Here is a 57,671-nt window from a genome sequence, read left to right as displayed (position 1 = left end):
AGCGAAAGAGCGGGAAGCCGATGAACAATACCAGCTTTTGAGACAGCGGATTGTGAATCCTGGAAAAGCATCAGAGCCTCTTAAACTGCTTCGTTATCCTGCCTGGCTAAAAGTCGCCGCCGCCGCCGCTATACTGATATTTGCTGCCGCAGGGTTTTATTTTACCAGGATGAAATCTGTACAGGTCAATCCTGTACCAATTAATTTGGTCGAAACGCCGATGATAAAGGATCATCAACTGATCAAATTGGCGGATGGAAGCACGGTTGTGCTTAACGCCAACAGCAGACTTAAATACCCCAGGATATTTAACTCGTCAACCCGCGAGGTTACCTTACTTGGCGAGGGATATTTCGACATCAGGCATGACGTATCCCATCCGTTTATTGTACATACCGGCAGGTTTAAAATAACTGTATTAGGTACAGCGTTTAATATTAAGGCCTATAACCACGAGAAAAAAATAACTGTTACAGTAACGCGCGGCAAAGTGAGCGTAAGCGATAATGCCAAAGTTTTAGGCGTAATTACCCCGGATCATCAACTTTCCTATAACAAAGAAGATAACAGCATCGTTCAGCTGCCTGTCAATTCTGCAAAAACCATCGAGTGGCAAACCAGGGATTTGTTTTTAGACGACATGACGATGCAACAGGCAGCAAAAGTACTCGAACAGCGTTTTAATGTTAAAATTCGCTTTTCGAGCGAAAACGTGAAGAAGTGCCGTTTCACCGGCACATTTATTCATGGCGAAAAACTCGAAGATATTTTACGCGTGATCTGCGACTTTAATAACGCCACTTATACCACATCAACTGAGGGTCAGGTCGTTATCAGTGGCGCGGGTTGCGCAGAGTAAAATAGTAAACAAACTCATATCCTAATTTATAACTAAACTTAAACCCCACTTAAATGAAAAAAATGTACGAAAATTAAGCCCCACAAAAAAACTCTCTGCTTTTAACAGAGAGTTTATGCATGTCTGCATCCGGCGGCAACCGGATACACACCGTTTTAAACAATTTTTCGAGGATCACTTAAAACAATCAAATTTATGAATTTTTCTGCACAATCAGCAGGAAGCGACCGGTGGCGTCTGTACACCGGGAAAGCTCTCATATTATCACCGCATGTAATCCGTAAAATTATGCGTATAAGTTTATGTACCGTAATCTTGTTGACAGCAAGCATTAATTTACTATCGGCCTTTGCTGTTAAGGGACAGAGCGCCGATAACGTAAATATCGTTATTGGCTTCAAAAACGAACCCCTTGAATCGGTTATTAAAAAGATCGAATTGGTAACACCGTTCAGGTTTGTATACCGGAGCGAAGATGTGAAGACGATGCCCAATGTTGACTTAAGTTCAGCGCAAAGAACAGTTGGACAAACACTTGATCTCATCTTTAATAACACGCCTTACTCGTATAAACAGCTCAACAACAGTATTATGATTGTTAAAAAGCCGCTTATGAAAACGGGTTCGCAGGTCGAGACACCCATGCCCGTTAGGCATTTTTTAAAAGTATACGTTACCGACGTAGATGGCGAATTGCTGGCATTTGCCAACGTAACTGTAAAAGGATCGGCCCGCGGAACATTCCAGGCTAACCAGGACGGTTATGTGTACGTACCCAGCATTAGTGATAAAGATGTACTGATGGTAAGCTTTGTTGGCTATATCACCCAGGAGGTAACTGTGGGCAGCCAGGAAACCATTCATATTAAAATGCTGCGCGACGTATCCGGGATGCTTAAAGAGGTGGCTATCATATCTAACGGTTACCAAACCATCCCACAGGAACGTAGTGCCGGCGCATTCTCTGCGGTAACTGCTAAAGATCTTGAAAAAGTTCCGGTTCCGAACATTATCCAACGTTTAGAAGGTATGGTCCCGGGGCTGCAGGTCGCTATTACCGCCGGCGACAGGACCTTTGATTATAACAACACCCAACAGGCATTAAATGGCAATACCAGGACCATAGGTGCCAACGACTACAATATGACGATCAGGGGCAACAGCACGCTTTCAGCAGAAAGCTTTCCACTGATCGTCATTGACGGAGCAGTAAGTAATTTGGACCTGTCTGCCATCAATCCTAACGATATCGATAACGTGACTTTTTTGAAAGACGCGGCAGCTGCATCAATCTGGGGAATACGTGCTGCAAACGGCGTAATTGTGATCACTACTAAAAAGGGGATCAACAGCGCTGTGCCAAAGATCAGTTTTTCTTCCAATTTTTCGCTTTCCGAAAAGCCGGATCTGGCTTACCTCAAAACCATGACATCGGCCCAGGAGCTTAACTACGAAAAAGAACTGGTGGTGAGAGGATTTGCGACCGACGCGACCAATGCCTCCTATGCTTATGCTGCCGTGAATGTCAGAAGCCAGGGTACTTTGCTGGCCCAGCAATTGGTTGCCGGTACCATTACCCAAGCACAATACGATGCCCAGGCGGCCCAGTTGAGTGCCATAGATAACCGTTCGCAAATATCGAAATACTTGCTTCAATCTGCACAAAGCCAGCAGTACAATTTGTCGGTAAGCGGCGGGAACGACCTATCCAATTATTATTATTCGGCGTCTTACAGTAAAGAACTGCCAAATGCAATAGGCAACTCTGCAAGCAGGCTAACCCTCAATCTGTCGCACAATTGGAAACTTCTTAAAGTTGCCGACCTGTCTGTAAATGTAAAGGGGTCGTTTTTTAAATATATCAACGATGGCATCTCGCTTTCTTCGTTATATACGCCATCCCAAGGGACGCTAATGCCATACAGCTTGCTAAAGGATGCCAACGGCAATAATTTGGCATATGATTATATTGTGCCCTCATCGTATACTGCAACGCTTTCGGCTTCACGCCCTAACTGGCAATACAGCCCTTTAAATGAATTAAACAATAATGATAATACACAAAAAGATAACGACTATACTGCTACACTGAATCTGAGGGTACCCCTGTTTAAAGGACTGACGGCTTCGGGTCTGTACGCTACGGAAAGGACGTTTAGCGCAACCAGGGTATTTTACAACCCGGATAGCTACTACTTCCGCAATTTTATCAACTATTATACAGCTCCCGCAGCTTCGACCAATAGTATCGGGATTAGCAATGGCGGCATATTAAATTTAGTGAATACCAGCAACGACAATTATACTGTACGGGGGCAATTGGATTATAGCCGCACTTTTGCCGAAGTCCACCAGATAACTGCTTTAGCAGGAACGGAAATTCGCGAAACCCAGGCAAGCCAGGGTCTGGAAACGCTTTACGGCTACAATCTGTCTTCGGGCTTAAGTACAGGTGTTAATGCGGGCGCCACTTCGGCTACCAATGTAGGTTATGCAACCATAGCCGGCTTTAATTCAAATTTGCCTTCCCCTACTTCACAAGGCGATAAAACACGCCGTTATTTGTCATATTATGGCAACGCCGCTTATACTTATAAGGGTAAGTATGTTTTAACGGGCAGCGTTCGCTATGATGACTACAATAACTTTGGTTTAGACAGGCAATACCGCGCAACACCGGCCTGGTCGGGTGGTTTAAAATGGAACCTGAGCGACGAGCAGTTTATGAAACCTTTAACATGGGTCAATCATCTCGATATACGGGCCACCTATGGTATTAACGGTAACATATCTACTACGGTATATCCGTTTACCTATATCTCTATCGGGACAGACGGAACCACGGGGCTGCCTAATTCAAGTATCATCTTTATTGCAAACCCACAGCTTAAATGGGAGAAAACCTATGTTACGAATTTAGCAACAGACTTTTCTTTGCTGAATAACCGCCTTAACGGCTCTGTTGACTTTTATAAAAAGGACGGGCAAGACATCCTGGCGTCTTTTGCAGTAAACAATACCTATACAGGCAACATCAACAACGGTATCGTCGTTGAAAACTCCAGCCACCTTACCGGTAAGGGCGTTGACGTAGGCCTGAACGGGATCGCTTACACTAACAAAAACTGGAGATGGAGCATTGGCGGGGTATTTTCGTACAACACCAATACTTTGGAAGATGACCGTTATACTAAACAATATACCAGTTCGGCATTTGCCACCACAAGTTATTATGCAAATCCGGTAAGTATCGCCTATTTATCAGGCTATCCGACCGATAAGATATTGGTTTTCAGGAACGCAGGTTTAGATGCAAACGGACTCACCCAGGTATACGCGGAAGATGGGAGTATTATTAAGTCCACTACTGCAGCTATTCCCACTTTAGGTACTTTAAAATATGCCGGCCGCCGTATAGCACCTTATTACGGCAGTTGGAATACCTCGGTACGTTTTAAGGATTTTACCTTCTATGCTTTGGCCACTTATCAATTCGGCAATGTTTTCTTAAAACCGAGTATCGGAAGTTACACAACATCAAACTACGCGGTTAAATACGATTTGAGCGCCGACATTGCCAAGAGGTGGCAAAACCCCGGCGACGAAGCCAGCACCAACGTTCCCGGATTAAACGGCACGGCAACTGCTATTAATACAAGCCTGGTGCGTTACCAGTACTCCGACATCAATGTCTTAAAAGGCGATTATATACGCCTGCGCGAACTGTCGTTAAGTTACCAGCTGCCTACGGTCCTGATCAATAAAATTAAAATCAAGGCCGCGAACGTAAATTTTGCGGTTCGTAATCTTGGTTTGCTGTGGACAGCCAACAAACAAGGTTACGATCCGGATTTTGTGAACACCCTCGACCGGGCATACAGCCTGCCGGCAGCGCGCTCATACATTCTTTCATTAAATGTAAACCTGTAACAGTTGATCAACCATGAAATCATTATATAAATATTTAGGTACCGCCGTCTCAATATTGTTGTTTGCCGGTTGCGAGAAATATGTAGATATCAAAACCCAGGGGCAATTAACGCCAAAGGATATCACCAACTACCGTTACTTGCTTAATAATACATCCGCCTATGAAACAGGTCCGCGCATGAGTGACCTGGCATCTGATGACGCGGGAATTGCAGACGGAAGCACGCAGCAGCTGGCCCTCTCCGCCAGTGTTTCTTATGCGTGGTTTGCCAATAGTTACACCTGGCAGGCCGCCTACCCAGTTACCAGTACGGCCTATACCGATTACGAATGGAACGCAATGTATAACACAATCGCCTATTGCAACACCATCACTACCGAAGTACCCGGCAGCACCGGCGGGACAGATGCCGATAAAGCTGAACTGATTGCTGAAGCATTAGTACACCGTGCCGATGCTTACCTCATGCTGATCAACACTTACGCAAAACCCTATAACCCGGCAACCGCCGCAGCAGATCCGGGTGTCCCTTTGCTGTTAACCGAAACCACGGTGCAATCGCTGGTGCGCACACCGGTACAAACTGTTTATGATCAGATCATCGGTGACCTGAAAAAAGCCGTACCATCATTATTGGCAACACAAACGTTCAATACCATTCCGTCAAAATCATCCGCTTACGGCGAGTTGGCGCGGTGTTACCTGTATATGAATGATTATGCTAACGCTTCTAAATATGCCGATAGTGCTTTAGCTATCAAATCTACATTGAACGATCTCGGTGGATTGACATCGGTATCGACGGCCAATTATCCACTAAGAAAATCCGATCCGGAAATATTATTGTCAAAAGTTCCGTACGGCGGCGTGCCCTTTTCCCCGACTGTTATTCGGTTGAGTGATGACCTACTAACGCTATTAGGAACAAAAGACCAGCGGTATAACCTGTTTACCTGTTTACCAAGTGTAATTACTTCGTCGTACACGGCAGCCGGCGGCCGGTTTTTTTATAAAGATAAAGCCTTGAATGAGGCTCGTAATATCGGCCCGTCGGTGCCGGAAATGATGCTGATCAAGGCCGAAGCCTACGCTCGCGCAGGCGATGTAACCAACGCCATGCTGTGGGTAAATAACCTGCGTAAAAAACGTTTTAAAGCAGTTGATTACGTTGACCTTACTGCAGCCAACGCAGCCGACGCTTTAGGAAAAGTGATTGATGAGCGCCATCGCGAGTTTTTTTGCCGGATGTTGCGTTGGTGGGATATGCGTCGTCTAAAGGGTGAAGCCCAGTTTCAAAAAACGTATACCCGTACCTATGCGGGCATAACCTACACCCTCGAACCAACAAGTAACAAGTATACTTTCCAGATAGCTGGCTACCTTATCGGGCTTAACCCCGAAATAGTTCAGAACCCATAATCAGTTCAGTTAATTCTTCCCGGCCTGCCGTATGCAGGTCGGGTTGATTGTCAACCGCTGTAGAAATATTGATATTGTCAAAACGTCTTCAAATGAAATATTTAAAACCCTATTTTACACTCTTTGCGCTAACCCTGTTGTGTCAGGCCTATGCGCAGCCTAAAGAGAGCCTGACCTATGAACCGCAGCGCCCTTTGCCGGGGCAAACCCTTGCCATTAGCTACAGCCCGGCAGGCACGCCGCTTCAGGGGAAAAAAGATATCAGGGGAGTTGTTTACCTGTATAATAACTATCAATGGCAAACGATCGACCTGGCTTTAAAACCCACTGGTAAAGAACAATTCAATGCTGCGCTACCTCTTGCTAAAGATTGCGGCGCTGCCGTTTTTAAATTTATGGCAGGCGATAGTACAGACAATAACCACGACAAGAGTTATGTAATTATGCTGGGGGATCCCGCCGGCGGCATGTACAATGCCCCGGGTGCCTATGCGGCCTGGGGCTTGCTGAGGGCAAAACGTTTCGGTTATGGCATACCCGGCTATTTTAAAAACCCTCAAATAACGGATACGGCCTTTTATTATTGGATGAACAACGAAATCACACGGCACCCGAAAGAATCCAGCGAAGAACTGGCGGTACCTTTTGCCAAAGGTATATATGCTTACCAGGGACAGGCAGGTATCAAAAGGATAAACAATGCCATCACCTTTTTATCCCAGCGCGGCGGGGAAAAAAACCTGATGCGGGTGCGGGAGATCTATTCAACAGTACTGCGGCAAAAAGCCCCGGCCGATTCTTTGGACAACTTAATGGCGACTGAATTCCCACATGGGAGTATTGCCGCTTTACGGGCCTATCAGAAGCTAAACGGCGAGCGCGATTTTGCCAAAAAAATAAGTTTGTCAGAACAGTTCCTGGTTGATTTTCCACAGTCAGCAGCCGACCCGGCATTTGATGAAGAAAACCGGATTTCGTACGCTGCGGTTTATCAAAACATCATCATTTTGAATGCCATGAACAAGAATTTTGACGTATTAAACCGATATATCGGCCAGATGCCCTACTATGCTGTCATCGTAGTTTATTATAAAATCATCCAGATAGCTCATAACCGGAAAGATGAATCCGATGAAAAGCTTTTTCCTTACGCCAAGATGCTGGTTGATAAAATGGAGACGTTCCGCAATCAGCAACCAAGCGAGTATTGGTACCTGGCCCCTTCGGAGTGGAAAAAGCAGTTTGAAAATGATATGGCTAATTCATTTTTGATTACGCATGTCAACTTATTGAAAAACATCGGCAAATATGATGAAGCCCTTCAATATGCGCTACAGGCCCAGCAGACATTAGGGTATAAAAAAGCGGCGTTAAACAACGATGAAGTTTTTTTACTGAACCATCAGGGGAGAAAAGCAGAAACTGACGAGGTGTTAATCAAAAGCATGTATGAAAATCAAAGTTCGCCGGAAATGATCGCGTTGATTAAGGACAATTATATTCATCAGTATAAATCAGCAGATGGCTTTGATAATTACCTGCAGTCATTAAAAAATGCAGCGGAAGCCAAGGCGTCAACTGCCAAATTGGAAATGCTGAACAAAGAAATGCCCGATTGGAATATGTACGATGCTTCCGGCAAATTGATAAGGTTTAAAGATCTGCGTGGCAAAACCCTGGTTATGGACTTCTGGGCCTCCTGGTGTGTACCTTGCAAAGCATCTTTCCCAGGTATGCAATTAGCCGTTGAGAAATACAGGAATGACCCTGATGTGGAGTTCTATTTTGTCGATACCGAAGAGCGGGCACCGGATTATAAAGCACAGATAAATCAATTTATTAAAGATAATCACTATCCCTTTCATGTTTTATTCGATAACAAACTAAAGGGAGGGAGCATGACCGAAGAGGTTTATAATAGTATTTGCAAAGCTTTCAGTATATCTGGCATCCCTCAGAAACTGATCATTGATAAAAACGGGAGGCTCCGTTTTTTAGCAGTGGGATATAAAGGTAGCCCCAGCGCACTGGCCGACGAAATAGCTGCTATGGTTGAAGCCACCAAAAAAGTCAATTAAACGAAATGAAAAGCCGGATACTATTTCTCGGAATTGCACTCTATGCTATTATCTTAGGTGCAAAAGGCCAAACAACCAGTCAGGAAACCGTTTTTACTACAGACAGTGTTATGTATGACAATGCAGACCGGTCGATTAAATTTGGCGCAACTTTAACGTTACCTGTTACCCATAAGCCTTGCCCTGCTGTAATCATTGTTTCAGGAACCGGTAAGCAGGACCGTGACGGAACAATGGGCGGACACAAGTTATTCGCGGCCATCGCCACTTACCTATCGGCCAGAGGCATCGCTGTGCTACGGGTTGATGATCGAGGTACCGGCTTAACAACCGGAGTTTACGAAACATCAACTACCGGCGATTTTGCCGATGATGTAACGGCGGGGCTTAGTTATCTGAAAACCCGCAAAGAGATCGATCCGAAAAAGATTGGATTGATCGGCCATAGCGAGGGTGGAGCCGTTATCTCGATTGTGGCATCAAAATCAAAAGACGTTGCTTTTTTAATCAGCATAGCCGGCCTCGCGTCAAGTGGCTTAGACGCCTTGCGTAAACAAAACGACGACCTGGTAGCCAGCTCTAAACTACCCGATTATAATAAAAAACGATCAAACGAGATCAATCATATCATGTTCGATACAGTATATGCGTATGCCAATTCATCACTGCTCGGACAAAAAATCACTGCAACTTATGATACCTGGAAAAAAACGGATGATGAATACTTCAAAACACTTAATGTGCAGTTTGATCACTTTCGTTTTCCTGTCTACAGCTACACTAAAACTGCTACCGGTGCATGGTATCGGTATTTTATCAGGTATGATCCTGCAAATTATTTGACGAAGGTTAAAGTGCCGATACTCGCCCTCAATGGCGACAGGGATTTGATGGTTGATGCCCGGCAGAACTTAACGAACTGGAAAAAATATCCGGCAATGGGCGGAAATAAAAAAGTGACCACCGTAACACTACCAGGTGTAAACCATTTGTTTCAGCATTGTAAGAGCTGTACTGTTCAGGAATACGCCCAACTTAACGAAACGTTTGATGCTGAAGCCTTATCCATTATTGATCATTGGATTGATCAATATTTTGAATAGTATTGAAGAGTTAGGTAAGGGTTGCAAAGACCGACATGTTTGAAATTTCCATTAATGCTGTTCCAAAAAAGGATTATAAGGTTACCGATGATAATTTCCTTTTTTACAAAATGGGATTGTCCGGCACAAAATGTAGTTCATAATTGTTAAAATTGCTTATGAAATATTTTCTCATAGCGGCATTACTTATTCTGAACTTTCGGGTTCGCGCACAGCAGAATGACCTGTTTAAACAGATCAATACCCATATCGAGAATGCACTGGATAAATATTACAAGCCGGATACGGATTCGGTACGGAAATATTGCCGGATTGGAACGGTTTTCGCCAAATTCGAGGTAAATAAGGAAGGGGCGATCTGCAATGTCGCTTTTAGCGACAGATCGCCCCGCTTTATCACCGATGCATTGACTAAAGCTTTTGATCTGTTCCATCGGGACGTTGAATTAATAAGCATGCTCAAGAAGGTGAGCAAGCCGGTAATGCTCCCTTTTCTTTATTACTACAAAAAGGGTTGCAACCTACCTGATGGTAGTCTGACGACCAAAAAGGCAGATACGGAGAAATTTTGGGAAACATATGTCAAATCAACGGCCGATCTCGATCACACGGCGGAGACCGTCGAAAGGATGTTGCGTTTCGACGGTAAAGAATTGTTCGCCATTGATTGTATCTTGTTAAGTCCATTCACGGTCGCCGAGACAAACCCCATGTATTGACAATATCCATATCAACGAAAAAGGCTCCGCGTAGCGTTGGAGCCTTTTTTATAATGGCTGGTTGCCGGTGAGAGGTTGAAAGAGGTGGTTAATTCGACACTGGATTAGTATACCGAATAGAATGGTGAGGTATACCGACTAGTAAACCTTTTAAACTCCTGAGGCAAAAAATGAGGGTATAAAAAAGCCTCTCAGATTTCTCTAAGAGGCTTTCAATTTGATTCGGTAGCGGGAACGCGCCAATTCTCGAACTTTTTTGAAGATTTGAATCTTGTTTATAAAGAAATTGAAAATTGCCTTTAACTATGATTTTTAGTTTTTTTTGGAAGAAATAGGCTAATAGCAAAATATAGATCGTTAAACTTTATCTATATTATTTACTTAGTGCTGAATATAAACCGGTTCTTTTTCATCCCCAATTGGGACTACGCTGAAAATACTATCGTTTTTTATTAAATCGGCCTGCTTCAAATCTACCCTCACCATTGGCCCATCGGCAGCGAGCTCGCTGCCAGCTACGTTGGATTTAAAGATAGGCCAAACCAATTGGGCATACCAGGGATCGGCCTCGTAATGCGAAATACCATAAGCCGCAGGATATTGCCTTGAAATATGGGCCGTTCCGAAAATAATATCCCAAATAAAAAACATATTACCAAAGTTGCCTTTGTAGTAACCTACGCCATCATCGGTAGTGGCTGCGTGGTGAGCATGGTGCGTGGCTGGGGTAGAGATAGTCCGCTCTAAAACCCAGGCAACCGGATGTAAAATTTTATATTGATAAAAGGGTTTGTCCCATGGAATGCTTGAGTGAGCCAATGTGGTGATCACGCTTTTTACACCTTTTACAATCACCGCCGGTACACCAAGCCCCATATAAACCAGTGTGGCCGTAACATAGGTTTGCGAAAAGAACAACGAGTAAATAACATTTTGGCGGCTGGCCATTGCCATACCCATATAATCAGCCGAATGGTGCGTGCGGTGGAAACGCCATAGCCAGGGCAACTCGTGGTGGAGGCGGTGATACCAGTACTGCGTGAGATCATCAGTTATAGCAATGATAATCGCTCCCCAGAAAAATGGAACCCAGCTAAATGCACTTTTAAAATCGGGAAATACGAGCGGTAAAAACTTTAGGCTAAAGTAAGCCACAGCCGGGCGGATAACCAGTTTTGGCAGGGTATAGCAGGTAATGTCAACCCAGCGTTCGTTTTTGTTCCATTTCTTTTTGTATAGGCCGAACGAAAACTCCAGGATACCCAGTGTCCATACAAAAATAACAAACCCGTGGCCATCGGCCCCAAGGTATGTTTGTTCGAGATATTTGAGCATAATTTTAACGATTTATGGTTAATTGATTAGTTTTTACCGGCTTTTGATTTTTAAGCCACGGGCGCTGACCGGTGAAATAAAAAGTAGCGATCATTAATGCTATCGGCAGCAAATAAATGAACAGACTCAGGACAGCATTCCTGATGATGCGTTGCCGTACGTGATTTTCTAATTTCATGATTTCTGGGCTGATAGGTTTACATGGCTTACTTTGGTTTGTACCGGCTGATCGGTCAATATCTTCCGGATCAGTGTTAATCCGCCAACTGTAATGATCAGCGGGATGAGGGAGATAACGATACCCAGCAGTATCTTTTTCCCCAGGAGGTTTACATCATTGAGTGTCATCGATTATTGTTTTTGATTGTTATTCTGATTTTTTAGCCGTTCTGCTTAATTCGTTCCAGTTACGTACACCTACACGTGCTGCCCAGGCCAGGTACTCGGTTTCGAGTGCTTTTGCCTTTTCAGGATACTCTGCCGCCAGGTTATTAGTTTCCGAACGGTCGACCCGCATATCATATAATTCCCATGCAGCGTTATTTTCAGCAACTAATTTCCACCGGCCTTTGCGGATGGCCCGGCTGCCCTCGTGTTCCCAAAATAACGCGTCGTGATCTTTAAAAGCTTTGCCTGTAAAAGCAGCTTTCAGGCTTACACCTTGTGCGGGCGCAAGCAGGCGACCCTTAAATTCATTTGGATAACTAACACCAGCCAGGTCAAGGCAGGTAGGCAAAATATCGATCATGTGTGCAACCTGCCTGTTTGTGCTGCCGGGTTTGATAACTCCGGGAAAATAGGCTGTAAACGGACTGGCGATGCCGCCTTCGTGCGTATTCTTTTTAAAGCCTTTAAACGGCGTATTGCTTACATTGGCCCAGGGTGTTTCGTAACTGTCGATAGAATTAACCGAACCCGGCGTGCCCGATTTTTGGATCACGTTGTTCCAGTTTTTTACATCGTCGGCGCTGCCGCCGTTATCAGACATGAACAGTACCAAGGTGTTCTTATCTTTATGCAACTGTTTTATTTTGGCCAATATCTGGCCGATACCGGTATCCATCCGGTCAATCATAGCCGCGTATATGGCCATACGGGTATCCCATTTATCTTTTTCTTCGGCGCTTAGTTTTTCCCAATCAGGCACCTTTTCATATCTCGGCGAAAGCTGCCAGGCTTTACTAATAACACCTAACGACCTAAGTTTCTGATATCGCTGCCAGCGCAATTCATCCCAGCCGTTTAAGTACTTGCCCTTGTATCGGGCAATGTCCTGCGGCAAGGCTTGTATGGGCCAGTGCGGTGCATTATAAGCCACATACAAAAAGAACGGCTTTTGTTCATTCTTGATGCGATCGAGCGAGTTGATGGCGAAACGGGTGATGGCCTGCGTTAAATACTCGGAAGTGTCGTTTCTGAATACCTGCCGGTCATTCAACATAAAAGTGATCTTGCTGCCATCGTTAAACAACGGATCAGAGTTAAAATAACTGCTGGCATTGTTCAACATCGTAAACGACTGATCGAAACCACGGTTATAAGCCAAAGCAGATGGTACCAAACCCACATGCCACTTACCCGATACAATAGTATTGTAACCTGCCCCGGCTTTCAGCAATTCGGCAATGGTAGCGCAATGATCATTCAGATATCCCTGATAAGCCGGATCTCCCCAGTTTTTAACCATATCGCCAACGCCCGCCTGATGTGGGTATAAACCTGTGAGCAGAGCCGTGCGCGATGGGCAGCACCTGCCGGCGTTATAAAACTGGGTTAGCTTTAAACCTTTTGCTGCAAGCCGGTCGATATTAGGCGTATGTATTTCCGAGCCAAAGCAGCCGGCATCGGCAAAACCCATATCATCGGCCAGAATAATTACGATGTTAGGCTTAGTAGCAATATGCCGCTGCGCCCTGGCAGTACCCGGGGCTAACAGCGACATTGCGATCAACAAACCATATTTTCTGTTATTCGTCATTAAAGATCAGTTGGCGCTTGCCAGTTTGGTTTTGTTGCTGTTTACCACCTGTTCAATTTGCGTAGTGGTTGAAAAGCCCGATTTTTTCCATACTTTTTTTTTGTTGTGATAAAGCACCAGTGTAGGCAGCACGTTTATTTTAAGCTGTTTGGCCAAAGCGGTGTTATCATATTGTTCGATGCTGATCACTTTGGCTGCAAAACCGGTTTTGTTTTTCAGCGAATCCAGCACCGGTACCAGCCTTTTGCAGGCGCCGCAGTATTTAGAGCCAAAATCGATCAGTACCAGGTCGGCCGAGCCGGTCAGCTCCTGGTATTGCGCCGGTGAAAGCGATAAGCCCTTTTTAGTATTTGATATGATAGGGTATCCCGATCCTACCCAGTTGGCCAAACCGCCTGGGAGCTCGTAAACTGCTTTATATCCATTGTCGCGCAACTGTTTGGCCAATACCGAGCTGCGGCCATTGGCGATAGAATAAACAAATGTTGGTTTGCTTTTATCCAGGCCATCCAGCAACTGCTGGTAGTTAGCCGATTTTTGATCGGCATTTACAGCGCCTTTAATGTGGTTTTGTAAAAACTCTTCGTTACTGCGGGCATCTAATATCTGTGCGTTGCTGCCGGCCTGTTTCAGGCTTGCACTAAACTGTTCCAAACTGATAGCGCTTTTGTTCTGTGCATTTACCACCGAGGTAATTGCCAGTAAGCCAATGATAATTGGTCTGATCTGTTTCATGGTTTTAATTAGTTATTGTTTTCTAAATGGTGGATGCGTTTGCTGTTTACATCGCTCATATCGATAAAAGGATAGATATGATTTTTCCAGGCCTCTGCTTCAAATAAGGCTTTTAACTCCTTTAATTTTTCAGGATATTTTTTGGCAAGGTCGATACGCTCGTTAAAATCCTCGTTCAGGTTGTACAGCTTCCATTCGTCCTTGTCGTAATCGGGCTTTTCAACAGGTGCGACAGTTGGATAGATACCCAATTCGAGCGAGTTTGGATGATGCGGTGCTTCTGCTTTCCAGCCATCCTTGTAAATAGACCGGTTAGTGAATATGTAGTAATACTGTGTGGTATGCAGCGATGGTGCGTTAGGATTATTGAACGAGCTGAACAGCGATTTGCCTTGCAGTGTGTCTTGTTTAATGCCTTTGATATATTCGGGCAGGTGCAAACCTGCAACCTCGATAGTTGTCGGGAAGATATCGCTAACGTGGCCGTATTGGGTGCGGATACCGCCTTTCTCTTTAATCAGTTTTGGATAATAGATGATCAAAGGATTATGTGTACCACCTTCGGCATCAGCGTCCGATTTCCAGTACTTAAACGGCGTGTTTGCAGCCTGGGCCCAGCCCAAAGGATAGTTTGTTGATGCCTCGGGCGTACCGATGGCTTCCAGCTCAACCTCGTTATTCTTGATATAATCCTGTGTAGGGGTGGTTTTTGGCGGGTTCTTTAAAGGCTTGATCACACCGTGAAAAGTACCTTCTTTACTGGCACCGTTATCTCCTATCATTACAAATACCAGCGTGTTATCAAACTGCCCGGTTTGTTTTAAGTGGCGTATCACACGGCCAACCTGGTCGTCGATGTAGGTAAGATATCCGGCATATACTTCCATAAAGCGGGCATACAGTTTTTTTTGATCGGCAGGTAATTTATTCCAGGCTTCGATGCTTTCATTTCGCTCGGGCAATTGGGCATAAGCGGGTATATAACCTAAACGTTTTTGATTGGCGAATACTTTTTCGCGGTATACATCCCAGCCCTCGTCAAACTTGCCTTTGTACAGGTCGCTCCATTGTTTGGCTACCTGATGCGGGGCGTGGGTTGCGGCAGGCGCATAGTATAAAAAGAAAGGTTTATCCGGCGCTGCTTTGTGCGCCCGGTCGATATAAGCAATTGCCTTATCAGTTATCTGCTCGTTCAGGTTACGGCCATCGGGCTTTACATGGAAATTATCCTCCACCAAATGCGGCGGGTGGTACTGGTCGGTAGCCGATTCGAGGAACCCAAAGTGATGATCAAAACCTTTACCTGTCGGCCAACGGTCAAACGGACCAACATCTGTGGTATCCTCATCAGGCGTTACGCCCCATTTGCCCACAGCGAAGGTACTGTAGCCGTTTTCGCGCAATACCTCGGCGATGGTGCCTTTATCTGCCGGTATGCGGCCATCATATCCGGGGAAACCAGCCGCTGTTGAGGCATGTGAGAAATTGCCCACGTGCACATAATGATGATTTCGCCCGGTTAGTAATGACGAACGTGTTGGGGCGCAGATACCTGCCGTGTGGAAGTTGGTATAGCGCAAACCTGCATTGGCCAAAGTATCAAAATTGGGTGTGTTGATCAGGCCACCAAAGGTGCCCGAAGCACCGAAGCCGACATCGTCCAGCAATATCCAAACAATGTTTGGCGCACCTTTGGGTGCCGTTATCGGTTTTGGCCACCACTCTTTGGATTCGGCCAGTGTTTTCTTAACCACACCTTTGTAGGTTTCGGGTGTGGATGGCGGGATGTTTTGCTGCGCCTCCGCCGCCGTAGCGCCAATTGCCAGCAGGCCCATTGCGGCAATTTTATTTAACGATTTGTAAATGGGTTTCATAGATTATTTATTTTTTATTGAATAGAAATTTGATTGCATTTAGGGTTCCTTTTTCTCTACGGGGAAACCGTATTTCGCCAGGCTGTCCAGCGCGCCGATGTTATAGCTTTGCCGGTAGCCCAGTGTCTGTAAGCTATCGGTGGCCTTACCGCTTCGGTTGCCCGAATGGCAATACAGGTATATCCTTTTATCCTTGCTCAACTTTTTAACCTGATCGGCAAAACCGGCCGACCGGATATCGATATTCCGGGCGTATTTCAAATGTTCCTTTTGGTATTCATCCGGGGTACGAACATCGATCAATAGCGCTTTCCCCTTCCCTACTTCTGTAATGATTATCTTGGCATTTTCGGCCGAAGGCACAATTTTATTCGGGCTTTTCTGTACATAAACCGTATGCTTCTCTTGCGCTGCCAGCCTTAACGAGGCCAGCATCAGCGCAGCTATCATTAGCTTTCTCATTATTGCCAGCCGGGGTTTTGGGTGAGTTTACCGTTACTGTTATCTATCTCCTGCTGCGGTATGGGGAAGAGGTAGAATTTATTGCTCACCGTTTTACCATTGATAATGATCGGGCTGATGGTTCCTTTGGAAACGTTGGTTTTGCCTACTTTTAATAAGCTGGCCTCCAGTATGCCGTTATCGTTGCCATCGCGTTCGCGGATCAGATCGAACCAGCGCTGATACTCGAAAATGAACTCGAGCCTGCGTTCCAGGTATATTTCCTGCCTTAGTTGATCTTGTGTTTGGGTACCCAACACCAACGCGCTTAATCCGGCGCGTTGCCGTACCCTGTTAAGCGAGGCATAAGCTTTGGCGGTTGGGCCGTTAAGCTCGTTCTCCGCTTCAGCATCGATCAGCAATACATCCGAAAAACGAATAATTGATACGTTTGCGCTCGATTCGCTTTCGTTGGCTACCACACCCGGATCCCAGTATTTATTAAAGAAAGGTACCGAATCGCCGGGGATTTTCGGATCGTTTAATTTACCGTAGTACAAACCGGTTGTAGGGCTTTGAAAACGGGTTACAAAGCTTACCGTTTTGCGTTTGTCGCCGGCGGGATAGAGTTTGTAAATGCTAAAGTAATGATCGATACCGTCGGACTTCGAAGCATCCGGCACCGAATAAAACGTAACCTGATCTGCAAACGAGCCGGTTATACCCGGTATACCAGATAATATTGATCGTGGCGCCTGGTTATTGCCCTGGCCAAGTGAGTTTGATTTAAACTGAGCCGAGAAGATGTGTTCTTTACCATTCTTGGTAGCTGGCAGGAAAACATCTGCATAATTGGCAAACAGGTCATAACCATAAGGGCCGTTAATTACCCCGTCAGCAGTGGTAACGGCAAGTTGCCATTTGCGTTCGGTTAAATATACCTTTGACAATAGCGATTGTGCCGCGCCCGCAGTAGCCCTGCCGATATCTGACCCTGAGTAAGAATTAGGTAAAGCGGCAGTAGCCTCTGTCAGGTCCTTTTCAATCTGCGCGTAAACCATTGCCGAAGCAGTACGCGGCACCTGCTGATCAGAAAGACTTACCGAAGTAAGATCATGCAGCACCAGCGGCACATCGCCATATAAACGTACCAGGTTAAAGTAATACAGCGCCCTTAAAAACTTGGCCTCGGCCACCAAACGTTTATTTAAGGTAGGATCAAAGGCAATATGTGGGATGGTATCAATAGCGATATTAGCCTTTTTAATGGCGGCATAATGCTGCTGCCATATCTGCAAAATCCTTAAACCCGATGACGAGTGCCCTAATACCGCTTGCGACCGAACGTCGGCATTGGTAGCGCCCGGTCCGGGTGCGTCATCATCGCTCATAAAGTTCATGCCCGTATTAAACAGGGTATTATATGGGGTTTGTACGGTGTTCGATCCCGCATTCAGCAGCGAGTAAGCGGCTGTTACCGCAGCTACGGCATCGGCCTGAGTTTTGTAAAACTGTTCGGCAGGTATAAACGACTCTGGCGTTTGCGACAGCTTGGCGCAGGAAACAACACCCGTGCTAAGCGCCAATGCCAAAATGTATTTTAATTTTTTCATAACAATGTTATCTGATAAAGATTAAAGGGTTAAAGAAATACCTGCAACTACCGATTTAGCATTAGGATAAGCGCCGTTATCAACACCCAAACTGATAGCGTTTTGGCCGTTGGTGCTTACTTCGGGGTCGTAGCCGGTGTAATGCGTCCAGGTTGCCAGGTTAACACCGGTTACATAGATGCGCACTTTTTGTATCGGCGATTTTGATAAAACCGATTTTGGGAAGGTATAGCCAAAGCTCAGGTTTTTTAAGCGCAGATACGAGCCGTCTTCAATAAAGCGATCAGAAATCGTGGCCGCCGGATCCTGGTAAGCGCTGTGCACATCGGTATTGATATTGGTTGGCGTCCAGCGGTTAAGCAGGGTAGTAGTGGCATTGGTGTAGCCGGTACCCAGTTCCAGCACGGCGCGTTGCTGGTTGTAAATTTTATTACCGTAGGATGTTTGCAGGAATATGCTCAGATCGATACCCTTATAGCTAAATGTATTAGTGATACCTCCGGTAAATTTAGGTTGAGCATTGCCTAAGATCAGCCTGTCATCAGATTGGGTGATCTTGCCATCGTGGTTAACATCCAGGTAAGCCTGGCCGCCGGGAGATGTGTTCGCAGCCGGGGTTAATGCCGGGCTGCCGGCTTGTATCAACCCATTGGTTTTGTAACCGATGAACGAACCTATAGGCTCGCCTACTTTCAGGATAGATGGCAGCGACGAATCGGGAATAAACTGGTTAACACCATTACCGCCCAGGCTTAATACTTTATTACGGTTAACCGCGAATACGATGCCGGTGTTCCATTTAAAATCGCCAACAAAATTGCGGGCGTTTAAACTCAGCTCAAAACCCTTGTTTTCAACCGAACCTACGTTTTCAAACTGCTGCGGGTTGGTGATAGATGTGTTGGTGACGATGGTTAAACCGCTTGTTGCCGGCAATGGCAGGTAAATAAGCAGGTTGGTTGTTTTTTTATAATAGGCGTCGGCCACCAGGGTAATGCGATCTTTAAGAAAACCCAGGTCGAAGCCAAAATCATACTGGGCGGTTTTTTCCCAGGTTAGATTGGAGTTAGCAAGGGTATTAGGCGCAAAGCCCACTATGGTTGTATTGCCAAAGTTGTATCGGTACGAACCCAACTGCGAAAGCGCCTGGTATGGCGGGATGTCGCTGTTACCGGTTAATCCGGCACTCAGCCTGAATTTTAACTGACTAATGGCCTGAATATTCTTCAGAAAATCTTCGCTTGATGCATTCCAGGCAAAGGCTGCCGAAGGGAAGCTGGCCCACTGGTGCCCGTCGGCAAATTTTGAAGAACCATCTGCACGCAGCGTTAAGGTTAACAGATATTTATCATTAAAGGCATAATTAATACGGCCCAGGTATGATTTAAGCGCCCAGGCGTTGTATGATGATGCCGGAGCTATGGCAAAACCGCTACCTGTGATAGATGTTACGCTGCCCGAACCGATATTATTGTAACTGCTGTAATCGCTCACAAAGCCCGATGAACCAGTGATAGCACCTTCGGCGCTGAATGCCTGCTGGGTGAAACCTGCCAGGATATTAAGCGAGTGTTTACCAAATTTTTTGGTGTAGGTTACTGTATTTTCGTTCAGCCAGTTTGTTGAATACAGTGTACCAGTTTCGGCCAGGCCGCCATAGCCCGATCCTTCGTAAACCGTCGACGGCAAATAACGATCCTGCTTGTTATCGATAATATCAATACCAAATAACACCTTCGCGGTTAAGCCTGGAATGATCTGGTACTCGCCTGAAACATTGGACAATATCCTGTTAGTGGCCGTCGTATTGATTTGATTGTAAAGCGTATTGATGGGATTGCCATAAACGCCTTCAAAAGCATTTTTCAGGAAGAACGTACCATCGGCGTTATAGATTGGTGTGGTTGGCGTCATTAACAAAATGGCCGGTACTACGCTGGCCGGCGCAACCTGCGCAAGGGTATGCCCGCCTGCTAAATAGGCCGATATTTTTAACTTATCGTTATAATCGTGTTCTACGTTAATGCGGCCTCCATAGCGTTTAAACCAGGTATTCTGCAATACCCCATCCTGATCGGCATAATTGCCCGAAAACGCGATGCGTGTACGATCGGTACCGGTAAGGATAGAAAGCGAATGGTTTTGTGTGCCCGCCCTGCGGAAAGCTGCCGCCTGCCAATCGGTATTCACGTTGCCGTAAGGAAATAGTGCTGCCGTGGTTGGCGCAGTTTTACCGGTATTAATAAAGGCATCGGTACGCAAAGCCGCCCACTGATCGGCATTTAACAAACTGAGTGTTTTGGTAACCTGCTGCACACCGTAGCTGCCGTCGTAGGTAATGGACGATTGGCCGGCTTTACCCTTTTTGGTCGAAATAATAATGACGCCATTTGCACCACGTGTACCGTAAATAGCGGTTGCCGAAGCGTCTTTTAATACCTCAATACTTTCAATATCAGCCGGATTGATAGATGCCAGCGGGTTGATGGCCGTGCCGGTGGTTACGCCCGCGTCGGTTAGCGAGTTACTGTTTGAAGTTGGAAAGCCATCAATCACATACAATGGTTCGGCTACGGCGTTAACCGAGTTAACGCCTCTTATCTGCACAGTTGTTCCGGCACCGGGCTGTCCGCTGGCCTGGGTAAACTGCACACCCGAGATGGTGCCTTGCAAAGCCCTGTCGAACGAGGCTGACGGCTGTGCCAGCGCAATCGCAGGGACTGAAGCTACTGAACCTGTGATATCACGACGCCTTTGCGCTCCGTAACCTACTATCACCACATCGTTAAGCTGATTGCTTACCTCTTTTAATGCGATTTCGATGGGGCTGCCTGTCGCAACAACATGCCCCGTTTCATAACCAATAAAGGTTATCGTTAAGTTGAGCGGGTATTTTTGAGCGGTAACAAAGCTGAACTTACCATCAATATCGGCCGAAACAGCATGGGTTGTACCCTCGATACGCACCACCGCGCCAGGTAAAGGTTCTTTAGTGGCAGCATCGATAACCCGGCCTACCAGCTTTGAGTTTATAGTAGGCTGATTTTGCGCCGAAACACTTAGTGTGATAAAAAGAAAAAGAAAATTAATTAAGGTAAGGGGCCTGATTCGGGATAATAAAGGGGTTTGCCACCTCCTTATTTCTGCAATATTTTGCATAATTTTGAACTGATTTAAAATGACATAAATGAAGCAGGCTCAACGCCAATCGATCCCTGCTTCGTTATTTTGGATCGTGCTGGGAAAGGGTTATCCCCTTTCCCTTTGTTATAGGTAGTGTATTACTTTTCCATGTTGGTCTTCCCTCCTGCAAGTAGTAAGTGCCAGCCTTTTTACAAGACCGCCGTTAAATATTGGATTGATTTTGGGAGACTGCCGGGCTGTGCGGCAGCTTAAGCAGATTTGCATGTACTGCTTATTCAGCAACAACAACTCACGCACATTCGGCTGTGTGAAGCCGGTGAGATTTTGATTGATGCGATGTGGTTGAAATGCGTATTCATCTTTTAATGTCTACTAAATCTATAGATTTACTGCAATATTAAAGAAAGTAAACTTCTCCTGCAAAATTTATTTTAAAATAAATTGGTAATGTGCCTTTTACTGATTTTGAACGCACCTGAAACCCAGGTGTTCCATGCCGCTGTCCTCGGTGGTTTTCATACGGCGTGCAACTCTGTACCCAGTACAATAGCTTTCGTTGCATAAAAATGATCCGCCACGAACCACCCGTTTTTGAGCATTTGGTTCATCAGGATCGAATGATACTGCAGGGCCTTTAGGATTACTCACACCCTGCGGATTGAGCTTGCCGTAATATCGGTAATCGTAATAATCGGCGCACCATTCCCAAACATTTCCGGCCATATCATACAAACCGTAACCATTCGCTGCAAACGATGCAACCGGAGCCAGCCCATAGAAATGGTCTTTCAAGGTGTTTTTATACGGAAAACTGCCTTCCCACGTGTTGGCTTTAGGTTTACCCGTGTTTACATTTTCGTTACCCCAAGGGTAGATGTTATTGGTCAATCCTCCGCGCGCGGCCCACTCCCACTCTGCTTCGGTGGGTAAACGTTTACCCGCCCATTTACAATACGCTACAGCATCGAAATAGGAGATATGCACCACCGGATAATTCCCTTTGCCAACAATGTTACTGCCCGGCCCATGCGGGTGTTTCCAGCTGGCGCCCTTTTTCCAGGCCCACCACTGGCTGTAATCATCCAGGCTAACGGGTTTTTTTGAAGGTACGAACACCAATGATGCTGCTACAAGCAGGCTATCTGCCGGTTTTGGCGTGCCGGGCGGGAGCTGTTTTTTCAAAACGTTCCAATCCGGTTTTTTTTCGGCGGTTGTTACGTATCCCGTCGCCTTCACAAATTTGGCGAAGGCTGCATTGGTAACTTCGGTAATGTCCATCCAAAAACCGTCCACATGCACCTTGTGCTTCGGGTATTCATCAGGTAGGGCCTGTTTATTATCAGCGCCCATCAAATAGGTTCCGGCCGGTATCCATACCATGTGATCGTGATTAGCCGCTGCCGGGGAGTTATGCAGAACCGGTTCAACCGAAATGGTCATGCCTACGAAACGGGCGGGGATACGTGACTCGCAACATAAAGCAACTTTTTTTAAAGGGCGGGCAATGCCGGCTTCAATATAAACTTTATTGCTGTTTTCGTTTTTATGCTTGCATCCGGCTATTAATATAGTCAGGCTGCTAATCAATATAGTTTTCGCTTTCATTTACATTCATGTTCTGTCCTGACAGGAGATCTCTTAAGAGGTGTGAGGATGGGTTCGAACCATCGTAACAGGATTTGCAGTCCTCTGCCTAACCTCTCGGCCACTCCACCTGACTATTGCTTTAAATAAACTATATTATCTATAGATTTAGTATATATTACAAGTATACAATTAGATTTTAAATAATCAAATTCAAATAACAATCCACAATGCAAATCAACTTATTGGGGGCTCATTTGTACACATTCAAGTCCACACAAACTTTACCTATTGTTATCATGTATAAAGCAAAAATGTAGCCCTTGTATATAGAAACTGCGTTTTAAGTGGCTCTAACAGAACTTAAAATGTTTTTTAGACTATATTGGGAGCTCATTCTAACTCAAATAGAATAGAAGCTTGTTTGATCAAGGCAGCAAGACTCGAACCACCAGGGCGCGGCGGATCATCAACCGGTACAAGCGCTATGTCAGGAAGCGCAATGTGCAGGCCATCATCGTCAAGGTGTCGCCAGTGCGAAGGCACACCAGAGCAATAAAGCTGATACTGAAGCGTATAGAGGCACTGGCGAAAAAGCACAATTGCATGTTTGACCTGATAACCAAACGTGAGATGCGGCACAAACTGCACCTGCACGTGCACTCAGCCGACATGCTGGCCGAATGCGCGCGAGTGTTCTATCCCGACCTGGGTGCGCTCTACCATAGGAGCATCACCCGAGGGATCATCCGGATTTGTGCCTCCACATTGCGCGCTATCGAAATTGGCTGGATAATTTTAGCATTTTGTTTTTCACATTTACGGGGCTAAATACTAACCAGGAGCTTTATACAGTAATTACTTTAACCTAATGCAAATTCAACAGCTGCCCGGGCATGTATCTGAGTTGTATCAAATATCTTTATTTTTACGTCAACGGGTTGCACCACCAACGGAATTTCAGTACAGCCTAATATTATTCCTTCCGCCCCCGATGAAATCAATTCATTAACAATGGCGATATAGCGCTCTTTGGTTTGTTTAACTATAATACCCTTACCCAACTCATTATAAATAGTTTCCTGAATAAATAGGCGATCGTCAATACCGGGGATAATGGTATCAATGTCCTGATCGGCCAGTTTTGATCTGAAAAAATCAAGTTCCATGGTAAAACGTGTGCCTAACAGGCCAACTTTTTTTAGCGCTGATCTTTTAATATCATTCGCAGTGGCAGTAGCGATATGAATGATAGGTAGTCCGATCACTTCCTGTAGCCGGTCGGCAATCAGGTGCATGGTATTTGCACATAATATAAGGCCTTCGGCGCCCGCATCTTTGAGATACTCAGCAGCTTCTAATACCCTGGCAAAAGTTTTGTCCCAATCATTATTGTCGTTGTTTTTTTTAATATCCGCATAATTGAACGAATAAATAATGCATTCGGCAAAATTTAATCCACCCAATTTATCATTGGCTCCCTGGTTGATCAGCCTGTAATAGTCTGCAGTTGATACCCAGCTAATTCCGCCGATAAGCCCAAGTTTTTTCATTTTTGAATATTTAAGATATATGTAATAAGCTGAGATCGACTATTGAAATAATTTGGCAACGCCGCTTTTTTCATAAAAAGCCTTATAGTCCTTAATGTTCAGCATATCGTTAACAGCCTTGTTCTTATCGTCGCTTTTATCATAATAGGCTTTGCATATCTGGTATCCTACCCAATAACCCTGATCGGGCAGATTGTCCGGAGTGGCCTGTTGTGAGTTAGCGATCCAATTGCCGTACCGGTTATAGTACATGTCTTTTTCAAATCGTCTCCATATCATCTTTTCTTTTCCATTTGCCCAGTCATGCAGGGCCGCATTGGCGTTGTTCCCACTTATCAGTTCACCAATCATATCGGCCATTCCTTCGCGTATCACATAACTTAAGGTGGTTGTATCTTCCTTTAACCCATCTTGCTGGTAATGGATAAGCTCGTGAGCAATTATATTCGGCAAGTATTTAAAATCTCCCATCCTCGTCTTTAGCCCAAAGCTCAACTCATCCGTCGGGATGCCATCGCTTTTGCAATACTGGTTCACTCCGATCAATAAGCCGGTATTTGATACAGTGCCACCACTTGTAAATGCACCGATTAGAAAGTAAACATCAGGGAATTTTGCAGCCGGGTAAAGCTCCTTTAGCCTGACAAACGAGTTTGTAAATGTTGATTTAAAATTATCTACCTGCAATGAAGTTTTTCGGATCGCCTTGTAATATTGCGGCGCCAATTTGATATGGTCCACAAAAAAATCAATGCTACTTACCTTTAAACTCATATAATCGTCCATCCCCTTGCTTGCTTTATCAAAATATTCCTTTTTAAAGATCTGTTTAAAATGGGCAGTGTCCTTTAGCGCCTTATCGTAGGCCTTCCAAAACCTATGTATATCTTCCGTAATCAACCTAACCTTTCTGGGATCGGTATTTAATATTTTTTTACTTTCCTTAACACTTTTGATGATAGGGGCCCAATTGGGATCGGCATGCAGCGTGGCCAGGTCTTTATCGGCTAAAAGGTTTGTTTTGTTTCCATAACCAGTTTTGATAGCTTGTTTCAGCATAATTAAAGCTGAGTCTTTCTTTCCCTGCAGGTTGAGGCAACAGGCAATATTATACATTATGGTCGAACGCTTTGCCAGGAAATCGGTCCTTTTCAAAAGAGATTCGTATAAAATAGTGGCAGCCTGGTATTTTTTCTCCTGGTATGAACTGTCTGCCAGTTTTTCAACTTCGTTTCGGGTTGGTATTTTTTGACCGGATACGCTGCTATAAACAAAGATCATTGCTGCAAAAGCAACCCAACATGTATTCGTAGTTTTTGCCATTTTTTTACTGTTTAAACAAACCAGCCTTCAGTTCCGATCCAAAAGAACCTTCAGCCAACTGCAAATAATTGCGTTTACTTTGATCCATTTCAAGTTTAATGGTCCCATCGGTCTTAACATAACACCGCTATCCGTCGCCAGAAAGATCCTGTTGTTATATTCCCTGATGCAATGAGAATGGAACTTGGGTAAAAACTCTTCTCCTGTGGCCCATGAAGCGCCATTTGGGGCCGACTTATTACGTTTTTGTACCCATGTACCATTTGGGGCCTGGTTAACTATAGCATAATAATTATTAACTCCGATGCCGAAGCCCATCATCGTATAGTTAGCAATGTCGGTTCTGAATCCCTGTGAGTCCTGGTGCCAGGTAAGGCCTTTGTCATCCGAACGTATTAAATATTGTACGTTTTTTGCGTCGGCATAAGTTTGAGCAAGGATAGTGCCGTTGTTATAAACCATATCTACAACATAATAAGGCGCTTTTACGTCTGGAGGATAAGTATGTGTTCGCCACAATTGCTGCTTCGTATCGTACACCGCAAATGAATTTACAGTAGCTGCACCAAGGGTCGAATCAATTGTAAGCACCCTGGTAGCACGATCTGTAAACGGGACCGGGAACCCATTGATGAACGGATGCCATTGGTTGGTAAGCGTATCGAGGACCTGGACACCCCAATTATAGGATGCACTGTACAAATTATTATTCCATGCAGCAAAGGAAGCTATATTGGTAACTATGTTCTGTGCATCTTTCCAGGTTTTACCATTATCGGTACTGAAAAAAGTATCGTCCAGAAATGTCCCGGCGTATATCCTGTTTTTAAATGCCGAGATAGCCGTTATCTCGATCCCGGGTAAAATTGGGGATGATGCCGTCCAACTGGTGCCATTATCAGCGCTCATATAAATTTTTGCCGAAGAAAGAGAGGACGCATAGATCACATTATTTATTTTTTCGATGACACTAAAAGGCTCGTTTGGCAATGTTGTTACCCTTGTCCAGTTTGCTGTGCCATCGTTGGGCGGTACGATTACCGGTGTAGTAACAGCAGCACCATCATCTGATTGTTTTTTGCACGATGCAAAAGCCAAAATGCATAGAACGATGGCTGCAATAATGGTGTTGTATGTTTTTTTATTTTTACCTGATTCCATTTTTTGATATCACTAATCCCAAACAAATTTCCATTTACCATCGGTTTGTTTTTTCCAGACGGTATGGAATATACCCGTATGATCCGTTGTTTTGCCGGTGGGGTCTTTTACTGTATAGGTATAATTCCCGTAAGTATACCCCAGGTCGCCGGAAGCGGACACTGCTACAAATTCAGCGGTCCAGGTCAACTGACTGTTTGTTTTTCCCGCTCCGTAATACATCGCTATGGCGTTTTTCCCTTTGATCAACTTATCGCCCCTGTTTATGACAGCATCCTCTGCGGCAAATTTTGCAAAAGCCATCATACCCTCCTGCTTAACCGCTGCTTCAAAATCTTTCTCGGTTTTCAATATTTCCTGCCTGCTTTTAGCTATTTTATAGTTTTTGCCTGCAGAGCAGCCTATGATTAATATTATTGTGCTTAATAAAAAAGCGGTAATGAACAGATAATTAAGTTTTTTGGAGTGTCTTAATTTGTCGAGTATCTTGTTTTTTATTGTCTGCATGATAACGTAACGGCAAAAAATATCTTCCGGTTGCCAAGCCCGTCTTGCTATTTCTCTAAATACTTTGTTGCTTCTGTTATCCAGTTCTGATCAAATGGCAATACAATATTGGGTTTAATGCCACCGGTGTCATCAATCCCTTTTCCCTGGTCAATTCGCCTGCTGCGCGTAGTGGCATAATACAAAGTGAAATGTGAACATGGAAAAGGCGCAGACCGCACGCTTGCATGATCGAGCACACCGGCAGTACGCTGCCCCATTAAAGTTACTTTTTTGCTCTGCAAGGCTGTTAACAGCAGTTGTTCCGTTGTACTTGCACAATGGTTATCAATCAAAATAACTATTTTTTGGGGGTAGGGCTCAATTTTTTCAAACTTGGTTGTATCATCGTCAGATAAGCTTACATACCGACCGATATGTTCCTGCATTTTTGTGATGTTATTTTTAATAGCATCCTTAGTTGATTGTGGGAAATTATTATTGCTAAGTATAGGTAACCATGATTTAATATTGTCATCAGTTGCCAAAACATCTGTTCCAATATTGTAAATAGGGTTAGTATATAAATAAGGCAGTATGGGGTAGAATGCAAAGTCGGCGCCCCCGCCGTTTCCACGCAGGTCGAGTATTAAATTGGGCTTTGATTTTAACGAACTTTCATTCGCTTTAAAAACAGAGTCGATGGCCTTACTGTTTCCTTCATCAAATGTTCCGATACGGATATAAGATGTTCTGTCTGACAGGCTCTTAAACTGAACAGGTACAAAGGTTTGCGTGTTAGCACTTGCTGCTATTATGCCTTCCTTAGTCCAGTCGCCATTATTTAAAGATTTACCATCAAAACTATAGTTAAGCACCTGTATACTATGGTCTTTTGAATAATAATAAGCTTTAAAAGCAGATTTAGTAGTCTGCTTTAATTCCATCTTAACCTGGCCGGGCTTCCAGAACGACGATTTTGAAGTAAGAATTACGCCTGCATAATCCCTGAAGCTTGTTTTGTTTTTTATGATGGCAATTTTATAAGTTGAATCAGAACTGTAATAAACTCCTTCGGCGTTTTTTGAGATTTTAAGCCTGGTTAGGTTTTGTGGCGTAATTGATATCACCTCGGTTTCCCTGATCAGTTTGTTGATCGCAACGGTATCTGCCATACCAATATAAATATGTCCATCCTTGAAAAAACTCAACCACTCGTTCATCAACCTCAGGCAGTAAGTTGACTTTGTATCTTGTGTCGCTTGTTTTAAAACTTCTGTCGAAATCGCATCATATTGAGCCCGGTTACTGCTCTTAACTTTATCCTTGAATCCTGAATAATTGGTTTCAATTTGCTTTTTCAGAAATAGCAATTCGGTTCTGCAGTCGCAACTTTGGGCAAATGAAAAATTGGTAATAATCAGCAAAAAGAATAGGATGAGAATTTGTCTTACCATGGGCAATTCAATTATTATATTTGAAATAAAGCCCTTTATTTGTCGCCAAAAAAAGCTTCCCATTAAATTCCTTTATGGCCGACGACCAAACAGAGGGTATAAATTCCTCGCCGCTTGCCCAGGTGGTGCCGGCAGGAGCCGCCCTATCGCGGTGTTGTATCCAGGTACCTATAATAGTTGTAGTATACTCGTTGCTGATGGAATAATATTTAGTGCTGCCTGCAAGCAGGCCGTGCATGGTGTATCTGTTCAGATCTGATTTCAAATCGAGTGTATCTGCATTCCAGGTTGTGCCCTTGTCATCGCTACGCATAATAGCCTGCCTGGTGGGATACTCCATATACACCTGGCCCAAAAGGGTGCCGTAGTTGTAAGGGCTGTAAACCAGGTCTATCGTATAATCCGACCACCAGTTCGTATTATTAGTAATATACGGGGTATGGTTATAGTAATTTTTTCGCACCCAGCCCTGTTGTGTGCCATTAAATGCTGCAAAGCTGTAGGCAGTACCCGCAAACAAGTCGGTACCGATAGCCAAAACTTTAGTCGCAATTCTGTCTAAATTTAAAAATGAAGATGTTAGCCCATTTACAAAGGGTTCCCATTGTTTGGTGGCGGCGTTTAACTTCAGTATCCCATCACCATAGGACGAGGCATATAAATCATTGTCCCACGCCGCAAACGAAGTGATATCACCAGTTAAGCTCCGCTCATTGGTCCAGGTTTTACCGCTGTCACTGCTTGAGTAGATGTCATCTTCAACAACGCCTGCAAGTTTGGTGTCATTTTCAAATACAGAAGCGCCTACATATATTTTGTTTTTAAATACCGTTAAAGCTGTTATGTCTATCCCGGGATTGATCTGCACATTAGGGGCAATCTGCGCGGACGCTGTCCAGTTGACTCCGCCATCGGCACTCATATAAACTCGGTGCGATGTGGTCGAACCGGCGTAGATCACGTTATTGATGACCTCAAGCGCAGTAAAGTTTTCGGCCGGTAAGTTATTGGTCAGCTTCCAGTTGTCCGGAACTGGACCCTGAGGTGGTGTTGCCGGTGTCGGGTTATGAGCTTTTTTACATGCTCCAAAGCTTAGTATCGCAAATAATACAACTATGTAAATGTTTATTGCCTGTAATTGTTTTTTTGTTTTCATGTATGATAGGTTTTGTAGTTAGTGTAAACTACAAGCTCAGATTGTACTTTTATCAGAATGTGGTTTTTATTTTACTTTGAAATAAATGCCATTGTCCGTTCCCAAAAACAGCTTATTATCAGCCTCTGCTATAGCATTTAAATGCATTTGGGCTAAAAACTCCTGCCCGGTTGCCCAGGTAGAACCGGCAGGTGCAGTTCTGTCTCTGTGTTGTATCCAGCCGCCTTTGACGCCCTGGTTTATTAAAATATAGTCATTTATTGACCCGGCGTATAAAATGCCATTTTCGTAAAATCTGGATGATAATGTTGTCTGCAAGTCCAAAGTGTCGTAATACCAGCTTACGCCGTTGTTTTCGCTCCGGATTATCTTTCCTTCGGTATTATAGGCAAAAAGGCTGCCTTTATCATAGATCAACTGAGTTACCGGGATGCCCCACCTGTTTGTATAGGAGTTTACCCATTGATTAGCGTTAAAATCATAAAAATAAAAGGTACCGTTAACACCGGCTGCCGCAGCTAAGGTGTTGCCTGTACTAACTATTTTAAAAACATCATACGAGGTGATAATTTCCGGCAGGTTATTATTAAACGGCATCCAATTGTTTGTGGCCTGGTTTAAGACAAGAACACCACCATCATCTTCAGCCGATGCATATAAGTTGTTATTCAACTCAGCAAATGACGAAACCGGATAACCAACCAGGTTATTAATATAATTTGTCCACGTTTTCCCCCCGTCGTTACTCGAAAATATTCCGTTATTATCGGTACCAACGTAAAGTTTATTATTAAACAGCTTAATTGCGGTGATGGCCATATCGGTGTTATTTCCAACTTTTAATGTAGCCCACGAGGCTCCTTCGTCCGAGCTGATATATAAGTTATTGCTGTTTGAACCGGCATAAATTGTATGGCCAAATACCTCCAATACGGTAATCGTGTCGTTCAAGGTGCTCAGTTTTGTCCAATTTACGGTAGCATCTTGCGGTGGTACGGCAGTAGTGCCGCCCGGTGGCGGTGTATTAACAACACCGGGTACATTTGGTGTGGGGGCAGCTTTATCGTTTTTTGTACACGATGCTAAACTGCAAACAGTGCATATTGTTATCAGGCAAATCCCGGTCTTTTTTATCAGTAATTTATTTTTCATTTTTTTGGCTTTGTGTCAACGCTAACTAATGTTATTATTTAATGCTTTTTATAAATATTCCGCTATTAGTTCCCAGGAAAAGAGTGTGGTTAGATTCAATAATGGCATTAATACGTAAGCCCTGTAAAAGTTCCTGGCCGGTTGCCCAGGATGTACCGATGGCAGCATTTCTGTCGCGCTGCTGTATCCAGGTGCCTTTCCCATTGGTTGAGATCGTCAACACGTAGTTTTTAGTGGTGCCGGTATATATTTTTTGCGGTAAAATGCTTGATATCTGTGTTGCCTGCAAGTCGGCAGTATCATAAGTCCAGGTAATGCCATCGTCACTGCTACGAATGATCTTTTTTTCGGTTGTTATGCCGTATAAGCTACCATTATCCAATGTCATGGCATTGATGTAGGTCAGCCATTTTGGTAATAGGGTTTCTGCCCAAAGGTTTGCATCAAAATCATAATGATAAAAAGTTCCATTAACGCCGGCTGCGATCACCAGGGTATTACCCGTATTGATCATTGTAAAGACGTCGTACGAAGTAATGATCCAGGGGAGGTTATTGTTAAAAGCTGACCAGGTGTTTGCCGCCTCGTTCAATAGGTAAACGCCGTTGCCCTGAGTTGAAGCATATAACTTGTTGTTCCTTTCGGCGAATGAAGTTATCGCGAACCCGACCAGATATCCGGCAGGGTTGTAAGTTAGAAGGCTGCTGGTAAAGTTTGCCCATGTTTTACCCCCGTCGCTGCTCGAAAATATCCCGTTATCATCCGTACCCACATAAAGTTTGTTATTAAATACTTTAATGGCTGTAATGCTCAGGTCAGAAATATTTCCAACTTTTAAAGTAGCCCAGGAAACGCCTTCGTCGGCACTGGTATACAAGGTATTATTATTTGATGCCGCATAAATGGTATGGTTAAACTCTTCCAGCAAAGTTATCGTATCATTAAGGGCCTTTAACCTGGCCCATCCTGAGATTGAATCAGGCGGCGGAACATTTGGGGAAGATGTTACAGGCAGGGGGCCATCGGCCAGGTACGTTTTTTTGCAGGACGATAATCCCACAACAATAAACAAAATGGCCAGATAGATAACAGGCCTGGTAACTGCATTTTTCATGGTGTTATTTTTTTTGCGAACGATTCGCTGTTATGCATTGAACTTATGAATATTATAAGCTGATTGCCCGGGGATAGCAATCAGCTTTAGATAGATCAGTTATTTTTTTCAAAATTATTCACGGTTAACCGGTTAATTATCAGCATAACTACTGAATAATATAATTACGTAGTAGTACTTAGATACATACCAGCTAGCGCTGGTTATATTTGTGATGAGTTGGCGTTAGAATGAAAAAATACGGTTATTTATTTGCCATTAATCTGATCTGCCTTATACCTGTTTTTCGGGTGTCAGCCCAGCAGTTCAACTATAATTTTGACAGTTTGAAAAGGGTGATTCAAAAACATCCTAATGATCCGGCCAGTATCCATGCCTGTGTAGACTATGCCGGCAAGTTTTTTTATACGCAAAGCGATTCGGCTTTTTATTATCTCAACAAAGCCATGGCATTAGCAAAAAGAACAAACAATAATATAGGCTATGCTTATTGTTTAAAAAACGAGGGCGATCTGTACGCCATCAATGGCGAATCAAAAAAGGCGGTCATGTATTATAAACAGGGGCTGGCTGCATTTAAAAAATCAAAAGAAAATGTGCTTTATATCAAGATACTGAGTAACCTGGCTATCACCTACAAAAACTTGGGCGCGCTCGATTCTGCCATGCAAACCTTCGACCAGGTTTCGGCTGCTTTTAAAAACAATTTGCATACTCACCAGGATTCTATCGCACTGGCTGTGCATTACATCCAGTTATTCGACACATATCGGGTACAGGGTTTTAAAGATGATGCGTTATTTTACGGCGAAAAAGCTTATACCTTATCAAAAACAATAAATTACGAACGGGGCATAGGTTATGGCTTATACGTGGAGGGCCTCAAATATTATCAGGCTGATCCCGCGCTCGCACTAAAGTATTGTAATAAGGCGCTGGATATTGCTGTATTAAAAAACATATCCGAATTGCAGGTATTTGTCCGAAGCCTGAAAGCGGATATTTTTATCAATGCCGGGAAATACAGGCAGGCTGAAGAAGAGCTACTAAAGGATACGCATTATACCGCCGGAAGTATCCGTTTGGTTACTAACTCAAAACTGGCAAAGGTTTATTATTATCTCAAGGATTATCAAAGGGCGCTGGGTTGTTATCAATATGCCATTACTCTGGCTTATGGCCTCGGCTATCGTTCGGAAATAGCGTCGACACTTGAAAATGGGATCGACATCTATCAAAAACTTGGAAATTATAAAACGGCATTTGTTTTATTAAAAAAACACGAACAGGTACAAAGCGAAATGGCTTCTGATAAACTAAAGCTTGACTATGAGCGTTCGGCTTTGAAATTCAGGGCAGCAGAAAAAGATAAGCAATTAGCCCAGAACAGACTGACCATCGAAGAAAAGGATAACCGTTTAAAAAGACAATCCCTGCTCATCATGAGTAGTATATTCATTATTGTGTTATTGATCATCGTTGCCTTGTTAATTTATCATCAGCAAAAGAAATTACAGGCACAGCGCATTAAAAATCTCGAATCGGCAAAAAAGATACAAATGCTTGATGCAGCGATGAGCGGTGAAGAAAAAGAGCGGAAAAGAATTGCAGAAAACTTGCACGATGGTATCGGTGGTTTATTATCGGCTGTTAAAATGCGCTTCAGCATCTTTAAAAACGAATATCCCGAGTTAAAAGCTTCGGGAGCGTATAACAAAGCGATAGCCATGCTGGACGATGCCTCTGCCGAAATAAGAAAGACGGCCCATAACTTAATGCCCGATATGTTGGTGCGTTTTGGCCTTGACGAAGCTTTGCAGGTTTTCTGCGATAATTTAAATCAGTTTAACCAGTTAAAAATTCGCTATGAATGTATTGGGGAGATTGGCCGCTTTAACAAAAACGTTGAATTGATGATCTATAGAATGGTGCAGGAACTAATTAATAACACCATTAAACATTCCAACGCAAAAAATGCCTATGTACAATTGTCGAGGCAACGAAATGTTCTTAGTGTAAGTATTGAGGATGATGGTTGTGGTTTTGATAAACAGTCCCTTCAAACAGCTAAAGGAATGGGCTTAAATGCTATTGAAGACCGTATCAATTCTCTTGGCGGAATGCTGGAGATTGATTCAACGTTAGGCAACGGGGTTTACATTTACTTTGAACTGGATATTTTGGATTTCAATATAAAAAGCAATCGATGAAGATTAGCATAGCTATAGCAGACGATCAGGAACTTATTATCCAGGGGCTGGCCATGATGCTCGAAAAAAGGCCCGACATGGAAATTGTTTTTAAGAGCCAGGGTGGTGCCAACCTGATTAAAGGGCTTGCAGAATATACGCCCGATATTTTATTGCTGGATATTCAAATGCCCGACGCTAATGGAATTGACCTTTGCAAGGAAGTAACCAAGACCGTACCCCACATCAAAGTGATTGCCTTAACCAATTTTGAAGAAATGCATTATGTGAAGCAAATGCTGCGTAATGGTGCCAAAGGATACCTGCTTAAAAACACAGACCAGGAAACACTGGTCAAGGCAATTATTGAAGTTAACCAGGGCAAATTGTTTTTAGATGCACATATTCATGAAACCATGATCGGCGAACTGGCTTACGGCCGGAACCGCCCCGGTGTCCCGGTTCATTTAACCAAAAGAGAAAAGGAAATATTGAAGCTGATAGCCGAAGAAAATTCAAATCAACAAATCGCGGATAAATTGTTTCTTAGCCTCAGAACAGTAGAAACCCATCGGCTCAACCTCATGCAAAAGCTATCGGTAAAGAATAGCATCGGTTTGGTAAAAGAAGCCATTAAGCGAGGATTGCTATGAATAAGAAGAAAAAGGAAAACTACTTACAATTTTGCCAAGCCGCATATCCTGTGTCGTGCTAAAATATCCGTAGGTTTTGCAGTTTGCCAACACTAATAAAACAAAAAGCCTTGAAGTTCGATATTCAAGGCTTTTTTCGTGTTCGGTAGCGGGAACGGGACTATGTAAACAAAAAATTTTTGATTATTTGCAAGAGTTAGCAAAGCTATATAGTTATGAGCCAGTTATTTAATGACACTTTGACTTGTAGCCAAGTTTCGTCTGAAATGCAAATTCTGGCTTTTTAGTTCCGTAAAATCTATCCAAGAATTTTATGGATAGAAAAAACCTTACTGCAAATTGATGATATCTTTCAATGAAACACTCTCAAGACTTAAAAAAATCAAACTATCCGAAGGGATTTACAATTGTTTGAACCCATCCTCAAAGATACCAATGCGAACTTATTATTGTTTAAATGAGCGAGCATCAATATTGAAGCAACTTACGGAGCAAGAATATTTGATGGCTAAAATTGAATATCAATAGTTTAGATAAACTTGATTATCCAGCAAAAGAAAAGTAAACCAATAGTCGTCGCAATTTCACGTTTGATTTTAACTACGGGTTATTTTATTTTATAGTAATCTTGTCGTATTCGAATCAAAATATTTTCCGCCAAATGAATGGCCGGCCTGTCAGGTAAAGGAGATTTTGTATAGGCTGCTTTTATGTGCTCCATCTTCTCTTCTACCATTTTCATCAAGTCGTCAAACTCAAATTCCCCATTGCGGATCTTGAGTAGAAAATCTCGATCTTCGCGTTTAACGATCACCTGTTGATATAGCGCAATTTCTTCGGCCATGCTTAACAGCCGAAAGGTGTGCATCATGTTTTTGGCGTCATAGCTTTTGCCATGTGACAAGGTGCTTTGATAACGCTGTTCATTGCGCTTCTCTTCCCATTCCAGGTATTCCTTGTATTCCCGGCAGTAAATGGAATAGCTATCTTTATTAAAGTTCATGACTGCTATATGTTCTATTCCTTTGGGGACAGAACTTAACTGCACATCATCAGCATCGGGTCCAGATGATATTCCTTTAAATCGCCTTTCTGCTAACTGTTTTTGATGATACAGTAAATAAACATTCCTGAAATGATCTAGATTTATCAAGCCACATTCATTTTGATTGAAAGCATTTTCCTTTAACCATTCCTTTAGGGTGACGCTGCCATTTTTATAGATCACAAAACAAAAGTCTAATACCGATTTACGTTCGGCATCTAACGGCTTGTTGATTTTCTTGTTTAAGCCCCGCGCTTTCCTGATCTGAGTTTGTGCATAACCAGCGAATGTATCAAGACAAAGTTTCGACAAAAAATCTCCTGGCTTGATCAGATCCATCAACGGGTGGCGAAATAACACATACTCTTTAGGCGTGCTTAACAGTTCCAATATATTGGGATTGTTTTTCGTTAATAAATCCAGGAAGCGGCCGATCTCAAAATAAACCTCATCGTTGCTTTCATTGGCTATCTGATCTTGCCGCTCAAACCCATATAGCTGCTTTTGCGGCATGATAAAGATTCCTTTTTTGTCCACGTCAGAACCAGCCACATTCAGGTTGTAAGCTGTGCTGCCGCTAACACAATCTAACAGGATCAGTTCTTTTTGCTGTTTTAGCTGTTCGTAGGTCATAGCTGGATATAATTTCTAAAAACTACATTCAATTCATCTGCTTCTTTCTTCTCTGATGGCAGGAGCGGCATTTTTTCCCTACAATTATTTAGCGTATCAGTTAACCATTCGTTGAGCAATGGAACAGGCGTTATAAAAGCTTTTTCATCTGCATCCTTTTTTTTCTCTAAAAGATCATCTATACTTTTTTGAACGCTATTATCTCTTATTAAAATACGTAGCTTATCAAATTCCATTGGCGGTACGGTCTGTTTCTCAACTATCCATTGGCAAGCCAATGCAGGGCGCAGCGCATAAAAGTAACGCTTCAATTTTACTTGATCTCCCTGCAAATCATCTCTAAGGGTATTGTTAGCCATTGATAAATAGTGATTGCCACCAGATCGTAATGAAAAATATGCCGGCATTAAGTCGCATAGTTCATTGGTAAAAGTATTATCCTGACGATAAACGATAGGAGATTGCAGCCACTCATATAAAGGGCCATTAGATTTGAGAAACAGCTTTAAAGCTTTCTTCAAATCCCAGCCGCCGATATCCAATACCTCGTTAACCGGGAGGCCAACCACATCCGGCATTTCTGCAATGCTTAGATAATGATCGACATCCCGGGTATAAATAAAGCGAACATCAAAATCACTATCGGGCGAGGCAAAACCCCATGCCCGGCTGCCTGACTCGCAGGCATATAGTATTTTTATATTTTCCAATCGCTCCAGTTCAGTTAACTTTTGCAGAATAGTTTCTTTCATGTTCGTAATTATTATTCATTTATAATCTTGGATCTACCGGCTCGCTTTCCATAGCCAGCACGCCAAATACGCATTGATGCACGCGTCTTAATGGTTCTTTGTCGGTAAAACGCTGCAAGCCTTCTATGCCTAAAGCGAACTCGCGCATGGCTAATCCTCTTTTGGCATTTAAACCACGTGACTTTAGGCGGATGATATTTTCAGGAGCAGTATATTCGGGGCCATAAATGATCCGTAAATATTCTTTTCCCCTGATCTTAATAGCGGGTTGTATTAGCCCTTTACCGTCTTTTTCAATAAAGTTATAAGGCTTCACCACCATACCTTCCCCGCCTTTGCCGGTTAAAGCTAACCACCAATCCGTAGCTTCATTAATGCTTGCTTCATCATCAAGTTCCACTACTTTGTAAGGAGTAGCTAACAATATAGCCGGATCGGCCCCACATATCTTTTTAATTTGTTCCATATGCCATTCGTGGTTCTCGCTTGTCCAAAGTTTTCCTTCGGATGCTAAGATGTGGAACGATGCCAACCTATAATCGTCAAGACTATTTACTGGCCAGCAATACTGCCGGTAAGCAGTGATGAATTGCTTAGCTTCATTTTGCCTTTCGCTATATTCAGCTAACAATGCTTCTCCGTTTGCATCCCTTTGAGTTAATTGTTTCAGCGCATCCATTACATCGCCCAAGGCATGCGTTGCCGCCCTGCCTACAGCCGCATATTGCGTTTGTAGTAAAGCTTGCGCTTTAGCACTCCATGGCATCAACTCAGTATCCAAACAAACCCAGTCAGTATCGAATGCATCATAGAATCCCGAATTGACCAAAGCTTCATTCAATCGTGCTAACAAAGCCTGTTCGGCTGCTTTGTCATTGAAGAAGGCGCGACCTGTACGGGTATAAACCGTACCTATTCCTTCGCCTGTAATTCCAAATGCTTTGCTTATCGCTTCTTCATTTTTACCGACGATGACCACTGCCCTTGAGCCCATGTGCTTTTCCTGGCAAACCACTTTATTTATTCCAGCTGCTTTATAATAATCAAAAGCTTCGGTCGGGAATTCAAGATAATCATCCAGTATACTGGTTTTCGAAGGACTCATCGTAGGCGGCAAATAGATCAGCCATTTTGGATTGATCGCAAATCTGCTCATTACTTCTAACGCGGCGATAGCGTTTTCTTCCCTTATGGTGATGTTGTTACCTAAGCGCGTTTCTACGATCTGCTTTCCTGTAAATTCGGCTATATCCAACACACTGTCGTTTTCCTGTTGCATGGACAACTTCCCTATATTGGCTTTACCATGATCCAGAGGCCTTATCGGCTCACAATAAACCTGGGCAGCCTTTACGGCTACCAACTCCCGTTCAGGATACCGTAATGCGGTTAACGACCCGCCAAATACACAACCGGTGTCGATATCAATTGTGTTGTTCAACCACTGTGCTTCAGGAACGGGCGTATGCCCATAGACAACCATTGCCCTGCCTTTATATTCAGCAGCCCAGTTGAGCCTTACCGGTAAACCAAATTCATCAGTCTCACCGGTAGTTTCGCCGTACAGGCAAAACTCACGCACTGCGCCGGAACCACGGCCCTGCATACTTTCCTTTAAACCAGCATGGGCGACAACTAATTTACCCTCGTCAAACACATAATGACTGATAAGGCCATCTAAAAACTTTTTAACCTGATCCCTGAACTCTTGCGTTTCTACACTTAACTGATCAATAGATTCCTGCAAACCATGTTTGGCCTGCACATTTTTACCGCTCAGCCAGCGCATCAGCTTAATATCATGATTGCCAGGAACACAATAAGCGTTACCAGTGGCTGTCATCCTCATTACCAACTTTAATACTTCAGGTGTTTTGGGCCCTCGATCCACCAGGTCACCCGCAAATACAGCTTTCCGGCCTTCAGGATGGGTCCATGTTTCACCATTGTCGGTGTAGCCTAAGTCTGTTAATAATGCGATTAGCTCATCATAGCAACCATGGACATCACCTATGATATCTAATGGACCTGTTTCAACCTTTTTGTTGTTGTATAAAGGATCGCGTACTATACTGGTTATCGCATCAACTTCTTCGGGTGAGCGTAATTCAATGATATGGCGAAAGCCTTCATATTTCAATTTTTTAAAGCTGCGTTTTAATTGCGAGATGTGTTGCGGTATCACGTGCGCGCCAAAATTGCGATCTGGCCGTAAAGCATTACGCTGTACACAAACCTTTTCGGGCATATTCAATATAATTGCTACCGGCAAACAATGGTATTCCTTTGCCAGTTTTATCCAGTCTTTACGGGCTTCCTCTTGAACGTTGGTGGCATCTATCAGAGTTACCAACCCATTCTTCAAGCGCAGACCGGTAATGTACCTGGCCAAAGCAAAAGCATCGGCAGAGGCGGCCTGGTTATTTTCGTCGTCACTCACCATTCCACGGCAGGCATCAGAGGATACGATCTCCGTTGGCTTGAAATGCTTTCTGGCAAATGAAGATTTGCCTGACCCGGTAGCACCTATCAGGACAACCAATGATAATTCAGGTATTTGTATGGTTTTATTCGTTAACATTTCTTTCTTTTTAATTGTGATTACACCAATTGTTCTGCTATCTCATCGCGGCGGTTAAATACCGCCATCTGGCTTAAGGCACCAACTTCAGCATCAACCTCTCCAACCGGTTTAAAAATCACGTTGTAACTATATTTTACAGCCAGATCAGCACCCCAGCTTTCAAATTCTTTTCTTGTCCATTCAAAGCGGTGGTCAGTATGGCGCATCTTTCCTTCCTGGTAATCTGCAAAACGTACATTATATTCTGCATTAGGGGTAGTAATGACCACTATTCCAGGTTTTGCATATTCAAATACCGACCTTTCCAGTGCAGCTAACCGGGGTTCATCTAAATGTTCTATTACTTCAACCAATGCCGCGCCATCAAAGCCTTCCAGCCGTTTGTCCCTGTATGTTAACGAGCCTTGAATCAACTGTATCCTTTGCAATTGCCTTTCAGGCATGCGTTCCAGCTTTAATCTTTCTTTAGCGATCTCGAGCGAGCGATAGCTAACATCCATGCCCAAAATAAATTCAAACTGCTTTTCGGCCAGCAAAAGCTTGATAAGTTTGCCTTCACCGCAACCTAAATCGGCTACCCGTTTAGCACCTGCTAATAATAGCTCGTCCTTGGCCGCGTGTAAGCGTAATTCGTGTATTCGTAATTGCGGCTCTTCAAGATCGGCAGCTGCTTCTATCGTTATTTCATTTTCTACCACGTCAGCCTCATCTTTGCTTAATAACACACCCAAAGCCTGATTAGCCAGCGAACGTTGATTTTTCAGATACCTGCGAACGATCATTTCTTTAGCCGGATGCGTTTCCAACCAATCTTTGCCCTTAACCAATAGTTTTTCAACCTCCTCCTGGTTTACCCAATAATGCTTGTCATTATCGCACACAGGTATCAGCACATACAAGTGTGAAAGCAGTTGCTGTATAGTAAGCTTGTTGCTTAATTCGACAGTAAAATAGCGGCTGTAGCCCCATTCAGGAAAAGCGGGATCAAGCGGATGTTGTGTGGCATTGATTTGGTAACCCAATGGTTCAAATAATGATCTTAATACATCTTCCCCACCCTTTACTGGCAATACGGATAGTTTCAGTGTAAAGGGCATTGCGACATCTACCAGTTCCGGTTTATCCTTGCATCTGCCGTTAAGGGCAGAAGAATAAGCCTTGGCTATAGCAGCGCTCATAAATGAACTCGACACGTATGGTCTGTCGTTCACATACTGCTCCAGTGCAAAGTCATTGCCTTTAGGGCCGGCACTTCGCACCAATCCAACCGGGTCAATGTCTAACAATAATGCTGCAGTACATTTTTGATCGCTTACTTCAGGATAAAAGATATGTGCTTTACCTGCCGAAATATCAACAGATTGTATTTTATTGGGATCTTTGTGCAATAAATAGCTCAGATCATCGGCGGGAACATGTGTAGTAGATATGGTTAGTAACATCAGTTTTAGATTGAACGGTTAAGATAATTATTCTCCTCAATGCGGCGTGCATTACCCTCTTTAATTAGTAATGCACGCTTTCAACACTACAAAGGTGAGAAGCAAGTGCGCAGTCTTTTTGCGTAGTAGAAAATTTATTAATTAGAAACAACATCGTTCAAATAAACTTTAGTTAACCGTTCACAATACTTAAATAAAAAGCCAATGTCTCTTCCAATTTGACCAAAATTTTTCATTGGTAAATTATGACGAGTGATGAATGCCGTAAAAATCACATATAATATATTGTGATTATATATTATGAAATTGGTAAAGAAAGATTGTAAGATATCAATATTGAAAATCGGGAAAGCATATTCCCCGTTGCTGTTTTTCTCATCTTTACTAAAACTCATATTGAATTGATTATGAAAGTTAGCATGTACACTTTTAGAGTTGCTGCTATATAGGAACTCACTAATAGATTTAATCGCTTCTACGAAATCAGGATCATCAAAATGATTATCTAGATATTCATGAAATCTTTTTCGCACTTGGAATGGCTTAATTTTTTTCCATTGCTCTCGTTCCTGCTGTATATCGACAGGGAATTCTTTAATTAATTCAAAATACTCCTGATCGACTAAAGCCAATATATTAGATTCGATTAACTCAGAATAATACCTAAAAAGGACACTCCCAATCAGATATTTACCTTCAAAGTAATTATTACGACACTCTATCAATGCTGAAAGGACATTAGAATATGTAAGCATTGCATAAGTAAATCTGCCTTTAGTTTGATCATCTAATTTGCTTGAAACACTATTTTTAGAGTTTGGCGAGAAATAAACCAGTAATAACTCCATAATTAAAGAATGTATTAATACGAGTAAATCGACGATAAACGATTCAAAAGGCATCTTTTTAAGAACCAGGTCTTGCGAACTTTTCCATCCTGAGTTAAAAAAGGAGGATACTGACTTAGCGTTTGTTGCAAGGTCGTATAAATTCATTTCTGTATAATTCAAATCGATTTTGAGATCGAGGATTTCTGTCTTATGTTGATTCCAAAATTCTATATATTCCATTCTTTCAAAATTCAAAAGCAGCCGCATTAACTTTCGTTGTTCCTTAGATAAATTTTTCATTATGAACAATTTCAATTTTATCGAAACAACACAACCTCTACGCAGCCTTTTTGCGCAGTAAAAAATAATTAGCATTTTTATTCAAATATTTTTCGATGCCAGTCAACCGTAATGCCCTTATCCGCTACCGCACTATTGACAACTGCCTTCAGAACCGTTATAAAAAATGGACACTGGATGATCTGATAGATGCCTGTTCTGATGCCCTATATGAGTTTGAGGGCATTGACAAGGGTGTTAGCCGGAGGTCTGTACAAGCCGATATTGAAATGATGCGCAGTAACAAGCTGGGCTATGAGGCACCTATCATTGTGGTCGACCGGAAATATTATACGTATGCTGAAAAAAACTACAGCATCACCAACAGTCCGATCAGCCAGCAGGATATGCAGGTATTAAGCGAAGTATCCAGTTTGCTGAAGCAGTTTAAAGGCTTTAACCATTTTACAGATCTGAACGAAATGGTAAGTAAGCTGGAAGACAAGATATATTCTCAAAAAACGCATAGCCCGCCGGTGATTGACTTTGAAAAAAATGATAACCTAAAAGGATTAGAATATATTGAAGGTATCCGTAAGGCCATTGTGACTAAGAAAACGCTCTGCTTAACCTATCAATCTTTTAAAGCCCGGGAAGCCAGTACATTTTGTTTTAGTCCTTATTTGTTAAAGGAATATCGCAACCGCTGGTTTGTATTGGGAGTGCCACATAAAAATAGAGGACATCTGTTAAATCTTGCTCTTGATCGAATACAATCCATAGAAGAGCATGATGAAAAATATAGGGAGAATAGAATTATAGACCTGGCCACTTATTACAATGATGTGATCGGCGTTACGAAATCCCCTGGCCAACGTGATTGTGAAGTAGTTTTCTGGATCGATAATGCTAACGCACCTTATGTAATAACCAAGCCGCTGCATCATACGCAAAAGCTGTTAGGTGAAGAAAATGATGGTAAGATTTTCAGTATCAAAGTGATCCTTAACTTCGAGTTAGAACGGGAACTATTGGGATTTGGTTCAAAAATGAAAGTGCTAAGCCCAAGGATATTAGTTAAGCAAATCAAAGGGCAGTTAAGGGAAACACTCGAACATTACAACATGCCAGAAGAAAAAGAGATTAGCCCGAAAAGTTGATTAATAGCTGCGTCAATTTATGGCGGTCTTTCCGGCTCATGGCCGGATAAACAGGTAAGTAGACAAGATTCTCCAATGCTAATTCTTCTGGCTGAGGAGCGACATCTGCCTTGCCCAACTTGATCAAGCTTGATGCCTTTTGTGAAGCATCAAAACCGTTACTGCGCAAGTGCTTGATCAGTCCATCCGGATCATGGGTTTCAACAGGCATCACCCAATAAGTATGATTCTTATTCTTAAAACCAATTTTATAATTATCGGGGATATTTGATAAAATATCATGGGCTAACTGAACCCTTTTAGTAACACTATTTTGTTCAAAGTTAGCAAGCTTTTTTCGGAGCAGTCTTTGATTTGGAATTGACGGCTGATGCCGGATCTGTTTAAAAATATCGTCGCCGGGGAAGCCCTTTGTAAAGCCCTCTATTACTTCTTCAAAGTCTTTTCCCCAAGCCATTACTAAGTTATAAAACCCGGTATAAATGGTTTTGTTGGTGAGCAACTTTACAAACATCACTTTAAAAAGCTTTTTAAAGTAGCCAGCAGTATTTTGTTGATGATATTCCCCATTCCGCGCAGCAACCTCCGTATACAAAGCCGGGTCTTTTATTTTGACTATCGCCCCACTAATAGCCGTATTGGTTTTAATGAAGCCAAAACTAAACATCACCACGTCTGATGCGGGATTCCCGTTATATAAATTACCGGCATAAGCCTGGGCGCAATCCTCAAATATAATGAGGTTGTGCTTTTTGCCTATAGCAACTATCGCTTCAGTTTCCATAATACCACCAAAAAGATGAGTGATCAGTATGGCTTTGGTTGCAGGTGTAATTGCCGCTTCCACCTGAGCAGGGGACATATTTAAGGTGTACTTATTAACCGGGATGGGAACAAGCGTTAGTTCGTGCCAGTTTATGATGGCAAACATATCCGGGATATTGATATTGGTAACAATCATCTCGAAGCCTGGCGGAAAATTTAAAGCATTTAATACCAGATCGATGCCAGTTCTCACCGAGAGACAAATCAATTCGTTTGCGTGTTGACTGGCATCCGCCCTTCGCCAGCGAAAACGATCAGTAAGGCAATAATAAGCCCCCACAAATAAGTCCTTATAGCTGATATATAATTTACCTCTGGGTATCATGTTACATTTATATAAGCGGCTATAATTATAATTGAAAGTAATGATATATTAGCATATTGCCAAGACCACCTATGCGCCTGAAACAAAAGCTCCCTGTAACCTATCTGTTGTTTACTTTTAACGGCCGCTTATCAAAGGGAGCTTTTTGGCTGGCCTCTCTGTTCTACTGGTGTACGTTTTATGTGCTCTACAATTTGTTGTTATTTGCTATAGGTGAAGGTGCTACATTTATACTTTATCCCTTACTATTCTGGATCATTATAGCCACTTCTATCAAGCGCCTGCATGATCAGGGCTATTCAGGCTATTGGCTTTTTATGGTTTTAATACCTGTGCTTGGGCCGTTATGGCTATTCTGGCGATTAGGTTTCAAGAACGGGAATTATACAACAAATCAATACGGCTCGGTACCTGGGTCGGCGCCCGATTATTTAAAAAATGATGAAGGTAAAGAGATTCCCCACCTTAAAACAGATGAACGCATTATTGATGATGTAACCCGACTGAACCCGGTACTGGTTAGCAAAATTGTGCGTCCAACTTCAGTTGAGGAGATTTGCGAAATTGTTAAAAACACAACAAAAGCTATATCAGTAGGTGGCGGTCGTTTCAGCATGGGGGGCCAAACAGCAAGCCCGCATAGTTTGCACATTGATATGCGTGGGATGAATAAGGTGCTGGAGTTTTCTGTAACAGAAAAGCTTATCAAAGTGCAGACGGGTATCCGCTGGTGCGATATTCAGCAGTATATTGACGAGTATGATCTAAGCATCAAGATCATGCAAACCTATGCCAACTTCACGGTTGGCGGAGCACTGAGTGTTAATGCACACGGACGGTACATGGGTATGGGGCCGGTGGTGTTATCCGTTCGCTCGATAGATGTAGTACTGGCCGATGGCTCGTTGGTGAATGCCACTAAAACAGAAAACCCGGAAGTATTCTTTGGCGCTATCGGCGGTTATAATGGCATTGGCATTATCGTTCAGGCTGTGCTCGAGTTAACCGATAATCTGGCTATTAAACGAATTGATAAAAAAATGAAGGTAGAAGAGTATAAAGACTACTTCTTCAAATCCATCCGCAATAACCCCCGGGTAGTTTTCCATAATGGCGATATCTACCCACCAAAGTACAAGCGTTTACGAGCGGTGAGCTGGATGGAAACCACCGAAAAACCGACAGTCAAAACCCGCCTGATGCCGCTGAAGGAATCTTATCCGCTGGAACGGTATTTTTTATGGGCGTTTACAGAAAGGCCGCTGGGCAAACCGTACCGGGAGTTTATAATTGACCCTTTATTGTTTCGGGGCAAAAAGATCCACTGGCGCAACTATGAAGCCGGTTATGATGTTGCCGAACTTGAGCCCAAATCACGCATTAAAAGCACTTACGTATTATTGGAGTATTTTGTGCCGATTGAGCGTTTCGAGGAATTTGAAAAGGCTATGGCTGAAATATTTATTCGTTTTAACGTAAATGTGCTAAATGTCTCTATCCGACATGCCCTGGCCGATCCCGGAACATACCTGGCCTGGGCACGCGAAGAAGTATTTGCTTTTGTAGTTTATTACAAACAACGCACAGATCCAACATCAAAAAATGCTGTCGCTGTTTGGACACGCGAATTGGCCGATGCCGTGATAGCTGTAAATGGTGCTTATTACTTACCTTACCAGGTACATCCAACTACAGAACAGTTTCATAAAGCTTATCCCAACGCACAAAAGTTATTCGACTTGAAAACCAAGCTTGACCCTGACTATAAATTCAGGAACATTTTTTGGGATACCTATTATCAACCATTAAAACCAAAAAGCAATGGCTAATGCATCTGAATTTAAAGCCGTATTTAACGATACTAAATGGAGCGATGATTTTTACCGCTTTTTGCAGGTGATATTTCATTTATATCCTGAGGACAAATTTCATCAATTAATAAAAGAAGAAACTGCTATAGGAAAAACGGATGAGGAGATTTATAAATCAGTACAAAGCAAGCTGAAAAGTATTAAGCCATTCTTATCGGAACTGACTTATGCGCTGCCAGCACTTAAAAAGCAAAAAAAGGAGATAGCCAGACAAACGTTGGAATTATTGGGCGGTGTGAAACAGATCAATGGTTACGCCGAGATCGGTTCTACCGGTCGTTATATTAGTCAGCTAAGAAAAGAAGCGAAGGTTATTGAGCCGATATATCTGATTAATGATCTGGCACCAACCAATTCGCCGGGAGACATTATGGAACGTGGTCAATTGGGCAAGCTGGGTACTTTTGTGGATATTACTGCTTATGATCCCATCAGCAGTTCAACTATTCCCGATGCCAGCCTGGATATAGTTACCTGCTACATTGGCTTACACCATTGCCCGGTGGCTAAACTTGATGGGTTTGTAAAATCGATCCATCGTATCATGCGCTCCGGCGGCTCATTTATTATCCGCGATCATGACGTTAAAACACCCGAAATGGCCACCTTTGTTTCTTTGGTGCACACGGTATTTAATGTTGGATTGAACGAGACCTGGGAGTTTGAAGCTAAAGACTACAAGAACTTTAAATCGGCAGATGAATGGGCAGCCATTATTGAGAAGGCGGGATTTAAAGATGCGGGTAAACGCATACTACAGGATAAAGATCCATCCGACAATACTTTAATGTTGTTTACCAAAATATAAGCATGAGAAGGCTAAGGATACTGACATTAGTTGCGCTGCTGCTGGCCATCATAACGTTTGCTGTTAAAAACATGAAGCCATCCACTGTGCCAGCCGGGAAAGGCTTGTTGGTTGATAAGGCCTGGCTGGCAATCAATCAGCATCCTTTAACCCCCAAGGTAAATATACGCCCACCAGATCAAACCTTCCTTACCTATCCCGAGTGGTTTCTTGTGTTTAGTCCGGCTGAGCAGGCGGATTATTTTAAAACGCATACTTCAACCACATTTCCATACATAAAGCATGTTGACCAGATGTGGGGTGGCTATGGCGTTGTGTATGATCAGATCAAAGGTAATTTTCCATTCAATACCGGCTACCATGTTATGATATGGGTAATAGCCGGCAGCACAACGGTTGAGTACGGTATCAAATCATTTTACGAGACTATTGTTGGCCGGATAACCGACACCAATCCCCATGAAGAAATGACTGCCGAAGATAAGTTCAACGCCGATTATGAACACAGCTATGTGAAATTTATTGAGGCATTGCCATGGTACGAGTATGATTTTAACCATCAGCTTAAATCGTTGTGGAGTAATACCACTTTCTCTGGTCCGCATTTGCTGCGTAAACTGGAAAGGCGGTACTATTTAACTACGGAGCTATTGGTTAAAAGCGGTTATGGCTGGCTGATCGGCCTCGGCACTAAATCGGCTTATGAAACAGCCTCGTTGCAAACCGCAGTAGTGATGGATAGGCTACCCCCAGGGCTGGATACAACCGGATTTGTGCATAACATAAAAGTATTGCCCAACGGTAAGGTGCTGGCTAATTTACCCCGTTACGCCGAATTTAATACTGCGGTTAATAGGCTGGCTAAAAATGGTGTTAGTTTTACTGAGATTGCCGGGAATAAAGGGGCTATTATGCTTACTGTTTTAACCGACAAGTCTTTAAATATAACCGCTAATTATAAAGTACTATTTACTCAGTCGGTCTTTACCAAACCTGGCGTAAATCGAGTTGCTTTGGTCACAACAGTCAAAGATTTAATTAAGGTTCTAAATACTTTCCAAACAGATAACGTGATTGTTGAGCATGTGTATGACTATTAATATTACCTTCCGTCAATAAGATGTTAAAAGAGAATAGAAGAATAGAGTTTAAACTGCCTCGGGAGCTTGAAGTGATTTTTGCAAGTTTAGACTATGAGGAAGAAGGCTGGTTGGTTGGGAAGAATTTGTCTTTCTCGGAAGATAAGCTACAATTTGATTTTGTGTTGTATTTAGGTGATGAAGGAAAAATAAAGCAACAATGGCGAATGATTGTTGAGGGCTATAAAACCAGCAGGTTTTATCTAGAAAGATTAGGTTCTTACTTTCAATTTTATGACCATCATTTTCTGCTATGGGAATTTCAAAATATATGGACCGAGTTATATGTGAAGAAAAAGACCGTCAATCCAGAAGCTTTACTTGCCGAACTATGTGTTACTCATCAAAAATCGTTCGGTAACTTTTTGCCTTTGGGGAAATTCTTCAATGGGGCCAATAATTTTTTAGAATTATGCAACTCTGGCTTTGGGCTGTTTAGTAAAGGACCTAAAAAAATATTGGATCTTTATTATGATTGTTTGCAAAGAGCAGGCACCGAGCCTTATTTTTTTGGACAATCTAACCCCGATTTAGAGAATTCAAATCTGAAGCTTTTAATTATTGGCGATTGTTATTTTATCGGGAATGACTTCCATTTTATAAGATTTGAAGCTAATTAAGCTTTTCTTTTTAGATAGATTAATATAAATTTCTATCTTTGCATTCAATTCCTGATTTGTTAACCTTTTAAATATCAAGGAATCATGACAGAGCTACGCTATATATCGCCCCTTTCGCTCATTGCCTAATCAGGCAGGCAAACCCTGTATTTTATTAAATAATCAAACGGTTGCATCAGTAACCTGTGCTTATTTGCCTGCCCCAAATTCATGGGATTTTTTGAGCACTCTAAAAAGGGTATATCCTTACTCAAGGACGAACTGAGATCAAAAATCAAATTCAAGAAAAATTAAATGGAAGTCCGATGGACATACATGAATGGCCGCGCTGTATCAAATCTGTGCGGCAAAAAAGGCGGCTCGTTAAAACCGATCGTGATAAGCAACTGATTAAGCTGGACAAACGGCGTGATGAACTATGGGAACAGAAAAGGCTTTTGCCAATGATTGCGCTTGAACATCCGTATCAACGTGGCTGGAAACGTTTTTTCGTATTGCGTGACGACGTGAAGCATAGCCCAAGGAAGGGCTTTTATGAGGCGTTGTTACCAAAAATCAATACAGTTGAATATAATCAGGACAGATCCTTCAAACGAAAAAAGCGACGTAAACAGCGTTACGTATACCATGTAAAAGCGCAGATGTTGCGGGAGTTATCTCAGCACAGCTGGGATACAAACAGGATAAACTTAACCGAAGAGGAAATGGTCTGCTTTACCCGCGTTGAAACGTTTGATGTTAAAACATACCGTACCGATGTAAAATACGTGTTTGCCGAACCCTGGCGCTTTGTGCTCAAAGTAGCGCCACACATGGTTACGCATGCCAAATTGATAGACGCGGATATTGAAAGGGAGCTAGCGTGGATAGATGATCATATTGATAACAACCACTTGTGGCCGCGTATCAACCTGTTAACCCGTGGCAGGAGTTATCGTTGGAAAGACGAGTTTAACGAGCGCGCCAAATACATTAACAAATTTAAAAACATACCCAGGTATGCCGGTAAAGAGGTATACCTGGAATTAGAAACATAACCCACATGGGCAATTTAAGAACAAAAGATTTAAGTAAAATAGGTTACCATAATGATCAGCTGCGAAGCTTGGTCATTGGGATAGCCTCTAAAAATTTCAAGCACCACAGTAAGCAGCAAATGCTTGACCTGCTGGTAAGTATTAAGAACGATCCGGAAGCATTTCTGGATGATGAATTAGCAGGCAAGATAGCCGAAAAGGTTATTGGCAAAACGGATGCGCCATTGTTTAAAACGTTTGAATTGCGCGATCAACCGGTGTATTATAAAACCTATGGCGGCAAGGGTATTGAGCAGTCGGCTAAAAAGCAAATGGAGCTGGCTAATCTGCTGCCTGTAAGCGTACAAGGTGCATTAATGCCCGATGCGCACATGGGTTTTGGTTTGCCTATTGGTGGTGTGCTGGCTACAGATAACGCGGTAATCCCGTATGCAGTAGGTATGGATATCGGCTGCCGCATGGCGCTATCCATTATAGACGAAAGCGGCGGCTTCTTGAAACGGTTTGAATATCAGGTTAAACAAGCCTTAAAAAACCATACCCATTTTGGTATGGAAGGCGGCTTGGATTTAAGACAAGAGCATGAAGTGCTGGACAGCCCTGTATTTAATGAGATTCCATTTCTGAAACCGTTGCGCAGTAAAGCTATGAGGCAATTAGGCACATCAGGCAACGGCAATCACTTTGTAGAATTTGGCGAGATTGAATTGTTGTCTGATAATACCTTAGGCTTGCCGGCTAAAAAGTACACGGCCTTGTTAACGCATTCAGGTAGCCGTGGATTAGGTTCAGCAATAGCTCGACACTACACGCAGATAGCCATGAATACCTGTAAGCTGCCGCGCCATGCACAGCAACTGGCCTGGTTAGATATGAATAGCGAGGCGGGCCAGGAATACTGGCTAACTATGACTTTGGCGGGCGATTATGCTAAGGCTTGCCACGAGCGGATTCATGCGAACCTGTTAAAGGCTTTGAGTTTGAAGGCATTGCACGTGGTAGAGAACCACCACAACTTTGCCTGGAAAGATCAGTTGGCTGATGGCCGAGATGTAATTATCCATCGTAAGGGGGCCACACCTGCGCACGAAGGCGAGCTGGGTATTATACCCGGCAGTATGACTACACCGGCCTATCTGGTAGCAGGCAAAGGAACCGGTGATGCTTTATACTCTGCCTCACACGGTGCCGGTCGGGCCATGAGCAGGCAAAAGGCTAAGGGCAGTATGACGGTATCTGCCATGAAAAAGCTGTTGACCAATGCCGGCGTTGCCTTAATTGGCGGCACGGTTGAAGAAAACCCTTTGGCGTATAAGGATATCGAAAATGTAATAGCTGCTCAAAGCGATCTGGTTGATATCCAGGGCAAGTTTTATCCACGTATCGTTAGAATGAATAAGGAGTAATGATGAAAAAGATGACGATACAAATCACTTCAGGTAAAGGCCCGGTAGAATGCTGCCGGGTTGTAGCTTGTGTGCAAAGCTTAATGATCAAGCAGGCCCAACAGCAGGATATCCAAATTGAAGTGCTGGAAAATAAAGCCGGTGAACTAAATGGCACATTACTATCTGCTACGATGATTATTGTAGGGGATAGCTTGGATGCGTTCGTGAAAGAATGGGTCGGCACCGTACAATGGATTGCGCAAAGCCCATATCGCAAATACCATAAGCGTAAAAACTGGTTTGTTGGCGTAGCTGCTTTTGATGTGAAGGAACAGACGCAATGGAACCCCAAAGATGTAAAGCTGGAAACTTGCCGTTCATCTGGTCCGGGTGGGCAAAATGTGAACAAGGTAGAAACCGCCGTTCGGGGGACCCATTTACCATCGGGACTGCAAGTTATGGCAATGGATACCCGATCACAGTTGGAAAACAAAAAACTATGTTTGGCCCGGCTGGAAGCCAAAATAATGGTTTGGCAAACCGAACAACTGGTAGCGCAACAACAAAGCCAATGGCAGGAACATAACGCCTTAGAGCGTGGTAATCCTGTTAAAACCATCAGAGCGGTAATTTAAAACAGGTGTTTATGGGCAAAAAAAAAGAAGCACGACTTACATCGTGTTTCTTTAGCTACGCGATAGGACTTTATAAATAAAATTTTTTTGATCATTTGCAAGAATTGGCAAAGTTATATCAGTTTGGTCCAAGTGTTTAACGTTAATTTCGTCCGACAAATAATTTATTGCAAATAAAAATTTCCGTTCATCCCCACATCATATCAATTGACAACTAAATGCAAAGCTTGATTTTAATGGGTCGCCGAAATATGTTTTGTATTATTAGATATTGACAAATCCCTGCGTGACATGATACAACTGACGCTTTTTTAAAGCGTTTTTTCCTGAGGGCACAGAAATCAGCCGTCAAAATGAATTTAGCTTTAATAGTCCGTTTGGCTGATCGATAATAAATAGTTATCTATTGTTGGATGGAATGATAGGCATATTGAGAAAATATAATACAACAGCAACAGCTATCGATCAACCCGTTGATTTTGAAGTTCCGGAAAGTTCCGTAATGCTCGCTGTTTATTTGGCTATTCCTGAAGCTGAAAATGGAAGACGATCGCTCAACAGTAAAAATGGTATGCGCAGAGCCAAACAATTAGGCAGGTATCCCAATAAGGCCCCTTTGGGATATCTCAATCAATCTGCGCCAGACGGCAAAAAGTTTATTGCTCCTTATCCACCTGTAGCTGAGCTCATCAAATGGTCATTTCAGCAATTATCAAAAAATGCTTATCGCATAGAAGATGTCAGAAGGATGGCTAATGCTAAAGGATTAGAATGCTCGCGTTCAAACTTTTGGAAATTGCTTCATAATCCCCTTTATTGCGGGTACATAACTTTTTCATCAAATGAGTTTGAAGAAAGACAGTTAATAAAAGGTATTCACGAACCTATCATTACTGAGGCGTTGTTTTACGAAGTGCAAAGTATCATTGATACAAAAAGAAGAATTATCAAAAAAACTTCAGAAGCAAATGAGGTGTTTCTACTACACAGATATCTGATCTGCCCAACTTGTAATAGCAAATTATACGGAAGCTCCTCCACAGGGCGTAATAAAAAACACCCATATTATCATTGTAAAACAGGCTGTAAGAAGAGATTCAAAGCAGATGTAATTAATGAAGATTACGAAAATAAATTGAAAAAGATAAGGCTTTCTGCCGGAGTTGCTCCTTTGTTTGAAATGATATTAAGAGATACAAACGTGAATATTCAACTGAACGAGCATTCAAATGAGCGAACATTGATATTAAAACAAATTAAGGAACAAGAACTTTTTATTACCAAAGCAAGAAAGTTGTTTGTATCCGGTGGGATAGAGTTCGATGATTTTAGTAAATTAAAAAAGGAATACTTAGTGATTTCAAATAGCCTGAATGACGAATTGAACAAAGTAAATATCAAATTACAATGTATTAACCAGCAACTAAATTTTTCTAAATCTTTCGATAAAACTCTTTCAGTATTCAAGGATCTGGATATGAATGACAAAAAGCATATTGTCAACTTTATACCACCAATTGATATTAACAGTCAGGGTGCCTTTTCTCTACACTTAAATAGTGCCTTGTCAAAGATCCTTTTTTTCAAAAATAATACTCAGAATCACAATAGATTAATCTCTCAATAATGCAAAGTTTACTCCCCCAAATCCAACATTTTAAAGATAGAAGCGTATCAGTTAAAAAGGCTATTGACATTTTATCTCAAAATAGAATTCTTGTTGATGAAGAAGATGCCGCTATTATATTAGATTTTCTCTATCTTATTGCCAAATCCAGTATTAACATTGAAGTTAAATCATCCCGAAATAAACCAGAAAGGAATTCGAACCATTATAAAGCACTTCAAACATAGCATTTAGGTGGAAAATAGACCCAATTACAGAACGGTATAGGATTAATCAAGTAAATCTCGAACCACTTTTTACCGCTCGCTAATGGCCTGCTTATGAGATTGTTATGGGCACAAAAAAAGGAAACACGATATCAATCGTGTTTCCTTAGGTAGCGGGAGCAGGACTCGAACCTACGACCTTCGGGTTATGAGCCCGACGAGCTACCAACTGCTCCATCCCGCACTATATTTTGCTTATTTGTTGTTTGGTTCATTACTCCAAAATAAGCTTTCCAATTACAGAATAAACGAAATGTCTCCCGTTTTATTGGACTGCAAAGATATAATTCGTTTCTTTGCAGTCCAAATAAAAAAGTAAAATAATTTCGACATGGCTCATAAGGCTGGTTTTGTAAGTATAATTGGTAAGCCCAACGCAGGCAAATCAACGCTCATGAACGCGCTTGTGGGCGAAAAAATGTCCATCATCACACCAAAGGCACAAACCACGCGCCACCGTATACTGGGCATTGTTAACGAAGTTGATTACCAGATCGTTTTCAGCGATACGCCGGGCATCATCAAACCACATTATGCCCTGCAGGAAACCATGATGAGCCAGGTATCCGGCTCGCTGGTGGATGCCGATGTGGTCATCCTGGTTACCGATATCAACGAGCGCCACGACGAAACCGATGTGACCGAAAAACTCAAAGGCAGCCTGGCCCCGCTGATCGTGCTGGTAAACAAGATCGATAAGAGCGACGAAGAAACCGTCAAACAAAAGGTAGCCTACTGGGAAGAAACCCTCAACCCAAAAGCCGTTTTTGCCATATCGGCACTGCACGCACAAAACATGCAATCGCTGGTGCAACTGCTGGTGAGCATGCTCCCCGAGCACCCGGCCTATTACGAAAAAGACTTCCTGACCGACCGTAACGACCGTTTCTTCGCCTCCGAGATCATCCGCGAAAAGATATTCAAACTGTACGAAAAAGAGATCCCCTACAGCACCGAGGTCATCATCACCGCCTTTAAGGAGGAAGAGAAGCTCTACCGCATCAACGCCGAGATCATCGTCGAGCGCGATTCGCAGAAGAACATCCTCATCGGCCCTGGCGGCTCGCAGATCAAACGCGTAGGCACCTTTGCCCGGCAGGATATGGAAGAATTTTTTCAAACCAAGGTGTTTTTAGAAATGTTTGTGAAAGTGATACCCGACTGGCGCAGCAAAAAAAACTACCTCAAAAAATTTGGGTACGAAGATTAGTAGTGCGTATTGAGATATGCGTATTGAGATGATCTCTCAATAGCGTAACCTTGCTTCTGTCGCAATACGCAATACGCACATCGCAATACTAATAAATAAAATAGCGAACTTTGCCCTGCGTCGCAATACGCAATACGCACATCGCAATACCAACAAAAAATGAGCAACATAGTAGCTATAGTAGGCCGCCCGAATGTGGGTAAATCAACTTTGTTTAACCGTTTGATCGAGGCCCGTAAAGCCATCGTCGACGATTTTAGCGGCGTTACCCGCGACAGGCACTACGGCGTTTCGGAGTGGACAGGCCACGATTTTACCGTGGTCGATACCGGGGGCTACGTAGCCAACTCCGACGATGTTTTCGAAACCGCCATCCGCGAGCAGGTCATCATCGCCATCGAAGAAGCCAGCGCTATTTTGTTCCTGGTGGACGTGACCACCGGCATAACCGACCTCGACGATGAGATCGCCGTTATCCTGCGCCGCAGCAAAAAACCCGTTTTCGTGGTCGTGAACAAGGTTGATAATACGGCCCAGGAAACCGAGGCCAGCGTATTCTACAGCTTCGGCCTGGGTGAAATCTACACCATATCGTCCATGACGGGCTCCGGCACCGGCGAACTGTTAGACGAAGTAGTCAAAACCTTCGAAGATATCCCGCTCCAACCCAATACCCTGCCAAAATTCACCATCGTAGGCCGGCCAAATGTGGGCAAATCATCGTTCATCAATACCCTGCTGGGCCAGGATCGCAACATCGTTACCCCCATCGCCGGCACCACGCGCGACTCGATCCATATCCGTTACAACCAGTTCGGGCACGATTTTATGATCATCGATACCGCCGGGCTGCGCAAAAAAACCAAGGTGAAGGAGAACATCGAGTTTTACTCGGTGATGCGCACCATCAAGGCTATTGAAGAGAGCGACATCGTCATCCTGATGATCGACGCCGTCGAAGGCATCGAAAGCCAGGACATCAATATCTTCCACCTGGCCGAAAAGAACAAAAAAGGCATCGTCATCGTGGTCAACAAGTGGGACTTGATCGAAAAGAACAACAAAACCAGCAAGGTTTTCGAAGAGATGATCCACCAAAAGATCGCCCCTTTTACCGATGTGCCCATCATCTTCACCTCCGTGCTCGAAAAACAGCGCATCTTCCGCGCCATCGAAGCAGCGAACAAAGTGTACCAAAACCGCAGCAAAAAGATCCCGACATCCAAACTGAACGACGTCCTCCTGCCCATCATCGATGCCTTTCCGCCGCCGGCCATCAAAGGCAAATACGTCAAGATCAAGTACATCACCCAGATCGCAGGCGTGGCGCCCATGTTCGCCTTTTTCTGCAACCTGCCCCAATATATCAAAGAACCCTACATGCGCTTTTTAGAGAACAAACTGCGCGAAAACTTCGATTTCGAGGGCGTACCCGTACAGATATTCTTCAGGCAGAAATAGGAAATTAGTATCAGGTCGCAAGTATCAGGTATCAGGTACAATTTTCTATATTGCTCTCCGCGCGTCATTGCGAGGAACGAAGACAACCGAGCGGTAGCAAGCTCATGGATACCGTCAAAAAACAAATTATCAAATCCATAATCCCCTACTTACAGAGCGGCTGTGCAAGTGATACTGCAGCTCTTTTTACTGGCGCAAGTTTAAGGGCTGGTAGTGTGACGGGTTAACTTGTGCCTGAACAACAACTTTCAAAGAACAATAGTTAGGGCGTTCCCCGCCTTTGCCCACCCGAAGCCCCGGCACAGGCGGGTCAGGCTGTCCGCTCATACTACACGACCTGTCCCGATACCCATCGGGAGGCCTTAGCCACGGGGCCGGTATCCGCTGCCATCCCTAACGCATTTTCAGTCCGAAAGTCCGGTGTCCGAAAGTCCGCAAGATGCTTTTTACTTTCGGTCTTTCCCGACTTTCCGACTTCCGGACTTCTTCCAGCCAGGGGGGAAATTGTAAGCATATTTTCGGTGTTTTCAGTTCCATCCTTCAAAAAAGCTTCTCGCTTCATGCTTCCGCCTTCTTGCTCACCCCCATCTTGATACTCGATACTTGCTACTTGATACTCCCGGGCACCCGGGCTAACATCCACCCCCTCCAGCGCCATCAGCGTTTTCAGATCGATC

The 57,671-nt window shown here is 43.2% G+C and carries 46 protein-coding genes and 2 tRNA genes (1 of these 48 running past the window's edge); 21 read left to right on the top strand and 27 right to left on the bottom strand.

Going from position 1 to position 57,671, the window contains the following annotated elements; all coding sequences use genetic code 11:
• The 6 genes from BEL04_RS11100 to BEL04_RS11075 all read left to right on the top strand — a co-directional run.
• Window positions 1–859 carry the 3' portion of a FecR family protein gene (locus BEL04_RS11100; protein WP_066003729.1) on the top strand. The gene continues 170 nt to the left of window position 1, outside the view, so 859 of the gene's 1,029 nt are visible here — the last part of the coding sequence; its start codon lies beyond the left edge, outside the window; the stop codon is at window positions 857–859.
• A gap of 288 nt (window positions 860–1,147) precedes the next feature.
• Window positions 1,148–4,789 (top strand): SusC/RagA family TonB-linked outer membrane protein, encoded by a 3,642-nt coding sequence (locus tag BEL04_RS11095; protein ID WP_254659561.1) that lies wholly within the window; start codon window positions 1,148–1,150, stop codon window positions 4,787–4,789.
• Between the two features lie 13 nt (window positions 4,790–4,802).
• Complete coding sequence (locus BEL04_RS11090; protein ID WP_066003724.1) at window positions 4,803–6,209, top strand: RagB/SusD family nutrient uptake outer membrane protein; 1,407 nt, start codon at window positions 4,803–4,805, stop codon at window positions 6,207–6,209.
• Between the two features lie 92 nt (window positions 6,210–6,301).
• A complete protein-coding gene (locus tag BEL04_RS11085; RefSeq protein WP_066003722.1) occupies window positions 6,302–8,287 on the top strand; it encodes a TlpA disulfide reductase family protein in 1,986 nt (661 codons plus the stop codon).
• A gap of 5 nt (window positions 8,288–8,292) precedes the next feature.
• Window positions 8,293–9,390 carry a S9 family peptidase gene (locus BEL04_RS11080; RefSeq protein WP_066003719.1) on the top strand — a complete coding sequence of 366 codons (1,098 nt, stop codon included), beginning with the start codon at window positions 8,293–8,295 and terminating at the stop codon, window positions 9,388–9,390.
• Window positions 9,391–9,548: 158 nt separating this feature from the next.
• A complete protein-coding gene (locus BEL04_RS11075; RefSeq protein ID WP_066003717.1) occupies window positions 9,549–10,109 on the top strand; it encodes a hypothetical protein in 561 nt (186 codons plus the stop codon).
• 381 nt (window positions 10,110–10,490) lie between these two features.
• On the opposite strand, the gene BEL04_RS11070 is transcribed toward BEL04_RS11075, so the two are convergent.
• From BEL04_RS11070 to BEL04_RS11030, 11 genes are all read right to left on the bottom strand, one after another.
• A complete protein-coding gene (locus tag BEL04_RS11070; RefSeq protein ID WP_066003716.1) occupies window positions 10,491–11,444 on the bottom strand; it encodes a sterol desaturase family protein in 954 nt (317 codons plus the stop codon).
• Between the two features lie 4 nt (window positions 11,445–11,448).
• Entirely contained in the window at window positions 11,449–11,622 is a 174-nt protein-coding gene (locus tag BEL04_RS24290; RefSeq protein WP_175404059.1) for a hypothetical protein, read from the bottom strand.
• On the bottom strand, window positions 11,619–11,792 hold the full coding sequence (locus tag BEL04_RS24285; protein ID WP_175404058.1) for a hypothetical protein: 174 nt from the start codon (window positions 11,790–11,792) through the stop codon (window positions 11,619–11,621). The genes BEL04_RS24290 and BEL04_RS24285 overlap by 4 nt, the downstream gene beginning before the upstream one ends.
• Before the next feature lie 19 nt (window positions 11,793–11,811).
• Window positions 11,812–13,422, bottom strand: a complete 1,611-nt coding sequence (locus BEL04_RS11065) for an arylsulfatase (RefSeq protein ID WP_066003714.1) — start codon at window positions 13,420–13,422, stop codon at window positions 11,812–11,814.
• A 6-nt stretch (window positions 13,423–13,428) separates the two neighbouring features.
• Window positions 13,429–14,157: a thioredoxin domain-containing protein gene (locus BEL04_RS11060; protein WP_066003713.1), complete on the bottom strand. Its 729-nt coding sequence runs from the start codon at window positions 14,155–14,157 to the stop codon at window positions 13,429–13,431.
• 8 nt (window positions 14,158–14,165) lie between these two features.
• A complete protein-coding gene (locus BEL04_RS11055; RefSeq protein WP_066003711.1) occupies window positions 14,166–16,031 on the bottom strand; it encodes an arylsulfatase in 1,866 nt (621 codons plus the stop codon).
• Between the two features lie 39 nt (window positions 16,032–16,070).
• Entirely contained in the window at window positions 16,071–16,493 is a 423-nt protein-coding gene (locus BEL04_RS11050) for a rhodanese-like domain-containing protein (RefSeq protein WP_066003709.1), read from the bottom strand.
• Window positions 16,493–18,085: a RagB/SusD family nutrient uptake outer membrane protein gene (locus tag BEL04_RS11045; RefSeq protein ID WP_066003707.1), complete on the bottom strand. Its 1,593-nt coding sequence runs from the start codon at window positions 18,083–18,085 to the stop codon at window positions 16,493–16,495. Before BEL04_RS11045 ends, BEL04_RS11050 begins: the two co-directional genes overlap by 1 nt.
• Before the next feature lie 21 nt (window positions 18,086–18,106).
• Complete coding sequence (locus tag BEL04_RS11040) at window positions 18,107–21,244, bottom strand: TonB-dependent receptor (protein WP_066003703.1); 3,138 nt, start codon at window positions 21,242–21,244, stop codon at window positions 18,107–18,109.
• Window positions 21,245–21,685: 441 nt separating this feature from the next.
• Window positions 21,686–22,834 carry a formylglycine-generating enzyme family protein gene (locus BEL04_RS11035; protein ID WP_083227880.1) on the bottom strand — a complete coding sequence of 383 codons (1,149 nt, stop codon included), beginning with the start codon at window positions 22,832–22,834 and terminating at the stop codon, window positions 21,686–21,688.
• Between the two features lie 38 nt (window positions 22,835–22,872).
• Window positions 22,873–22,944 (bottom strand) — tRNA-Cys (locus tag BEL04_RS11030).
• A gap of 289 nt (window positions 22,945–23,233) precedes the next feature.
• On the opposite strand from BEL04_RS11030, the gene BEL04_RS11025 reads away from it, so the two are divergent.
• Complete coding sequence (locus tag BEL04_RS11025) at window positions 23,234–23,644, top strand: hypothetical protein (RefSeq protein ID WP_066003701.1); 411 nt, start codon at window positions 23,234–23,236, stop codon at window positions 23,642–23,644.
• Between the two features lie 32 nt (window positions 23,645–23,676).
• On the opposite strand, the gene BEL04_RS11020 is transcribed toward BEL04_RS11025, so the two are convergent.
• The 8 genes from BEL04_RS11020 to BEL04_RS10985 form a co-directional block, all read right to left on the bottom strand.
• A complete protein-coding gene (locus BEL04_RS11020) occupies window positions 23,677–24,366 on the bottom strand; it encodes an aspartate/glutamate racemase family protein (RefSeq protein WP_066003699.1) in 690 nt (229 codons plus the stop codon).
• Between the two features lie 39 nt (window positions 24,367–24,405).
• Window positions 24,406–25,647, bottom strand: coding sequence for a DUF2268 domain-containing putative Zn-dependent protease (locus BEL04_RS11015; RefSeq protein ID WP_217493635.1), 1,242 nt, complete (start codon window positions 25,645–25,647; stop codon window positions 24,406–24,408).
• A 69-nt stretch (window positions 25,648–25,716) separates the two neighbouring features.
• Window positions 25,717–26,850, bottom strand: a complete 1,134-nt coding sequence (locus BEL04_RS11010) for a hypothetical protein (RefSeq protein ID WP_066003694.1) — start codon at window positions 26,848–26,850, stop codon at window positions 25,717–25,719.
• A 12-nt stretch (window positions 26,851–26,862) separates the two neighbouring features.
• Window positions 26,863–27,357: a DUF4440 domain-containing protein gene (locus BEL04_RS11005; protein WP_066003693.1), complete on the bottom strand. Its 495-nt coding sequence runs from the start codon at window positions 27,355–27,357 to the stop codon at window positions 26,863–26,865.
• Window positions 27,358–27,404: 47 nt separating this feature from the next.
• Complete coding sequence (locus tag BEL04_RS11000; RefSeq protein ID WP_175404057.1) at window positions 27,405–28,511, bottom strand: S41 family peptidase; 1,107 nt, start codon at window positions 28,509–28,511, stop codon at window positions 27,405–27,407.
• Window positions 28,512–28,800: 289 nt separating this feature from the next.
• The gene (locus BEL04_RS10995; protein ID WP_066003690.1) at window positions 28,801–29,949 is read right to left on the bottom strand and encodes a hypothetical protein; all 1,149 of its coding nucleotides are present in this window, start codon (window positions 29,947–29,949) and stop codon (window positions 28,801–28,803) included.
• Between the two features lie 66 nt (window positions 29,950–30,015).
• Entirely contained in the window at window positions 30,016–31,101 is a 1,086-nt protein-coding gene (locus tag BEL04_RS10990) for a hypothetical protein (RefSeq protein WP_066003688.1), read from the bottom strand.
• 34 nt (window positions 31,102–31,135) lie between these two features.
• Window positions 31,136–32,215 (bottom strand): hypothetical protein, encoded by a 1,080-nt coding sequence (locus BEL04_RS10985; protein WP_066003685.1) that lies wholly within the window; start codon window positions 32,213–32,215, stop codon window positions 31,136–31,138.
• A gap of 335 nt (window positions 32,216–32,550) precedes the next feature.
• On the opposite strand from BEL04_RS10985, the gene BEL04_RS10980 reads away from it, so the two are divergent.
• Both BEL04_RS10980 and BEL04_RS10975 read left to right on the top strand, forming a co-directional pair.
• Window positions 32,551–34,425 (top strand): ATP-binding protein, encoded by a 1,875-nt coding sequence (locus BEL04_RS10980; protein ID WP_254659582.1) that lies wholly within the window; start codon window positions 32,551–32,553, stop codon window positions 34,423–34,425.
• The gene (locus tag BEL04_RS10975) at window positions 34,422–35,057 is read left to right on the top strand and encodes a response regulator transcription factor (protein ID WP_066003683.1); all 636 of its coding nucleotides are present in this window, start codon (window positions 34,422–34,424) and stop codon (window positions 35,055–35,057) included. Before BEL04_RS10980 ends, BEL04_RS10975 begins: the two co-directional genes overlap by 4 nt.
• Window positions 35,058–35,664: 607 nt before the next feature.
• Here BEL04_RS10975 and BEL04_RS10970 read toward each other — a convergent pair.
• From BEL04_RS10970 to BEL04_RS10950, 5 genes are all read right to left on the bottom strand, one after another.
• A complete protein-coding gene (locus BEL04_RS10970) occupies window positions 35,665–36,735 on the bottom strand; it encodes a DNA polymerase beta superfamily protein (RefSeq protein WP_066003681.1) in 1,071 nt (356 codons plus the stop codon).
• Window positions 36,732–37,487: a nucleotidyltransferase domain-containing protein gene (locus BEL04_RS10965; RefSeq protein ID WP_083227878.1), complete on the bottom strand. Its 756-nt coding sequence runs from the start codon at window positions 37,485–37,487 to the stop codon at window positions 36,732–36,734. Before BEL04_RS10965 ends, BEL04_RS10970 begins: the two co-directional genes overlap by 4 nt.
• 19 nt (window positions 37,488–37,506) lie before the next feature.
• Window positions 37,507–40,068 (bottom strand): polynucleotide kinase-phosphatase, encoded by a 2,562-nt coding sequence (locus BEL04_RS10960; RefSeq protein ID WP_066003677.1) that lies wholly within the window; start codon window positions 40,066–40,068, stop codon window positions 37,507–37,509.
• Between the two features lie 20 nt (window positions 40,069–40,088).
• Window positions 40,089–41,513, bottom strand: coding sequence for a 3' terminal RNA ribose 2'-O-methyltransferase Hen1 (locus BEL04_RS10955; RefSeq protein ID WP_066003673.1), 1,425 nt, complete (start codon window positions 41,511–41,513; stop codon window positions 40,089–40,091).
• A gap of 137 nt (window positions 41,514–41,650) precedes the next feature.
• Window positions 41,651–42,643, bottom strand: coding sequence for a hypothetical protein (locus tag BEL04_RS10950; RefSeq protein ID WP_139113008.1), 993 nt, complete (start codon window positions 42,641–42,643; stop codon window positions 41,651–41,653).
• Between the two features lie 95 nt (window positions 42,644–42,738).
• Between BEL04_RS10950 and BEL04_RS10945 the strand changes: the two genes are divergently transcribed.
• Window positions 42,739–43,782: a YafY family protein gene (locus BEL04_RS10945; protein ID WP_066003667.1), complete on the top strand. Its 1,044-nt coding sequence runs from the start codon at window positions 42,739–42,741 to the stop codon at window positions 43,780–43,782.
• Here BEL04_RS10945 and BEL04_RS10940 read toward each other — a convergent pair.
• A complete protein-coding gene (locus tag BEL04_RS10940; RefSeq protein ID WP_175404055.1) occupies window positions 43,766–44,887 on the bottom strand; it encodes a DegT/DnrJ/EryC1/StrS family aminotransferase in 1,122 nt (373 codons plus the stop codon). The genes BEL04_RS10945 and BEL04_RS10940 overlap by 17 nt on opposite strands.
• 116 nt (window positions 44,888–45,003) lie before the next feature.
• On the opposite strand from BEL04_RS10940, the gene BEL04_RS10935 reads away from it, so the two are divergent.
• From BEL04_RS10935 to BEL04_RS10900, 9 genes are all read left to right on the top strand, one after another.
• Window positions 45,004–46,761, top strand: a complete 1,758-nt coding sequence (locus BEL04_RS10935) for an FAD-binding protein (protein ID WP_083227876.1) — start codon at window positions 45,004–45,006, stop codon at window positions 46,759–46,761.
• On the top strand, window positions 46,754–47,611 hold the full coding sequence (locus BEL04_RS23860) for a class I SAM-dependent methyltransferase (RefSeq protein ID WP_083227875.1): 858 nt from the start codon (window positions 46,754–46,756) through the stop codon (window positions 47,609–47,611). The genes BEL04_RS10935 and BEL04_RS23860 overlap by 8 nt, the downstream gene beginning before the upstream one ends.
• 2 nt (window positions 47,612–47,613) lie before the next feature.
• Window positions 47,614–48,711 carry a hypothetical protein gene (locus tag BEL04_RS10930; protein ID WP_066003662.1) on the top strand — a complete coding sequence of 366 codons (1,098 nt, stop codon included), beginning with the start codon at window positions 47,614–47,616 and terminating at the stop codon, window positions 48,709–48,711.
• A gap of 20 nt (window positions 48,712–48,731) precedes the next feature.
• On the top strand, window positions 48,732–49,370 hold the full coding sequence (locus BEL04_RS10925; protein ID WP_066003660.1) for a hypothetical protein: 639 nt from the start codon (window positions 48,732–48,734) through the stop codon (window positions 49,368–49,370).
• A gap of 305 nt (window positions 49,371–49,675) precedes the next feature.
• The gene (locus BEL04_RS10920; protein WP_066003659.1) at window positions 49,676–50,407 is read left to right on the top strand and encodes a hypothetical protein; all 732 of its coding nucleotides are present in this window, start codon (window positions 49,676–49,678) and stop codon (window positions 50,405–50,407) included.
• Between the two features lie 119 nt (window positions 50,408–50,526).
• Window positions 50,527–51,813 carry an RtcB family protein gene (locus BEL04_RS10915; RefSeq protein WP_254659560.1) on the top strand — a complete coding sequence of 429 codons (1,287 nt, stop codon included), beginning with the start codon at window positions 50,527–50,529 and terminating at the stop codon, window positions 51,811–51,813.
• The gene (prfH, locus tag BEL04_RS10910; RefSeq protein WP_066003655.1) at window positions 51,813–52,430 is read left to right on the top strand and encodes a peptide chain release factor H; all 618 of its coding nucleotides are present in this window, start codon (window positions 51,813–51,815) and stop codon (window positions 52,428–52,430) included. Before BEL04_RS10915 ends, prfH begins: the two co-directional genes overlap by 1 nt.
• A gap of 418 nt (window positions 52,431–52,848) precedes the next feature.
• Window positions 52,849–54,057, top strand: a complete 1,209-nt coding sequence (locus BEL04_RS10905; RefSeq protein ID WP_066003653.1) for a recombinase family protein — start codon at window positions 52,849–52,851, stop codon at window positions 54,055–54,057.
• The gene (locus tag BEL04_RS10900; protein ID WP_066003648.1) at window positions 54,057–54,284 is read left to right on the top strand and encodes a hypothetical protein; all 228 of its coding nucleotides are present in this window, start codon (window positions 54,057–54,059) and stop codon (window positions 54,282–54,284) included. Before BEL04_RS10905 ends, BEL04_RS10900 begins: the two co-directional genes overlap by 1 nt.
• A 150-nt stretch (window positions 54,285–54,434) precedes the next feature.
• On the opposite strand, the gene BEL04_RS10895 is transcribed toward BEL04_RS10900, so the two are convergent.
• A tRNA-Met gene (locus tag BEL04_RS10895) sits at window positions 54,435–54,507 on the bottom strand.
• A 147-nt stretch (window positions 54,508–54,654) separates the two neighbouring features.
• On the opposite strand from BEL04_RS10895, the gene era reads away from it, so the two are divergent.
• On the top strand, window positions 54,655–55,533 hold the full coding sequence (gene era / locus BEL04_RS10890; RefSeq protein WP_066003646.1) for a GTPase Era: 879 nt from the start codon (window positions 54,655–54,657) through the stop codon (window positions 55,531–55,533).
• A 159-nt stretch (window positions 55,534–55,692) separates the two neighbouring features.
• Window positions 55,693–56,994: a ribosome biogenesis GTPase Der gene (gene der, locus BEL04_RS10885; RefSeq protein ID WP_066003643.1), complete on the top strand. Its 1,302-nt coding sequence runs from the start codon at window positions 55,693–55,695 to the stop codon at window positions 56,992–56,994.
• 328 nt (window positions 56,995–57,322) lie between these two features.
• Here der and BEL04_RS24280 read toward each other — a convergent pair.
• Window positions 57,323–57,671 (bottom strand): hypothetical protein (locus tag BEL04_RS24280; protein WP_175404054.1); only part of this gene is annotated, 349 nt, incomplete at its 5' end.

It is taken from the genome of Mucilaginibacter sp. PPCGB 2223, from assembly GCF_001705515.1.
Taxonomy (GTDB): domain Bacteria; phylum Bacteroidota; class Bacteroidia; order Sphingobacteriales; family Sphingobacteriaceae; genus Mucilaginibacter.
The sequence above is the reverse complement of the archived record's forward strand: the minus strand, read 5'-3'. Positions and strand labels throughout refer to the sequence as shown.

Coding starts and splice junctions, on each gene's coding strand:
- BEL04_RS10930 (WP_066003662.1), top strand. CDS start 47,614: ATGAGAAGGCTAAGGATACTGACATTAGTTGCGCTGCTGCTGGCCATC.
- BEL04_RS10900 (WP_066003648.1), top strand. CDS start 54,057: ATGCAAAGTTTACTCCCCCAAATCCAACATTTTAAAGATAGAAGCGTA.
- BEL04_RS10985 (WP_066003685.1), bottom strand. CDS start 32,215: ATGAAAAATGCAGTTACCAGGCCTGTTATCTATCTGGCCATTTTGTTT.
- BEL04_RS11040 (WP_066003703.1), bottom strand. CDS start 21,244: ATGCAAAATATTGCAGAAATAAGGAGGTGGCAAACCCCTTTATTATCC.
- BEL04_RS10970 (WP_066003681.1), bottom strand. CDS start 36,735: ATGACCTACGAACAGCTAAAACAGCAAAAAGAACTGATCCTGTTAGAT.
- BEL04_RS10975 (WP_066003683.1), top strand. CDS start 34,422: ATGAAGATTAGCATAGCTATAGCAGACGATCAGGAACTTATTATCCAG.
- BEL04_RS11055 (WP_066003711.1), bottom strand. CDS start 16,031: ATGAAACCCATTTACAAATCGTTAAATAAAATTGCCGCAATGGGCCTG.
- BEL04_RS10935 (WP_083227876.1), top strand. CDS start 45,004: ATGCGCCTGAAACAAAAGCTCCCTGTAACCTATCTGTTGTTTACTTTT.
- BEL04_RS23860 (WP_083227875.1), top strand. CDS start 46,754: ATGGCTAATGCATCTGAATTTAAAGCCGTATTTAACGATACTAAATGG.
- BEL04_RS11085 (WP_066003722.1), top strand. CDS start 6,302: ATGAAATATTTAAAACCCTATTTTACACTCTTTGCGCTAACCCTGTTG.
- BEL04_RS10945 (WP_066003667.1), top strand. CDS start 42,739: ATGCCAGTCAACCGTAATGCCCTTATCCGCTACCGCACTATTGACAAC.
- BEL04_RS24290 (WP_175404059.1), bottom strand. CDS start 11,622: ATGAAATTAGAAAATCACGTACGGCAACGCATCATCAGGAATGCTGTC.
- BEL04_RS11005 (WP_066003693.1), bottom strand. CDS start 27,357: ATGCAGACAATAAAAAACAAGATACTCGACAAATTAAGACACTCCAAA.
- BEL04_RS11020 (WP_066003699.1), bottom strand. CDS start 24,366: ATGAAAAAACTTGGGCTTATCGGCGGAATTAGCTGGGTATCAACTGCA.
- BEL04_RS10990 (WP_066003688.1), bottom strand. CDS start 31,101: ATGAAAAATAAATTACTGATAAAAAAGACCGGGATTTGCCTGATAACA.
- BEL04_RS11080 (WP_066003719.1), top strand. CDS start 8,293: ATGAAAAGCCGGATACTATTTCTCGGAATTGCACTCTATGCTATTATC.
- BEL04_RS11065 (WP_066003714.1), bottom strand. CDS start 13,422: ATGACGAATAACAGAAAATATGGTTTGTTGATCGCAATGTCGCTGTTA.
- BEL04_RS24285 (WP_175404058.1), bottom strand. CDS start 11,792: ATGACACTCAATGATGTAAACCTCCTGGGGAAAAAGATACTGCTGGGT.
- BEL04_RS10965 (WP_083227878.1), bottom strand. CDS start 37,487: ATGAAAGAAACTATTCTGCAAAAGTTAACTGAACTGGAGCGATTGGAA.
- BEL04_RS10905 (WP_066003653.1), top strand. CDS start 52,849: ATGATAGGCATATTGAGAAAATATAATACAACAGCAACAGCTATCGAT.
- BEL04_RS11070 (WP_066003716.1), bottom strand. CDS start 11,444: ATGCTCAAATATCTCGAACAAACATACCTTGGGGCCGATGGCCACGGG.
- BEL04_RS10995 (WP_066003690.1), bottom strand. CDS start 29,949: ATGAAAACAAAAAAACAATTACAGGCAATAAACATTTACATAGTTGTA.
- BEL04_RS11090 (WP_066003724.1), top strand. CDS start 4,803: ATGAAATCATTATATAAATATTTAGGTACCGCCGTCTCAATATTGTTG.
- BEL04_RS10920 (WP_066003659.1), top strand. CDS start 49,676: ATGGACATACATGAATGGCCGCGCTGTATCAAATCTGTGCGGCAAAAA.
- BEL04_RS10955 (WP_066003673.1), bottom strand. CDS start 41,513: ATGTTACTAACCATATCTACTACACATGTTCCCGCCGATGATCTGAGC.
- BEL04_RS11060 (WP_066003713.1), bottom strand. CDS start 14,157: ATGAAACAGATCAGACCAATTATCATTGGCTTACTGGCAATTACCTCG.
- BEL04_RS11000 (WP_175404057.1), bottom strand. CDS start 28,511: ATGGCAGATACCGTTGCGATCAACAAACTGATCAGGGAAACCGAGGTG.
- BEL04_RS11010 (WP_066003694.1), bottom strand. CDS start 26,850: ATGGAATCAGGTAAAAATAAAAAAACATACAACACCATTATTGCAGCC.
- BEL04_RS11050 (WP_066003709.1), bottom strand. CDS start 16,493: ATGAGAAAGCTAATGATAGCTGCGCTGATGCTGGCCTCGTTAAGGCTG.
- BEL04_RS11075 (WP_066003717.1), top strand. CDS start 9,549: ATGAAATATTTTCTCATAGCGGCATTACTTATTCTGAACTTTCGGGTT.
- BEL04_RS10950 (WP_139113008.1), bottom strand. CDS start 42,643: ATGAAAAATTTATCTAAGGAACAACGAAAGTTAATGCGGCTGCTTTTG.
- der (WP_066003643.1), top strand. CDS start 55,693: ATGAGCAACATAGTAGCTATAGTAGGCCGCCCGAATGTGGGTAAATCA.
- BEL04_RS11045 (WP_066003707.1), bottom strand. CDS start 18,085: ATGAAAAAATTAAAATACATTTTGGCATTGGCGCTTAGCACGGGTGTT.
- BEL04_RS11095 (WP_254659561.1), top strand. CDS start 1,148: ATGCGTATAAGTTTATGTACCGTAATCTTGTTGACAGCAAGCATTAAT.
- BEL04_RS11015 (WP_217493635.1), bottom strand. CDS start 25,647: ATGATCTTTGTTTATAGCAGCGTATCCGGTCAAAAAATACCAACCCGA.
- prfH (WP_066003655.1), top strand. CDS start 51,813: ATGATGAAAAAGATGACGATACAAATCACTTCAGGTAAAGGCCCGGTA.
- BEL04_RS11035 (WP_083227880.1), bottom strand. CDS start 22,834: ATGAAAGCGAAAACTATATTGATTAGCAGCCTGACTATATTAATAGCC.
- BEL04_RS10960 (WP_066003677.1), bottom strand. CDS start 40,068: ATGTTAACGAATAAAACCATACAAATACCTGAATTATCATTGGTTGTC.
- BEL04_RS10925 (WP_066003660.1), top strand. CDS start 48,732: ATGTTAAAAGAGAATAGAAGAATAGAGTTTAAACTGCCTCGGGAGCTT.
- era (WP_066003646.1), top strand. CDS start 54,655: ATGGCTCATAAGGCTGGTTTTGTAAGTATAATTGGTAAGCCCAACGCA.
- BEL04_RS10915 (WP_254659560.1), top strand. CDS start 50,527: ATGCTTGACCTGCTGGTAAGTATTAAGAACGATCCGGAAGCATTTCTG.